Raw genomic sequence first — 53,547 nt, 5'->3', positions numbered from 1 at the left:
ATGCCGCGCACGAAAGATGCCAATGTCCGGTCAATTTCGTGTGCCAGATGGCGGATTGTCGGGGCGTGATCGCGCGGCAGCATCGCGTCCACAGCGGCAACCATGCGGTCCCAATCCATCAACATGTAAACGGCGACAACGGGCACGATCACAAACAGGATGATGATGTTCAGAATTGACGCAAATGAGGCAAGCGCTGTCTGCAGCACCTGTCCACCGCGTTCCTGGACTGCCGCCGCGACCGAGGTAATTGACGCACGCAAGGTGGACCCTTCGTCGAGAAGCGAGGGGAACCGTTCTGTCAGAAAATTGGTAAAATCACGCGCCAGTTGCGGGGCGGTTTCAAACAGGCTGATCGCCTGATTGACCAATGTCGGGACCACCAAAAGAGCCATGACGACAAATATCAGAACGCAAATGATTGTGATGATCGCGGTTGCCAGTCGGCGGCTCAGGCCGATCGCCTCCAGCCGGTCAGCGACAGGGTCAAGGAAATAGGCGATGGCCCCGCCCAGCAGGAAGGGCAGTAAAACGTCACCGATGAACCACAGCGCCACCATCAACACCGCCGCGGCGATACCCCAGTACTTTAGTTGATCTCTGATGGGCAGGGCCATGGGTGTCTCCGGTTTGGATGCATATCACATCGCCCATGTGGCCCTGCGTTTCAAGAGGCGCAGTGGGGAAATGGGTTACCTGACTGCCGAAAGCCTTTGGTTTGATCGCGGCGTCGCCACATTTTCCCAAGCACGCGAGGGGGGGGTGACTTCACCTGATTTTCGAGGCCAAACTGGTGAGCAAACGCGACACTGGGCAGGGGCAAAGAATGACCGATACCGATGATGTCAGGATCTTTCTGAACGGTCATATTGATGTACCCGATCACAGGCTGGATGCTGTCAGGGCGGCGCTGCCGTTGCATATCGCGCTGACCCGCGCCGAAGAGGGCTGCATCACCTTTGATGTTGTGGAAAGCGATACGCATCCGCGTCGCTTTATGGTGGCGGAAATATTTGTCGATCAGGCAGCGTTTGACGCGCACCAGGTGCGGGCGCGCGGTTCAGAGTGGTTCAAAGTGACTGAAGGTATTGCGCGTTCTTTTGCCATTACCACAGGCGGGTAATAGGGCCATTTGTCAGGTCATAGCCGACAACAAGCAGACTCCGGTGAAGAAGAACGGTGTGTTGCGGGCATGTTCGGACTTGTTCGTCATGAAATTAACGGTCAGTCGGCAGGCATCGACCCTGCAATTCGGCCGCGTGGGTTTGATCGCCTTTTTGGCACCCCGTTGCTTGACAATCTTGGCGTGCAGGGTCCTGATGCGCGCACCTGAAAGGGGGCGATATGCGCAGTGAATTTGACACGGAACTTGAGACACGTCTGCTGCGCTACGCGGCAATTGACAGCCAAAGCGATGCGGCATCGCCAACGTCTCCCAGCACGGAAATTCAGCTTGATATGTCGCGCTTGCTGGTTGAGGAATTGCACGCCATTGGCGCGCAGGATGTGATGCTAACCGATTACGGCGTGGTGTTGGCCACCGTGCCGGCGACAGTTGAGGGGGCACCGGTGATGGGCTGGTGCGCACATGTGGATACCGCGCCACAGTTCAATGCGACAGGTGTGAAACCTGTGGTGCATCGCGGCTACAACGGCGGTGACATCACCTTTGCTGACGCGCCGGATTTGAAACTATCGCCTGAAAATTCGCCGTATCTTGGGCAAAAACAGGGTGAGGACATCATCACGGCCAGTGGCCTGACCTTGCTGGGGGGCGATGACAAGGCCGGGGTGGCCATTGCAATGACGGCGGCCCGGCATCTGATCGAAAACCCACAGATCAAACATGGTGCAATCCGGCTCGCCTTTACCCCTGACGAAGAAATCGGGCGCGGGGTTGATACACGCTTGCCTGCTGATCTGGGCGTGGATTTTGCCTATACCTTTGATGGTGGCAAACCCGGCGAGATCGAGTTTGAGACTTTTTCGGCCGACGGTGCCGTGATCAAGGTTGTTGGCGTGTCCGCGCACCCCGGCTTTGCGAAAGACAAGATGGTTAATGCCCTGCATCTGGCCGCCAAGATCGTAATGACCTTGCCGCAAGTGACCATGACCCCCGAAACCACCGACAAGTTGGAAGGGTTCATTCACGTCAGCGAGATCAACGGCGGTTCGTCCGAGTGCACAATCACGCTGATCCTACGGGATTTTGAACGCGAAGGACTGGCCGCCAAGGGCGATCTGTTGCGTCAGGTTTGTGCCACGGTCGCGGCAACGGAACCGCGTGCCGAAATCACCTGCGAGATTACCCCGCAATACCGCAACATGCGCTACTGGCTGGAAAACGACATGACCCCGGTCGAACTGGTACGCGGTGCGGTTGCCGCCGTGGGGCTGGACCCGGTATCGGTGCCGATCCGGGGCGGCACCGATGGGTCGCGCCTGACAGAGATGGGCGTGCCGTGCCCGAACGTCTTTACCGGTATGCAGGAAATTCACGGACCATTGGAATGGATTTCGGTGCAGGACATGGCACTGGCCACAAAAGTGGCGATTGAACTGGCCCAACGCGCCGCGCAATGATGGCCCCTTGCGGATGGCGATTGTGTCGCGCGGGGCTTTGAATTAGGCAAGGCGTGACCCATTTTGTGCCAAGGAGCCGCCCAATGCGCCTGTCCCGTTACTTTTTGCCCGTCCTCAAGGAAAATCCATCTGAGGCGCAGATTGTCAGCCACAGATTGATGCTGCGTGCGGGGATGATCAAGCAGGCAAGTGCAGGCATCTATTCGTGGCTGCCGATGGGCTTTAAGGTACTGCGCAAGCTTGAAAATATTGTGCATGAGGAACAGGCGCGCGCCGGGCATATGGCGATGCTGATGCCGACGATTCAATCGGCGGACTTGTGGCGCGAAAGCGGGCGTTATGACGCGTATGGGGACGAAATGCTGCGCATCAAGGACCGGGGCGGGCGCGAAATGCTGTTCACGCCAACGGCAGAAGAGCTGGTCACCGACATTTTCCGTAGCCATGTGGGGTCCTACAAGGATCTGCCGCTGACGATGTATCAGATCCAGTGGAAATTCCGCGACGAGGTGCGTCCGCGTTTCGGCGTCATGCGGGGGCGCGAGTTTCTGATGAAGGATGGCTACAACTTTGATCTGACCAAAGAAGACGCCATGCATTCTTACAATCGGCATCTGGTCAGCTATCTGCGCACCTATGAGCGGATGGGATTGCAAGCGATCCCGATGCGCGCGGATTCGGGTCCGATCGGCGGCGATGACACGCATGAGTTTCTGGTGCTGGCCGAAACGGGCGAGTCCGAGGTATTTTATGACAGCGCGGTGACCGATCTGACTTTTGGTGATCGGGCAATTGATTATGACGATCATGCGCAATGTGCAGCCGTTTTGGAAGAATTTACCAGCAAATATGCCCGCACGGACGAAACTCACGACAAGGCGCTCTTTAATGAGGTGCCTGAGGAGCGTCGCCGCACCGCTCGCGGCATTGAAGTGGGCCAGATTTTCTATTTCGGGACAAAATACTCCGATGCGATGGGGGCCAAGGTGCAAGGTCCGGATGGCAAACCTGTGCCGGTCCACATGGGCAGCCACGGCATTGGTGTCAGCCGCCTGTTGGGCGCGATCATCGAGGCCAACCATGACGACAAGGGCATCATCTGGCCAGAAGGGGTGACACCGTTTCATGCGGGCATCGTCAACCTCAAACAGGGCGACGCCGAGGCCGATGCGGCCTGCGAGGCGCTCTATGACAGCCTGACAGCACTTGGTCTTGAGCCGCTTTATGACGACCGCGATGAACGCGCGGGCGGCAAATTTGCGACGATGGATTTGGTGGGCCTGCCATGGCGGATCACCGTGGGGCCAAGAGGCCTCAAGAATGGTGTGGTTGAACTGACCTCGCGGCGCACCGGCGTCAGCGAAGAGTTGCCGCCCGAACAGGCGGTAGAGCGGTTGGCCCAGATTTACGCCGGGATTGCTTGACCACACTTGGATGGCTCGTGATAGTTGACTGAAAAGGCAGCGTGTTAACGGGCAAATCCAGACAGGTGATGAAGTGATTATTGTGCGTGCTTTAACATTGGCAGGCGGCTTGGCCGGGGCTGTGACAACGTCGCAGTTTCCGGAATTTTCGCAGCAATATACCCAACGACTGGGTGGTGCCGTGGACGCGCTGGCCAAGGTGGTTGCAGATTTTGATGCGTCGGCACATACGGTTGGCCTGAGCCGCGAGGCGGCATTGGCGCAGTTGCAGGGAACTGATTTTCTGGACCGCCGCCGGGTGGATATGACCCATACATTCAGGCGCTATGCGGCGCTAAAAGGTGACCTTGCCGAACTCAAAGGCGCGGGACCTTTCATGCGGGCCTATCACCTGCCGCGACTGACCGATCCGCAGATTGCTGCGGCAGCCTGGGAGGACTACCAACCCGCCTTGCCGCTCAATTTCGCCGGGATCGTCTTTGGTGGGGTCGGGTTTGTTCTGGCAAGCCTGTTGCTGGGCGCGATTTTGAAACTATCAGTGTGGCCGTTTCGCCGCCGCGATGCCGCAAAGGCGGCTTGACGCTGTCTCCCCAAACCCGCAGTTTGCGGCCAAGATGTCAGGAGCCTTTTGATGGCCGAAAAAACTTCGCGAAACACCGCACCTTTTGCGCCATTTGAATGGATGATCGCATGGCGTTACCTGCGCGCGCGCCGCGCCGAGGGTGGGGTCAGCGTGATGACATGGATCAGTCTGATTGGCATCACCCTTGCGGTTTTTGCCCTGATTGCGACGCTGGCTGTGCGGTCTGGATTTCGGGCTGAATTTGTCGATACGATCTTGGGCGCGAATGCCCATGTGACTGTCTATACGCTGGGCGAAGTGAACGCGGCAGGGGTAATTGACCGGTCGATCTCCAATTATACCGAAATGGCCGCCGAGGTCGCAAAAGTGCCGGGGGTGACGCGGGTGGCGCCTTTGGTGCGGGGCCAGGTGATGGCAAACAAGCGTCAGGCCAATGCGGGTGTCGAAGTCTTTGGCATTGCCGCGGCCGATCTCAAAACCATCCCGCGCATTGCCCATTCCGATCAGGCGCAGGGCGACATCAACCGCTTTGAAGAGGGGATCGCCATTGGCATCGGCGTGGCCAATACACTGGGTGTCACCGTTGGCGACACGATCAAGCTGATTTCACCAAATGGGGCCGTGACACCGATGGGGCGCAGCCCGCGGGTGAATGGGTATGAGGTGGTTTATATCTTTGCGGCGGGCCGATATGACATCGACCGAACGCGGGCATACCTGCCACTGGAAGAGGCGCAATCCTTCTTTAATCGTGAGGGGTTAGTGGATGAACTTGAAGTGATGGTTGAGGAGCCGGAGGCGGTTGATGCGATGGGCCCCGCGCTGCTGCAGGCGGCCGGGCCCATCTCTCAGGTCTGGACATGGCGCGATGCGTCAGGCTCGTTTTTGAATGCGCTTGATATTGAGGACCGGGTGATGTTCGTGATCCTCAGTATTCTGGTGTTGATCGCGGCAATGAACATTGTATCGGGCCTTATCATGCTTGTTAAAAACAAGGGGCGCGATATTGGCATCTTGCGCACGATGGGCCTGACCGAAGGGTCGGTGTTGCGGGTGTTTTTCATCTGTGGCGCATTCACAGGCATCATCGGCACCGCGTTGGGTGTGATCTTGGGGTGTCTCTTTGCAATCTACGTCGATCAGGTCTTTGGCTTTGTGAATTATCTCAGTGGCGGCACCGCTTGGGATGCGTCGATCAGGGGCATCTATTTCCTGCCTGCCAAGCTGCAACTGAACGACGTGTTGTCAGCCGTGGCGCTTTCGCTGGGCCTGTCTTTCATTGTGACCATTTTTCCCGCGCGCCGTGCGGCCCGTATGAACCCGGTTGAGGCGTTGCGTTATGAATGATCCGGTGCTGCGCCTGAAGGGCATTACCAAGGCCTACAACAAGGGTACCGTCAATGAAGTGAACGTTTTGCGCGGCATCGACCTTGATGTGGCCACGGGCGAGGTGGTGGCATTGGTCGCCCCCTCGGGCGCGGGCAAATCAACCTTGCTGCATATTGCAGGGCTGCTTGACACGCCGGATGCAGGCACAGTGGCCATTGGTGGCGATGACATGACCGGGCAATCTGACCGCAGGCGCACGCGGGTGCGGCGTGCTGATGTTGGATTTATCTATCAATTTCATCATCTTCTGCCGGAATTTACAGCCACGGAAAACATCGTTCTGCCCCAGCTTGCAGATGGTGTGGCGCGGAACGTGGCAGAAACGCGGGCCAATGAACTGCTGGCTCAGGTGGGCATTGCGGGGCGCGCAGACCACCGTCCAGCAGCCCTGTCTGGCGGTGAACAACAGCGTGTTGCCTTTTGCCGTGCGTTGGCCAATCAGCCGCGCCTGCTGCTCGCGGACGAACCCACAGGGAACCTTGATCCCACTACATCCGATCAGGTGTTTGGCGCGTTGATGGACCTTGTGCGCAGCACCGGGCTGTCTGCGGTAATTGCGACCCATAACCTGGAACTTGCCGCGCGCATGGACCGCCAGATCCGGCTGGACAATGGCCGCCTGGTGCCGGTTTAAGGAATTGTCCAAGCGCCTGAATGCGTTGATCATCGCTTGACGCCAAGCCCAACCTTCGATCACACTGAAGTGCGGCCCTCTGGCCAAAGAGTTTAAAGGATTTGGACATGGTGCAGGTATCGCTCAAAGACATAGAAGCGACAACTCAGGCCGCATTGGTTGCCCATGGTGCCGATGCGTTTGCGGCAGCCGAGGTGGCGCGTGCGGTGGCAGCCGCCGAATCTGTCGGCAACAAGATTTGTGGCCTCTATTATGTGGAAAGCTATTGCCAGCAGCTTAAATCGGGCCGCGTCAAGGGCGATGTCGTGCCCGTGGTCAGCACGCCGCGCTCAGCCGTGGTGCATGTTGATGCGCTTTTTGGCTTTGCCCAGCCAGCCTTTTCCTATGGCTTGCCCGTGGCGCTGGATGCCGCGCGACAGGCCGGGATAGCGACCTTGGCCGTGGGCCATGCGCATACCTGCACCTCGCTGGGCTATTTCACCGAACAGATTGCGCGGGCCGGGTTGATTGGTCTGGGGTTCACCAATGCATCGCCGATTGTTGCCGCACCGGGCGGCAAGTCGCGGGTGATTGGCACCAATCCGATCTCATTTGCCGTACCGGACGGCCACGGCGGTGTGGCGATGCTCTTTGACCAATCAACCACCACAGTGGCCTTGGGCAAGATAACCATGGCCCAGGCGGCGGGGGACTCTATTCCCGAAGGCTGGGCATTGGACGAAGGTGGCAATCCGACGACCGACCCGGAAGCCGCCTTGAAGGGATCGCTGGTGTCTGTGGGCGGTTACAAAGGCTGGGGTTTCGGCCTGATGGCCGAACTGCTGGCGGCGGGCATGACAGGCGGGGTCCTGTCAAAGGACGTCAAACCGCTGAAGGCACCCGAAGGGGTGCCGCATGATCTGGGGCAATACTACATTCTGATCGACCCCTCTGCCTCACGTGAATTCGCCGCGCGGCTGACAGAGCTGTCAGCTGCTGTCGCGCAGGATCCAGGGGCACGGATGCCGGGGCAGGGCAAGAAGCCGGCCGATCCGGTTGAGGTCAAAGATGCGGTCTGGGCGCAGATCAAGGGGTTTGCGCGCTAAACCTGCTGGGTCAGCCACACACCGGCCGCCATCAGGGCAATGCCGCCAGCACGGGCCAAACCCAAGGGCGATATCTGTGCGCCAAAGAGGCCAAAATGGTCAATTGCGGCGGCTGAGATCAACTGTCCCAACAGCACAAAGAACACCGCGTTGCCGACACCAAAATGCGGCGCGATAAAGGTGATCGACAGCACATAGAACGCCACCAGAAGCCCGCCCAGAAACAGGTGCTTTGGCGTGCCTGCAAAGCGGGCGAAAGCCTGTGGCCCGGTTACGACCGCGACGCTTAGGCTGGCTGCAAAAGCGATGACAAACAATACTGTAGCGGCTGCTGCCGGCGATCCGATGCGGGTGCCAAGGGCCGCGTTAAGGGCCGCAAGAATAGGGATGCCGACCCCCGCAACCAGCATGATGAAGGCATAGTGGGCCATGTGCGCGTTTCCTCGTTCCGTGAATTGATCTGGATCATGGCCGCGGTGGCGGGTATGGGCAAGCATGGATCAACATCTACGCTCCTAAATCGAGGTTAATACCATGCGCCGCATCATCTTGGTCACAACAGCCACAGCGGCCTTTGCGGGTCTGATCGCCTGCACAGTTCCGGCCATGCCAGAAGCGCCAGAGGGCCGTGCGTTCTTTGCCGAAAACTGCGTGTCGTGTCATGGCGGGGCCGGGCGGGGCGATGGGCCATTAGTGGCGGGACTGACGCCCAAACCCACGGATCTGACGGTTCTTGCGCGCGGCAATGGCGGCACATTCCCAACTGCCCGCGCGCTCAGTTATATCTACGGAAATCCGGCTGACAGCCATCTTTCCCGCGTGATGCCCGAGTTTGGCGGCGTGATGGCAGATGATCTGGTGCCAATTGAGATCGATGGCGTGCTGACCCCGACGCCTCGGGTGCTGGCCGGTTTGCTGGCCTATCTGGAAAACATTCAGCGTTAACCGCAGATCCGTTTCAGCGTGACACCGTTCCATGGCAACCGCACATCAAATTCGCGGCTTTGCGGCAGCGGTGCCACCGGCATGACACCTGAGATCAACCTGTGCAGACGCTTGGTGCGCGGCGCTTGCGGGGCCAGGGCGCGACAACAGACAAATTCCTCTACGATCGACCCCTGCTGCTCAAATCCGAAATCCTGAAATTTGCGATTGTTCGCAATATCAAAGAGATAGGGATCAGCGCCGCCGCCGTGTTCCGTCGCCGCGCGCAGGGGTGAATAGCCCGTGCGCGCCCGGTTCTGCCATTGCCAGACATGGGTCATCTCATGGGCAAGCAGCATCGCGGCGATCAGGCCGATCTTGTCTGGATAGTCGGGAAGATAGTCATCCAGATACCAGTCCTCGTCAAAAAGCACGGTATTAAAAAGCGCGACTGCGGCGGGTTTGGTGGTGATCACCTCATCCGTGACGGGTGGCAGAATCAATTCCCGACAGGTGGTGCGCGGGCGCGGTTTATACCGGAATGTCACGGCCCGCGTGGGTGCACCTTCATGCAGGCGCACCCGGTCAAGGTTCAGGCTTTCGCCGTGGATGGTGGCCATAAACGCGCGCTCATTCTGGGTAAGCGGACGCCCACAGGAGGCGAGGAACAGCAGGATGAGGAGGGCGCGGACCATGGTAAAGAGTTAGGCGCGGGATGCCGGACAGTTCAAGCGGTAAATGTAAGGCGGTGCATCGCATCTGCATGATGTCGCGACCGCGCGGATTGATCAAGATCATGGCGGCCCCGGGTTCGTGCCGCGTAATATGAGGGTGAATGGTAAAAGGAGACCCCGGATGAAACCTCTGATCGGATTGGCCAGCGCCTTTGCGCTGATGCAGGGCATGGCCCACGCCCAGGATGTAAATGCAGGTGCCGAGATTTACGCCCATTACTGTGCCACCTGCCACGGGGCGGATTTGGCGGGCGACGGCCCGATGTCCCCGGCGCTGCTTTTGCAGCCGCCAAACCTTTTGCAACTGAGCCAGCGCAATGACGGCGTGTTTCCCATAACGCGCGTGGTGATGCGCATCGACGGCCGTGACCCGCTGGTCAGTCACGGATCACCGATGCCCGTCTATGGCCCGTACTTTGACGGTGACGATACGGCGATCAAGGCCGAGACCGGCCAACCGATCATGACCAGCCGCCCGGTGGTTGATTTGGTGGCGTATTTGATTTCCGTGCAGGAGTGAGGGGGGAAGAGATAGCGGAAAACTGTTGGTGCAGTCCCAAACTATCGTCGTGTTGAAGCCCCTTCCCCATGGGGGAAGGGAAGGGGCTATGCGCCAAAGGCGCGTGGGATACGTAGACAGGTGGTGGAACGCGCAGAGGAATAAATTTGCGTTTCATCTCGAAATGCGATTGCATGTTTGTTCTCAACACCTTGAATCTACCATATACTCACGCCGGAAGGGAGCTAGTTCATGGCAACTAAAAGTCAGCATGTTGTACCCAAGGGTGGCAAATGGGCAGTTCGAAAATCAGGGGCGTCCAAAGTAACAAGGACATACTCGACTCAGAAGGAAGCAATCCAAGAAGCTCAAAAAATAGCAAAGATCCAGAAGACTGAGCTATATATCCACAGAGAAGACGGTCGAATTCGAGACCGCAGATCCTATGGAAATGACCCCGTGAAGTCTAAAGGCTAAATATTTGTCGCGTGAAGATTATCACAGAAGTGTATTTATCAATTGTCCGTTTGACAAATCTTTTGCTCCTCTATTGGAAGTAATGACCTTCTGTGTAATCCGGGCGGGTATGAAGCCGAGGCTTGCATCTGAACGATTGGAAGGTGGAGAAAGCAGGCTTGAAAAAATTCTGGATATTATTTCCTGCTGCCGTTTTTCCATTCATGATTTGAGTAGGGCGAAATCCTCCAGATCAGGTGAGACATTTAGAATGAATATGCCCTTTGAACTTGGACTCGATATGGGCAGGAGGCGTGCTCCGGACACTGAAACGAACGATAAGCAATTCATCATATTTGAAAAGGAGCCCTACGAATTGAAACGATGCTTGTCTGACTTGGCGGGTGTCGATGTGGAATTCCATAGGGATAATTTCGAGTTGGTGATTGAAAAGCTGAGGAATTTTCTCCGTGTTCAAGCTGGATGTAATTTGCCGGGAAGATCAGCACTGGCCGGAGAGTATTATACATTTCAGGGATGGATGACCGAAAAGAAGATTTTTGAAGGGCACACTGAAGCGGAAGCTACCGAACTTCCAACTCAAGAAAGATTGGACGAAATGAAAAAGTGGATGTCATTAGCGAGGCCAACAGAATTTGCCTCTGAACATTCAGACTAAACATCCAACTCCTCCACAAACTGCGCATTATCCTGAATATACTGATAGCGCAGTTCCGGCTTCTTCCCCATCAGGCGCTCGACCAGATCGCTGGTTTGGCCCGGCATATCTTCCTGCACGGTCACCCGGATCAGCTTGCGGGTGGTCGGGTCCATCGTGGTCTCTTTGAGGTCCTTCGCGTCCATCTCACCCAGACCTTTAAAACGGCTGACATCAATCTTGCCACGCCCGCCCAGACCTTTCTCAAGCCACATGTTTTTCTCTGCTTCATCAAGGCAATAGACCCGCTTCGGCCCTTGGGTCAGACGAAACAGCGGCGGGCAGGCCAGATACAGGTGCCCGGCGTCAATCATCGGGCGCATCTGGGTGAAAAAGAACGTCATCAACAGCGATGCGATGTGCGCGCCGTCGACATCCGCATCCGTCATGATGATGATCTTGTCATAGCGCAGATCGTCGAGCACAAATTTGGACCCCATGCCCACGCCCAGTGCCTCGCACAGATCGCTGATTTCGGCGTTGGTGTTCAGCTTGCCTGACGCCGCCCCCAGCACGTTCAAAATCTTGCCCTTCAGCGGCAGCAGCGCCTGATTGACCCGGTTGCGCGCGCCCTTGCCAGAACCACCCGCCGAGTCGCCCTCGACGATGAACAATTCGGTGCCTTCGCGCGATTTGCTGGTGCAATCGGTCAGCTTGCCGGGCAGTCGCAGTTTCTTGGTGGCAGTCTTGCGGGCGGTTTCCTTTTCCTGACGGCGGCGCAGGCGCTCTTCGGCGCGCAGCACCAGAAAATCAAGGATGGCCCCGGCGGATTTGGTATCCGCCGCCAGCCAGTTGTCAAAGTGGTCGCGCACCGCGTTTTCGACCATGCGCTGTGCCTCGACGGTGGCCAGACGGTCCTTGGTCTGGCCCACGAATTCCGGCTCGCGGATAAAGCAGGACACTAGCGCGCAACCGCCGGTGATCAGGTCCTCGCGGGTGATGGTTGCGGCCTTGCGGTTGCTCGACAACTCGCCGTAGGCCTTGATGCCCTTGAGGATCGCGGCCCAGAACCCGGCCTCATGGGTGCCGCCTTCGGGCGTGGGGATCGTGTTGCAATAGGACTGGATAAAGCCATCGCGCGAGGGCGTCCAGTTGATCGCCCATTCGACCTTGCCGGGGGTGTTGAACTTGTCCTTGAAATCGACCGTACCCGCAAATGGCGCATCGGCATAGGTGGTCGACCCGCCAAGTGTTTCATTCAGATAATCGGACAACCCACCTGGAAAATGAAACGTGGCTTCTTGCGGGGTATCGCCATCCGTCTGTGTCGTTTTCCAGCGGATTTCGACGCCGGAAAACAGATAGGCCTTGGACCGCGCCATCGCGAACAGGCGTGCAGGTTTGAGTTTCAGGGCACCAAAGATTTCAGGGTCAGGATGGAAAGTTACCGCTGTGCCGCGCCGATTGGGGGCAGCCCCGATTTTCTCAAGCGGTCCTTGTGGAAGCCCGCGCGAGAATTCCATCGCATAAAGCTCGCGGTTGCGCGCCACCTCGACCCGCAGATGATCAGACAGGGCGTTGACCACGGATGAGCCGACCCCGTGCAGGCCACCGGAGGTTTCATAAGAATCCCCCGAAAACTTGCCGCCCGCGTTCAGCGTGCAGAAAATTATCTCCAACGCCGATTTGCTGGGGTCCTTGGGGTGCGGATCGGTGGGGATGCCGCGCCCGTTGTCGCGCACGGTGACATGGCCGTTCTCGTGCAGTTCCAGTTCGATCCACGTGGCATGCCCCGCAACCGCCTCGTCCATCGAGTTGTCGATGATCTCTGCCACCATGTGATGCAGCGCGCGGTCATCCTTGCCACCGATGTACATGCCGGGGCGCAGGCGGACATGCTCCATATCCTCCAACACCTGAATGGAGGAGGCATCGTATTCGCTGGGCTTCTGGCCTGAAAGAAGATCGGACATGGGGCTGCTCTTTCTTATTGTTGGCCGTATTTTGACAGGGCAGCGTGCCGGGGGCAATCGCGTTGATTGCTTAATCCACAGCTTTTCGATCTCGGAAAGGTGCGAAACCCGCCTTGTGGTCGTCGCGCAATCTCCTCACACTCCTCAAAAAGACAAAGGAACCTCCCATGCCCTGGATCAAGACCATTGCTTTTGAGGCGGCCACCGGCAAGCTCAAGGATCTCTATGCCCGCGTGACCGGCCCCGGCAACAATGTGGATAACATCATGATGATGCATTCGTTGCGGCCCCACACGATGGAGGGGCACATGGCGGTTTACAAATATGTGCTGCACCACCGCGACAACACAATTCCCAAATGGTTTCTTGAAGTGCTGGGGGTTTGGGTCTCTGCGCTGAATTCCTGCGGCTATTGTGTCGAACATCACTTTGCCGGGATGAAACGATTGTTGCGCGACGATGCGCGCGCCGATGCCATTCGGGCGGCGATTGAGGCAGGGCAGGTGGCTCAGACACCATTGGATGGGGCACAACAGGCGGCGATGATCTATGCGCGCAAACTGACCGTGTCACCGGCGGGCATGATCGAAGGCGACGTCACAGGGCTGCGCGATGCGGGGTGGGATGATGGCGAAATCCTTGAGATCAATCAGGTGGTGGCCTATTTCGCCTATGCCAACCGCACCGTGCTGGGGCTGGGGTGTTCGACCAAGGGCGACATCATCGGGTTGAGCCCGGGCAATTCGGATGACCCGGATGATTGGGGTCACCATTAAGCGCCCGTTAGAATGCCCCCGGCTGGTAGATGTTCCAACGTCAAGCCACGTGCTGTCTGCGGTGCAAATCCCGGCCAGTCTCTTCCGTTGAGAAATGCGCCCGCCGCCTGTTCGCCCTTCAGGTGACGCGCCAGAAATGCTGCTACAAAATGCTGGGCGATGTTGTTCATCCGGCAAGTGTCCCAAACCGGGTCTGCGTAATGGGCAAAGGGGGCCCAGCCCAGTGTATCCGAATGGACCCAGCTTTCGTGCGGCGCGGGCACCGGGGCTGCGGCGTTGTGGCCTGCATGGGTAAAACTCAGCATGTGCCGCTCGACCTGCGTTGCACCCGCAAAAATACGCTGCATGGCACCATAGTCTGACACCTCGTCCTTGGTTCCCGCAATCAACAGCATCGGCACGCGCAGGCCTGCCAACCCCGCCGCATCCCACATTCCCGACGCATTCCCCCACGGCCCGATTGGCACGATTGCCTTGAGCCTTGGGTCAAACAGGGCGTCATGTGTGGCACTGCCCGCAATGTGGCGGGCCAGCGCCCCGTCTGGGGGTGCTCCTTTATAGGTCAGGGCAGCCGCGCTCAAACCCGCGCAGCCCAACACCACTGCGCCGTATCCGCCCATGGAATACCCGATAACGGCTGTGTTGGCTGTGTCGGCCAGTGCTGCCACGGGACCGCCCATGTGCGACACTGCGTCAATCAGACCGCGCTGGTCCAAAGGCCGGTGCAACAACGTCATGCCAAAGTCTTGCTGATCGTCATAAGTGCTGCCCGCGTGATCCGGTGCCGCAACCACATAGCCCTTGGCGGCAAGGCTTTCCGCAAGGTGGGACATCAGATAGCGATTGCCCGGATAGCCATGCGACAACACGACAAAGGGCGCGCTTGGGCCTTGGGCCGGGGCCGCCCCGCGACAGGCGGATCCGGCATAGCGCACCGCGGTTACGCCATCGCGCAGCAAGGTATCATAGCATGTGCCCGCTATGGTGCCCTCTACCGCTGGATACCACATCTCAACAGTAAGGCGTCTGGGGCCAAGGTCTGCGACCGGCGGCAAGTCCAGCACATGGGTTTGCACACCGACGGCACAGGGTCCGCGCCGGGCCAGGGTCGGCGCGTCCGGCCGAATCAGGTCAATGCGGTTTTCATGAGACAAGGGGTTTTCCAGTCTGATTGGGGTCCGCAAACATTGCCCGGCAAGACCCGGCGCGGCAAGCGGGTTACATCAACAACGGCAACGCGGATTTAAGGGCATCAAACACAAACCGGATGCGGGCGATCCGTGATTGATCCTCATGCACTACCAGCCATGCGGGCATGTCGTGGCGCACCTCGGGCAAGACCCGGACAAGGCCAAAACGTTCCGCCAATTTCACCTGACAGAGGCCCACCCCCATGCCGGCCTGAAGATGCGCGATCTGGGCCAGCGGATCATCGCAGCGTACGGCGATATTGTGCAGCGATGGCAGGCCCGCCGCCGCCAGCGCAGGCAAGATCAGATTTTCGCGATCATCTGCGACAAAAGGCGCTTTACTCAGCGCCTCCACATCCGCAACAGGCGGGGTGCCGGGGGCAGTAAACAGCCCAACCTCAACGGCGGGCAGGGCCACGGCAATCAGCGCCTGTTGGGTGGGCTGCGTAAACCGGATAGCAATGTCCGCCGCGCGCCGTGCCAGATTTTCCGCCACATCCGTTGCGGCGATTTCGAACTTGATGCGCGGGGCCTCAGCGGTGATCTGTTTCAGCGCGGTCGGCAGGACATGTGTCGCGACAATGCGGCTGCTGGTCAGCCTGACAACCCCTGCCAGTGCGCCGCTTTGTGCCGACGCGGTCCTGTGCAATGCGGCGGCCTCTTCCAGAACGGACTGCGCCATCGGCAGCAGCTTCCATGCCAGTGCGGTTGGGGTCAACCCATTGGCCGCACGGCTGAAAAGCTGGGTGTTGAGGTCAGCCTCCAATGCCTCGATATGACGGCGCACGGTGGGTTGCGCCATGCGCAACGCCCGCGCCGCGGCGCTGAGGCTGCCATGGGTCATGACCGCATGAAACGCCGGAATATGATCAATAGATCGCAAGATGTTGCTCATCAAAATATGTTAGCTGACTGCCCATTTTTTGACAATTTGTTTCAGGTGCCGGATGTGCGACGCAGAGGGTGATCCACAACAAAGGACATCGCCATGACCCAACATCAGATATTGCTGCGCCGTTTCGCTGCCGTCTCACCCATACGCATTGCATTGCAATCAGAAGGGGCTGGGGTCGCCCTGGTCTCTATGGTGCTTTACGGGCAATTGGGCGGATTCTGGGCGGTGTTTGCGGCACTTTTGCTGGTCCCGGACATTGTGATGCTGGGGTATCTGGCGGGGCCGCGCATAGGCGCTGCGGTTTATAACCTTGGGCACAGCTATCTCGGCCCGCTCATGTTGGCCGGGATCGGCGCATTGACCGATGGCAGGATTGCACTGTTGATGGCGCTGATCTGGGGCGCGCATATCGGGATGGATCGCGCACTGGGCTATGGGCTGAAATACCCAAGCGGCTTTCGCGATACCCATTTGGGCCGGGTCTGAACCGGAAGAATAAATTCGCATCCCCCCTCTTTCCCTCTGCCGCAGCCGGGCGTAAGGCAGAATGATGCAACAACAGATGACATATGGCGGACATGTCCGTGCGATCCTGACTTTGGGTTTGCCTCTGGTCGGCGGGCATCTGGGTCAGATGGCAATCGGGGTCACGGATACCGTGATGTTGGGCTGGTATTCGGTCGAGGCCTTGGCCGCTGTCACGTTGGCCAGTACCTATTTCTTTGTCCTCTTCATCTTTGGCTCGGGGTTTGCGCTGGCGGTGATGCCGATGGTTGCCTCCTATGCGGCCGAGGGCGATGAAGTCGGCATCCGCCGTGCCACCCGCATGGGCCTTTGGTGGTCGCTGGCCTTTGGCATTGTGGCGCTGCCCATGATGATCTGGGCCGAAACGATCCTGCGGTTGCTGGGCCAAAGCGAGGATACAGCGGCACTGGCAGGGCGCTATCTGGCGGTCGCGGGCTGGGGCATTTTGCCCGCACTTTTTGTCATGGTGCTGAAGTCTTATCTGGCGGCGCTGGAACGGACGCAGGTGGTACTGTGGATCACGCTTTTGGCAGCTCTTGTGAACGGGTTGGCCAATTACGCGCTGATTTTCGGCAACTGGGGCGCGCCTGAACTGGGTGCGGTGGGGGCGGCCATTGCCTCTGTCATCACGCAGTTTGTGTCGCTCGCGGGGGTGGTGATCTATGTGGTCTGGGTCATGCCGCAGCACGGGCTGTTTGTGCGCCTGTGGCGCGGCGACCGGTCGATGCTGGCCAAGGTGTTCCGGCTGGGCCTGCCCATTGGTGTGACGCTGTTGAGCGAAGTGGGCCTGTTTGCCGCATCCGCGGTGATGATGGGGTGGCTGGGAACGATCCCGCTGGCCGCGCATGGGATCGTGATGCAGCTCGCCTCGCTGACTTTCATGGTGCATCTCGGCATCAGCAACGTCGCCACCATTCGGGCAGGCAACGCCTATGGCCGCCGCGACAAACCGCATATGGCGCGGGGGGCGGTGATTGCGTTGGCGATGTCGCTGAGCTTTGCCGCGTTGACGATCATAGGGTTTGTCATCTGGCCAGAGCCTTTGATTTCGCTTTTCATGCAACGCGATGAACCGGCGCGGGTTGATATCATGGCGGTTGGGGTTGGCCTGCTGGCGATGGCGGCGCTATTTCAACTGGTCGATGGGGCGCAGGTGATCGCTTTGGGCCTGCTGCGCGGGGTGCAGGACACCAAGGTGCCGATGGTGCTGGCCGCAATCAGCTATTGGGGTATCGGCGTGCCCTGTTCCTATCTGCTGGGCTTTGTGCTGGGCTTTGGCGGTATCGGCGTCTGGGGCGGTCTGGTGATCGGGCTGGGGGTCGCAGCCGTGTTGCTGAACGCGCGATTCTGGGGCGTGACGATCAAAGCTCTGGGCCGGGACAAGACGCGCACAGAGGCAAACGAAATCGCAGATCAGAAAACCTGACAACCGCCTTCGGTGATCGGCCCTGAGTGCACGCGGTACCGTCGCTTGGGGTTCACAATGGCAGGCTGAACACCGGTGATGTCCGCCATGCAGTCGTTCGCGGTTTGATTGCCTGCCTCACTGCCATCAACATAGATATCAAGCCATGGATGGCCCTCGTAACCAATGTGGCAGGGGCCATTTTGCGGCGTGCGCCCATCGCCGCACAGGTCCTCGACGATCGCATATTTGCGCAACAGCGGAAAATAGAACCGTGTCCCGGTCGGAAAATCCATGAACGACCTGCCGAAATAGATCGAATGGCCCACGGCCAGTGTGATGGGGTCTTCGAAGGTGCCGATGCCCGCTGCCTGAGCGTGGATGACGGGCCGCGCAATGGCGGCTGACGCGCGCGGCGTGTTGTCCCAATAGCTGTAGCCGGTCAGAAAGACATTCATCTGTCGTTCCTTGGGCGATACGATCACATAGATTGACGCAGCGATCACGGCGATAAGTGTAAGGTTGCGTGGTTTCAGCAGCATTGCTCACCTGCGCTTTCAAGCGGTTGACGCCATAGTGCTACCCTTTGAGCAGCCGATCTGCTTTCTTGCGCACCAGCGTGCTGCGCAGGTCGTGCATGGCGAGCAGAAGGCTGTCGGTGACCGCCTCCAGCTGTTCATCCGTGGCTTTGGACTGCACCCATTGGGTCGTCAGGTTCAAATAATCAACCGCGCGGTAGATGTCGTCGATGTCGCGGCGGGCGAGGACCTGCAATCGCTCCTGCATCCAGGCATCAATGGTGGTGCGGTCCTCATCCGACAGGGTGCGGTCACCTTGCGGCTTGATCTCGCCGTTGCGGATGTTGACCATTGCGATCTGGTCCATCTCGATCCGCCGCTGGCGGTTTTCGGTGTCAACGCGAAAAACGGCGGCCCCATTTTCACGAACCCTGAAATAGTACTCCGGTAACTCGCCCGCCATGGTCCACCCCTGTTAGGTCAACTTTGCACAGAACTTCTGAATGCGCGTGCACGCCTCTTTCAAAGCATCATCTGAAGTAGCGTAGCTGACCCGGAAGTTTGGCGAAAGTCCGAATGCCGCGCCGAAAACGACGGCGACGCCGGTTTCTTCCAGCAATGCGGTTGCAAACTCTTCATCGTTGGTGATCCTGGTGCCAGCCGCAGTGGTCTTGCCGATCAGCCCCGCGATGGACGGATACACATAAAACGCACCCTCGGGCGTTGGGCAGGTGATGCCGTCGATCTCGCTCAGCATCTTGACCACCAGATTGCGGCGGCGCACGAACATCTTGTTGTTCTCAGAAATGTAATCCTGTGTGCCGTTCAACGCCTCCACCGCGGCCCACTGCGATATTGTGCAGGGGTTAGAGGTGGATTGTGACTGGATCTTGCGCATCGCCGAGATCAGCTTTTCCGGACCCGCCGCATAGCCGATGCGCCAGCCGGTCATGGCATAGGCCTTGGACACGCCATTGGTGGTCAAGGTGCGCTCATAAAGGGCCGGTTCCACCTCGGCCGGGGTGCAGAATTCGAACCCGTCATAGGCAAGATGCTCGTACATATCGTCTGACATCACCCAGACATGCGGGTGACGCATCAACACGTCCGTCAAGGCTTTGAGCTCATCACGCGAATAGCCGGCACCGGTCGGATTTGAGGGTGAGTTGAAGATAAACCATTTGGTCTTGGGGGTGATGGCTGCTTCCAACGCAGCGGGCGTCAGTTTGAAATTGTCCTCAAGGGTGGCGGGCGCGATGACGGGCGTGCCACCGGCCAACAGCACCATATCGGGATAGCTTACCCAATAGGGGGCGGGGATCACCACTTCTTCGCCGGGGTTCATCGTCGCCATCAACGCGTTGAAAAGGATCTGCTTGCCACCGGTGCCGACGCTGACCTGTGAGGGTTTGTAGTCCAGCCCGTTGTCGCGCTTGAATTTGGCGCAGATCGCCTGCTTGAGCTCTGCAATTCCGTCAACGGCGGTGTATTTGGTCTTGCCTGCGGCAATCGCGGCCACGGCTGCATCCTTGATGTTCTGAGGTGTGTCGAAATCCGGCTCACCGGCACCCAGGCCGATGATGTCACGCCCTGCCGCCTTCAGTTCGGCCGCTTTTGTGGTCACAGCAATGGTTGGGGACGGTTTGACGCGGGCAAGTGTTGCAGACAGCAGTTCCATTTCGACCTCAGGTTGGCTATGTGTTGGCCTATACTCATAGGGGTCACCCCCGCGCCGTTCAAGCTCGTTCGGTGTCAGGCAGGAGACGATGAAATGGAAGATGGTTTAGACTGGTACGGGCCTGATGTGGCCACCTTTGGCGACCGCGTCGCTGCGGCGCGTGAAAATTCAGGCATGACGCAGGCGGCTCTGGCCAAACGGATGGGGGTGCGGGCCTCAACGATTCGCGACTGGGAAGACGATCTGTCAGAACCGCGCTCGAACCGGTTGTCGCAACTGGCTGGGTTGCTAAGTGTATCAATGATGTGGTTGATCAACGGCGAAGGCGACGGCATCGCAAGCCCCAATGACGCGCCATCCCTGTCAACCGATTTACGCGAAACGCTCAATGAAATGCGTGTGTTGCGGGCAGAGATGTTGAAAAATGCGCAAAGCCTGGGACGTCTTGAGGACCGGATGCGGCGTCTCCTGATGGAAGCCACCGATGCCTGAGACCACTCATCACCGGGTGAAGCGGCTTTATATGCGGTCCATTCGCCGCGGCATCAAAGAGATGGATTTGATCCTGTCAGCCTTTGCCTCAGCGCGGCTGGACCAGATGGATGATGCGCACCTGACGCTCTATGATGCGATGCTCAATGAGAACGATCACGATCTCTATCAGTGGGTCACTGGACAGGTCGCCGTGCCTGAACCTTATGGGGCTTTGATTGCCGACATTCAGGACCATATCGCACAGCCCGGCGGCTGATCATTCGGGTTTAACGAAATATTCTGTTTTATTCTCCACTTTCTGGCTCAGTCAAACGAGTCGGAGAGTAAGAGAATGAGCATTCAAGAACCCTTTGTCCCAACCATGAACGACAAGGGTTTCATGGTCGGATATCTGGAGGCGCTGTCGTTGGTCGAACGCCTGCATCGGTTGTTACTGGACGTCATCAAAGATGAATTTGAACGGGTAAACGTGTTGGAGATCAACGCGGTTCAGGCACTTTTGCTGTTCAACATTGGTGACAACGAAGTGACCGCCGGCGAATTGAAAAGCCGTGGATATTATCAGGGCAGCAATGTCAGCTATAATCTGAAAAAACTGGTCGAGATGGGCTATATGCACCACCAGCGTTGCGAGATTGACCGCAGGTCGGTTCGCGTGCGTCTCACCGAAAAGGGCCGCCATGTTCGTGATGTGGTGTCAAACCTGTTTTCCCGTCATGCTGAAGGGTTGGAAAACAAAGGCATGCTTGGCCATGAAGGGATCGCAGATATCACCACCTCGCTGAAACGGATGGAAAGGTATTGGACCGATCAGATCCGCTATATCTACTGAGTGGCCGGGGCGGGATCTGTCGTCATCTGTGAAAAGACCAGACTTTCCAGTTCGCGCAGCAGTTTTTGTGTCATGGCCCGGGCATAATCATTGAACCCGATGGCGGTGTGCACGAATGCCTCTGGGCCGACAATAACTTCGGCCCGGAAATAGGACGACAGTTCGCCAATCTCGGCTTGCCTGATGTCTCCGATGTCCGGGTCATCAATGCCGATCACCAAACCATTGACCGTGATGCCACTCGCCTCGATCTGGTCGCGCACATCACGGGGGCGCGGGCCAAGGTTTGATTTCCCATCCCCGGAAATGTCCAGGGTATGTTTCCAGCAGTCTGGACGCTGGGCAAGAAACACCTGACCCACCTGCATCGCGACACCCAATGCGGTGCCGGGCGTGGCGTCACGCCGCTGGGTCTGGCGCAGGGTTTCTATGATGGTGTCGATGCTGGCGTGCGTGTCAATCCGCATCCAGGGCAAGACAATGGCCTGATCGTTCGGGCCGCTCCATTCATAGATCATAAGCATCACGGGTGCGGTGGGCATCGACAGCAATTTCTCTCGCACCTCAGGGGCGTCAAGCGCGCTGCCAACGCCGCTCAGTTGCAACCTGTATTCGCGCGCATCAACAGAACCTGAAACATCCAGCCCCAGGGCCAGCGCCTGTCGGCACTCCATCGCATGCGTGATCGAAGGCATTGCCAAAGCCAGAATGAGACCCACCGCCCGGATCATCCCGCATGTTCCGGCATCTGGGGCAGGGCACCCAAGGCTGGGGGCGTCAGTTCGCGTTCAAGCTTGATACGCATGGCGCGTTCATAGTCTTCGAAATCATTTGCAATGACCATAAAGGCCCCCCGCCCATGCAAAACCTGTGATTGGTAATAGGCAATCAGCCCCACTTCGCCTTCAAAATCGGCGGCGTTCACGACCAGCCCATTGACCGTCACACCAGCAAAGGGAAATTCACGGTAAGCGACATTCGGTTCAAACCCTTCGTTGTTTTGCCCGTCACCCGCCATGTCGATGGTCTTGGTCAGACAGGCGGGTGCCCGTGCCAAAAGGTTGGCACCATACCCAAGCGCATATCCCATGGCAGTGGGGAAATCATTGTGGCTGCGGGTGCTCCTTGCGATGGTTTCCGCCGCTTCCAGCAGGGCAAGACGGCTGTCGATCAATGTCCAGTCAATCAGAATTTCTTGATTATAGCGCCCGGACCATTCGTAAATTGCCAGTGCCACAGGTTGATCGGCAGCGAAAAATGCCGCCTCTACTTCTGGCGCAATTAGTGCCGCGGCCAGACCACCGCGCTGCAACCGATCTTCATCAGCATCAACAGAGCTGGACACATCGATTGCCAAAGCCAGTGCCAGCCGACACTCCGCAGCACCCACCGCTGATGCCAGCCCAAGGGCCAGCACCGCAGCGGGCGCGCCGAGTTTTACCAATGACCTGTGTTTTCCATGCTCGCCCAGGGTTCCGCAGGGGCCAGCCGGTCACCTTCCTGAAGCAATTCGATCGAGATGTTGTCAGGCGACCGCACAAACGCCATATGCCCATCGCGCGGCGGACGGTTGATGGTCACACCGTTGTCCATCAGCGTCTGGCACATCTCATAGATATTCTCGACCGTATAGGCGAGGTGGCCAAAGTGGCGGCCATCGCTGGGCAAACCATCATCCCCGTCCCAATTATAGGTCAGCTCAACATCGGCATGGCCGTCATCCTGTCCGGGCGGACACAGGAACACCAGCGTGAACCGCCCCCCCTCGTTATCCATCCGGCGGCGTTCTTTCAGGCCAAGCATTTCGTAAAACTTGATAGATTTTTCAAGGTCTTTAACACGCACCATTGTGTGCAGATATTTGATTGGCATATGTATTCCTTTGTTCCTCATGGTCGCCTGAGACTAGAACACGGGTTGGTTCCCGATGTTTACCCCCAAACTGCGTGTTTCAAAGCGCGTGACGTGAATTCGTCTGACTCGCTTGCCTCGTCAATTTAGAGGCGAAACCGGAAGTGTCAAAATCAACAAACGGTCAGCACGCAAAGAGGAAGGTTTTCGCCGTCGGGCGCGACCAAACCCATCAAGTGGATTGTCCGAGACCGCCAACCGCCACACAAAGCGAAAAAACCCACGCCAAACCGAGTAAATATCTCCAAAAAGCCGATCCGGGCCGCAATACCGCATATGGCGGTTCCGCAGCGGATTTTGCGCAGATATAGTGCAAGCCGAATCCCGGACCCCAAAACCACCTTTCAAGGACGCCCGCCATGCCCCTTTCTCCAGACCAGCAAGCCGAAATCGACGCACAGCGCGCCACGCCACAGCCCACTTTGCGCGCGGTTAGCGAAGGCATGGAACAGCACCTTTACAAAGCGCTGCCCGTGCTTGACCACGGTTTTGTCCGCGTCATCGACTATATGGGCGATGATGCCGCGATCTGTCAGGCGGCGCGCGTGTCCTACGGCAAAGGCACTAAATCGGTGCAAAACGACGAAGGGCTGATCCGCTATCTGATGCGCCACTGGCATTCGACCCCGTTCGAGATGTGCGAGATCAAACTGCACGTCAAACTGCCCGTCTTTGTCGCGCGCCAGTGGATCCGCCACCGCACCGCCAACGTCAACGAATACTCCGCCCGCTATTCGATTTTGGACCGCGAATTCTACATCCCCGCGCCCGAACATGTGAATGCGCAATCCGTGGTCAACAATCAGGGCCGCGGTGGCGTGCTGGAAGGGGCCGAGGCCGCGCGGGTGCTGGAAATCCTGAAATCCGACAGCAATCGCTGCTATGACAACTACGAAGCGATGATCGGCACTGAAGGCCCCGACGGCGAGGCCCAGGACGGTCTGGCCCGCGAACTCGCCCGCATGAACCTGCCCTCGAATATTTATACGCAGTGGTATTGGAAGGTCGATTTGCACAACCTCTTCCACTTCCTGCGCCTGCGCGCCGACGCCCACGCCCAATACGAAATCCGCGTCTATGCCGATGCGATCTGCTCCGTTGTAGCCGATTGGGTGCCAGCGGCCTATGGGGCTTTTGAGGATTATCGGTTGGGTGGTGCGACGATGTCTGGGCGGGCGTTGGAGTGTGTGCGCCGGATGCTGAAGGGGGAAACGGTGACACAGGAGAATAGCGGGATGAGTAAGGGGGAATGGCGGGAGTTTGAGAGGGTTATTGGGTAGGTTATGAATGCGACTTGGCGAGATGAGCAGCTTTACACCAGCAGACGCAAAGTGGGAATTTTGCACTTAGACAAGGAAGGTATCGTTAACCTCGGTAAATTTATTGCCATGGAATTTCCGGGAGAGGATGTGCTGGTTATAACCGGGTTGGAAAGTCAATCTGCTAAGTTGCTATCACTTTTCGAGAAAAGCACAGAGTCATTCGGTTCAACCGACTTTGTCAGAATTGTCGCTAATAGGCGTGAAGGTGATGGTTTTTTGCGGCAGTTGGAGATTGAAATAGGCCCAAGCACAAACTTTGTTCAGGCCCAGAGTTTTGACGAAAATTGGGCAATAGGTGCTGCGGAAAGAGCGAAGCGGCAACTCATGCCCTATGAGCTGCCGAGATTTTTCCACTTCGATTATCTAGGATCTATTATCAATGGCCTGATATTTACTTCACTGATCGCTTTCGCACCGTCTATCCAAAATACACCGGACAGGTTTTTCTATGTATTTTCTTTGGTGATTATCATGGTTTTCGTTAAGTTGTCGTTTGATAAATTTGTTCCTAACGCATTTATATTGCTCGATGAAAAGAGAGTTTCCAAGGTCACAAGAATAGTAAATCGCTATATGTCCGTTATTTTGGGCATATTGGGACTCGCGATTGCTTCGTTCATTACGGTAAAATTTGAAGAGACTATTGGCCGGGCTGTGGATTTTTTGACTGCGATCTTTTCCTAAAGATACGGCGTTTCAAAGCAAGCGTAGGGTGGGTGCAACCCACGCGCCCGCCCCCGTGGGTTGCACCCACCCTACCAAGCCAACGCACGCGCCGTTAACCCGCCCCCAAACCGACACACGCACCGACGCAATACCGACGTGATGCCGTTCAGATACAGCGCCTCAAAAACCGTTGTTTTTATGGCTTAACCTCTGAGTCGGGAGTGGGGCGATTGACTTGGCGGAAATTCCGCCCAAACTCCCCAAATGTTCACCCTCGCCAATCCCCCCGACGGCTTCACCGATGACCCGTTCCCGCATTACGACCGCCTGCTGCGCGACACCCCCGTTTTGCCGCAGCCCGATGGCTCTGTGCTGATCTGCAAGCACGCTGATCTCAACGCGATCTACCGCGACACCACCCTCTATATCTCTGATAAACGCGCCGCTTTTGCCCCAAAATTCGGCAAAGACACCCCGCTTTTCGAGCATCACACGACCTCTCTGGTTTTCAACGATCCGCCCCTGCACACCCGCGTGCGGCGCATCATGACCAGCGCGTTGACCCCCAAGGCGCTGGCGCGGATGGAGCCGGGATTGATCGACGTGGTTGATCACCTGCTCGATCAACTCCCTGAAAACGCAGACTTAATCGAAGATTTCGCCAGCGTTATCCCAATCCAGATCATCGGCAATCTGCTCGATGTGCCGCTGGATGAACGCGGCCCCCTGCGCGATTGGAGCCTCGCCATTCTCGGCGCGTTGGAGCCGACCCTGAGTGCCGAACAGCTTGTCCGCGGCCATGCGGCGGTGCACGAATTCACGATCTACCTGCAAGACCTCATCGCCCGGCGCAAAGCCCACCCCGGCGACCCCGAAACCGACGTGTTGACCCGTCTGATCCATGGCGATGACACAGGCCAATTGTCGGAAAGCGAGCTGATCCACAACTGCATATTTATCCTGAATGCAGGGCACGAGACGACCACCAACCTCATTGGCTCCGGCCTTGCGCTTTTGCATGACTTTCCCGAACAAAAAGAAAGCCTTAGCGCTGATCCAACGCTGATCGACAAAGCCGTTGAAGAGGTTTTGCGCTTTCGTTCCCCCAACCAGTTCGGCAACCGCGAAACGACAGCTGAAGTGGTGATTGGCGACGTTGAAATACCCGCAGGCACCAATCTGCATCTTTGCATTGGTGCCGCCAATCGGGACCCGGATGTGTTTGAAAACCCAGCGAAATTTGACATCAGCCGTCATCCGAACCGCCATCTGGCTTTCGCCGGTGGCCCGCATGTTTGCGTCGGTCTGACACTGGCCCGCATGGAAGGCCGCATTGCATTGCAGCATTTCCTGCGCCGCTTCCCCGATTACCGTATCCAGCCCGGTCGCAAAGGCGGCGGGCGCATCCGGTTTCATGGATATGCGCAACTCCCCGCGCGTCTGACATAGGTCAGAAACGCGTCACATTCAGTGGTGTGTTCCGGCCTCTACAGGTGGCGGTTGAGGCCCGGAAAGTTCATTTAGATCAACGTGATATCAGCCGCCATCTCGCGGCCATCCCGCCCCTCAATCATTTCGAAACTGACCTTTTGATCGTCCGCCAAACCCGTCAATCCGGACCTTTCGATCGCTGAGATATGGACAAACACGTCTTTTCCGCCCCCTTCAGGGGCAATAAACCCGTATCCCTTTGTTGTGTTGAACCACTTCACAGTACCAGTTGGCATAGTCTAGTCGCCTCCTTTGTCTTTCACGTCCCCACGTTGTGCGGGCAGGAGCGCAGGTCAAAAACCAGGTTAGCGCCCCTTGTAAGAAAAGATTGTTTGGTCGGTTGAAAAATCAAGGATAACTGTGAAACTCTTTCCAGTAATATCAAGGGGCGCTGAAAAATGAGGCAGATACCGTGCAGATATATGGCTTGAAGAACTGCGACACATGCCGCAAGGCCTTCAAAGAGTTTCCAGGCGCGCAACTGGTGGATGTCCGCGAAAATAGCCTGCCCGAAGATGTGCTGGATCGTGCTTTGGCGCAATTTGGGCCCGCACTTTTGAACACGCGGTCAACCACTTGGCGGGGACTTGATGAGGCTGAACGGCAACAAGAGCCACGCGCACTGATCCGTGCCCATCCTGCACTGATGAAGCGCCCTTTGATTGCTGTGGATAAATCTCTTTTTCTGTCTTGGAGCAATGAAGTACGGGATGATATTAAAGCTTTGCTTTAATATCGTGGCTCCACATCAAGACGTGCGGGGCTGCAGCGCTCTGTCAAAGGAAACCGGGCCGGCCCCTTTGATCACCAACACAAACAGCAAGAGTATCCAGAGCGCGCGTTGATCCAGAATGGCTGCGTCTGAAAAGCGATCAAACCAAGCCCCCAGCGCGCTTTCCTGACCATGGCCATACACATCGGTCAAGGATTGTACGATGGTGAAACCAATCATCCCCAAGGCCGCGAGACGGGTCAGAAGCCCCAGAACGATGAGGGTCGGCAATATGAATTCTGCCCATGTCCCTGCCACAACTACCAACTGATGAAAGAACGACAGTGCATCGCTGTCGTATCCCACAGCTTCGAACGCGCGGGGAAAGATCTGAGCATAGGCACCGGTAGACGGGGTCCAGAGGCCGGATATGCCATCGCCTAATTTTGTCATACCGGAATTCAGGAAATAGACCAGCAGGACAGCGGCAAAGACAAAGCGCGCGAGTGTAGGGACCATCCAATCTGCTGCGGCCAGGCGATTGGTCAGATTGTTGTAGATCGATAGCAATGCAGTCATGTTGTTTCCTTCAAAATCATATCCGTAAAAGCCTGTGTGCCCAAGGCAAGGGTCAGGCTGGCAGCGAAATCAAATTCGGTGGTTGCAGCCAAAGTGGCCTCAATAGCGGCGGCCAGAGTTTGGCCTGCGCCCAAATGCTCTAACCATACTGCAGCGCCGTCTGGCAGCGGATGTGGTGTGGGGTCAAAGTCAATGCGGGTGATCATGACGTCCTGCGCTATTGCCTTTGGTTTTGGGGCGTTAGCTTCGAAATTGTACCGCCAAATATCATGCAGGGGCCAAGAAGATCGGAGAATTTGCGTAGCGGGGGCAAGCACAAACCGGGCCTGCAGCAAGGTGGCTTCGTCCAGATTCTGCAGGCGCTCTGGGTCAAAGGCATCGGCATCTGCGGCGTGGTAAGAGGTGCGCATCGCCAAATCCAGACGCGCGGCATCGCTGAGATAGCCAATGTGCGCCAGAGGGGTGAAATCGGAGATAAAGGCCGGAAACTCGGCTCCATAAAACATCATCAAAGGGGAAGATGGCGGATGGGCGCGGACGAACATCGGGACAAAGCTGTCGAAATTTTGGGGGCCGATAAGTTTGCGCACCAATGGGAATGCGGTTTTCATCGCCTCAATTAGGGACGTTGTCACGTTGTTGCGATAGACTGAATAGCGTCGGCCAGCTGGGGCATGATGTCCGTCCAGCAAACCATCTGGCACTGGGCAGTTGGGATCCAAAAGAGCCGCGCGGAATTCGGATTGGGTTGTCATGCGGTCAACGCAACGGCCGCGCGTATGGCTTCATCGCGCAAGGTTGGCCAATCTGGAACATCATTGTCCCATTCCACAAGAACGGGTTTTGAGCCGGTCTGTGCCAGCGCATAATCCAGCAGGGTCCAGACCGGTTCGACCACCGGTTTGCCGTGGCTGTCGATCAGCAAAGGCGCGCCCGCATCATCATGATCTGCATCGTGACCCCCAACATGAACCTCGCCCACCTGGTCGGTTGGATAGGCATCGATATAGGCTTGAGGGCTCAATCCGAGATTTGTGGAGGAAATGAAGACATTGTTGACATCCAGCAAGAGACCGCACCCTGTTCGCCGGGTAACTTGCGCTAAAAAGTCGCTTTCAGACAAGTTCGATTCAGCAAAAACCAGATAGCTGGACGGGTTTTCAAGCAGCATTTGCCGTCCGACAACCTGTTGCACCTCGTCAATATGATCTGCCACGCGGTCAAGGGTTGCTTGAGTATAGGGCAGGGGAAGCAGGTCGTTCAGAAATTCTGACCCATGAGTGGACCACGCCAGATGTTCAGAAAAACTTGCTGGATTCAGCCAGTCACACAGATGTTTGAGCCGGGCGAGATGATCACGGTCCAGAGGTGTTTCACCACCAATTGACAGGCCAACGCCGTGGACAGAAATCGCAAAGCGTTCCGACAATGCGCGCAGCTGGGCCAAGGGGCGGCCACCGTCGCCCATATAATTTTCCGCATGCACTTCGATCCATTCGACGGGGCCGGGATCAGCGAGCAGTTCATTGAAATGTTGGGGTTTGTAGCCAACGCCGGGCGCATTTGGCAAAACATCAAAGCGAGGAGGACTATCGCGCATCTTTTATCCTCCGGTCTTTGAGGGGTGGCGAGTTGAGGTCTCGGGCAACAGAAACCGCCCGAGACAACTTATTGTCATGCTGACAGGATTATGCCGGCAGATCGCGCTCCAGTGGTTCGAGCGAACCTTTGCGGTCCTCGCCGTTAGCCATCTGTGGCAATTCAATGCTTTCGCATGTGCCTGCGTCAACAAGTGTCCAGGCATTGCCCTGATAGTCGGTCACAGACGTACCTGCGCATGTTGTGCCAGGGCCTGCGGCACAATCATTTGCACCTGCAAGTGACACGCCATAGCACTTCTCTTTTGACGCTGCGTCTGCGGTTGTCGTTGTGTGCGCTGTCAAAGCGGCAGCAACTGCACCGGCGATCGCGAATGTTTTCAGTGGCGTGGACATGGCTCATTTCCTTTGTTTGGTTTGCTTCAAGTGTGATGGCTCATATTAAACATTGCACGCATCTTAACACCATTCACGTGCCAGTGTTTCACGATCCTGTTAGGTAACTGCTGTTTTAATGCCGAAATCTGCAATGTGGCTGCCGAAAACCCGTCCAAATTGTTACAGTCGCAATATGAAGGGCGGCACATTGGCCGCCCCTCGCGAGAATTGTTACAGTCGTGATCAGCGCAGATCAGGCGGCGTTGCCTCTGCTTTCAGGGCGGCAGCCACGTCCGCCAAAGCCTGAACTGAGGTCTGTTTTTCGCCCAACCGTCTGACTGATACAGTTTTTTCCTCGACCTCACGGCCCCCGACGGCCAGGATCACCGGCACTTTGCCGACTGAATGTTCGCGGACCTTGTAGTTGATCTTTTCGTTGCGCATGTCGGCTTCCGCCCGCACGCCTGCGGCTTTCAGGGTTTCGACCACTTCGAGAACATACTCATCCGCCTCTGAGGTGATCGACGCCACAACGACCTGACGCGGGGCGAGCCAGAAGGGCAGTTTGCCCGCAGAGTTTTCGATCAGGATGCCGATGAAGCGTTCGAAGGACCCCAAGCAGGCTCGGTGCAGCATATAGGGGCGGTGCTTGGCTCCATCTTCGCCGACAAATTGTGCGCCGAGCCGCTCGGGCAGGTTGGGATCGACCTGAAATGTACCGCATTGCCACTCGCGGCCAATGGCGTCGGTAAGCTTGAAATCCAGCTTTGGACCATAAAATGCGCCTTCGCCTGCATCCAGAGTATAGGGGTGGCCAGTGGCTTTGATTGCGCTTTCCAGCGCCTTCTCGACATGATCCCAACTTTCTTCAGACCCGACACGTTTTTCCGGCCGGGTGGCAAACATGATCTCGAAATTTTCAAAACCAAGGTCTTTGTAGACACTGGCAAGGTAGTCGATAAACGCTGCGCACTCGGCTTCGATCTGATCCTCGCGGCAGAAAATGTGCCCATCGTCCTGCGTAAACCCGCGTACCCGCATGATCCCATGCAGCGCGCCGGACGGCTCATACCGATTACATGAGCCAAACTCGGCCATGCGCAAAGGCAGGTCGCGATAGGACTTAAGGCCCTGATTGAAGATCTGCACATGGCAGGGGCAATTCATAGGTTTCAGGGCGTTGATCGATTTTTCGCGGGCGTGTTCTTCGTCGACTTCGACGATAAACATATGCTCTTGGTATTTGTCCCAGTGCCCGGAGGCGACCCACAATTTGCGGTCCACGACCTGCGGTGTGTTGACTTCGACATAGCCGGCGTCGCGTTGTTTGCGACGCATGTAATCCTGCAAGGTGGTATAGATTGACCAGCCATTCGGATGCCAGAACACCTGACCAGGGGCTTCTTCCTGCATGTGAAAGAGGTTCATCTCGCGGCCCAGTTTGCGGTGGTCGCGTTTGGCGGCCTCTTCGAGCATGTTCAGATGCGCCTTCAGCTTTTCCTTGCCGGTAAAGGCCACGCCATAAATGCGCTGCAGCATCGCGCGGTCACTGTCGCCGCGCCAATAGGCACCGGCGATGGACATCAGTTTGAACGCGTCACCCGGCACCTGACCGGTATGCTGCAAATGCGGACCGCGGCACAGATCCTGCCAGTCGCCGTGCCAATACATGCGCAACGGCTCATCGCCGGGGATCGCGTCGATCAGTTCGACTTTGTAAGGCTCACCGTTCTCTTGGTAATGCTTGATCGCGCGCGCGCGGTCCCACACTTCGGTGCGGACGGCATCGCGTTTGTTGATGATTTCCTTCATCTTTTTTTCGATCGACCCAAGGTCCTCGGGGGTAAAGGGCTCTGCCCGGTCAAAGTCATAATACCAGCCGTCCTTGATCACCGGGCCAATTGTCACCTTGGTGTCGGGCCAGATTTCCTGCACCGCGCGGGCCATGATATGCGCCAGATCGTGTCGCACCAATTCGTTGGCCTGAACCTCATCCGCCATGGTATGAATGGCGATGCTGGCATCCGCATCTATGGGCCAGGCAAGGTCATAATGTGCGCCGTTTACAGTGGCTGAAATGGCTTTCTTGCCCAACGATGTTGAAATGTCAGATGCCACTTCACCAGCGGTGATACCGGCCTCATAAGATCGGGCGTTGCCATCGGGAAGGGTGAGAGAAATCTGGGCCATTCAAGGGCTCCTCGTCAGTTTGGCGCCTACGAGACGCCCGGTTGCGGGTTTGTGCGTGATCTAACTGGCCGCAGCGCGCGTGCTTGTCAATCGGGCAGGACCAGCATCTGACAGATGGGTGTTGCGAGGTCACAGGATCGTCCTAACTTAGCCGAGCAACAGGTAAGGGATGCGTAAGTGGCGGACACATCAGTACAGCAGGTCTTTTCCAAGATCACCGGGTCCGAGGGATCATCAGACAAACTGCAAGCCAGCGAAGGTCGCAATGGATTGCGCCATATCGCGTCCTTGTCGATGACAAAGATTGCCGATGGGTTGATCGACCCCAAGCTGGTGCTGGCATGGCTTTTGACGTCACTTGGTGCACCTGCGGTTTATGCTGGCGCTTTGGTGCCCATTCGCGAGGCGGGGGCGCTGTTGCCACAGATGTTGCTGGCGAAAGCCGTGCAATCCATGACGCGGCGCAAATGGGCCTGGGTGCTGGGGTCTGCTGGGCAAGGTATTTGCGCGGGCGCAATCGTTTGGGTGGCCCAAAATCTCGAAGGGTCCACAGCGGGGCTGGCGATTTGTCTGGCTCTTGGCATCTTGGCACTATGCCGGGCCGCTTGTTCTGTGTCTTACAAGGATATTCTGGGCAAAACCGTGGGCAAGTCGCGGCGCGGTGCGGTCACGGGTCTGGCAGGGTCGGTATCATCCGTTGGTGTGTTGATCTTTGCCGCTCTCTTGCTGTCTGGCCTGGACCAAAGTCGAGCCGCCGTGATTGCCGCGATTGCGCTGGCCGCGTGTTTATGGGGGGTGGCGGCCCTGCTTTTTTCCACGCTGGAAGAGGAACCGAGCAGCAGCGAAGACACCAAAGCCACAGATTTCTCAGTGCTGGCCAAGAACCCGGTGCTTTGGCGTTTTATCATCACGCGCGGATTGCTGGTCTCAACGGCGCTTGCGCCACCCTATCTGGTGGTTCTGGCGGGGCAGGCGGGTCAAGACAGACTGGCGCAATTGGGCGCATTGGTGCTCGCCTCGGCTCTTGCATCATTTCTCAGCTCGTATGTTTGGGGTCGGCTCTCTGATCGCTCAAGCCGCCGGGTATTGATGCTGACCGGTGTGGTTGGTGCGGTTGCGATGATCACGGCTGTTGCGCTTTGGGCCATCGGGTTGGCGCGCGAGGTATGGGCCATGCCGGCTGTCTTGTTTGTGTTGATGATTGCGTATCATGGGGTGCGTCAGGGGCGTTCGACCTATCTGGTGGATATGGCCCCGCCAGATCAGCGCGCAGCCTATGCGGCCGTCAGCAACACGGTGATCGGCGGGCTTTTGTTGATCGCTGGTGTGCTTGGTGGCGGTGCGGCGCTGATTGGGCCGCAGGCGACACTGATGCTGTTTGCCGCCATGGCGGTTGCGGCGGCGGTGGTTGGGTATGGGTTGCCCGAGGTCGAAAAGAAGGAGTGACGCGGGGCGGCAATAAAACACCGCGCCACATTGGTCATGATGCCTAGACGGCGTCGACCATGATCAAACAACAGAGCCATCTTCTGGTAAAGAGGATCAGCCTGACCGGCTGGTATATCGTAATGTTCGATTGTCAGCTTGCAGAACGGGCCTTGCGGTTGGATGATGAACGCCATCTTTGACCGCGGCGCGTCTGGGCCAAAGAAATGCGGCTCAAACGTCGCTTCAATACGGGTTTTTGGGGTCACTTTGGTGGGCCGTTGCGACAGCATCTTATTGCCATCGGGCAAAGGCCGGGTCAGTTCCCCCCCTTCACGCGCCTCGCCTTCAACACGGTCGCACATAAAATGATAGGCGGCCCTGCTGCCGGGATCGCTCAGGGTATCCCAAAGCGCGTCTTGAGTACAGCGGCTGAAGGTTTGCATCATGAAATCAGGTTTGGTTATAGCATTGGTCCTTTCGAGAGTTGCATTAAGGTCAACACTGCTCGGGCCGCCGGTTTTGCGAGCATTGTTTCAATCCAGCGATCTATGGTCAGCTGAAGGGGGAGCGCATTCAGATCATGTTATTTGAAGCGCCCTACTTTCTTGGTCACCACCAGTTCGGCATCCTCAAGCCCGCCTAGGTGCTTCATCACGCCAAAGCGGGTCATATCCAGCAACTCAGTCAGCTCTTGCAATGCCTGACCGTCACGCAGACGCAGGGCGTCCAGCAAAGTGCGGCGGGTCGGATCGGCAAGGGCTTTGAAGATACTGTCCATGAGAAACACTTGCGAGTGATCAAGTAGTCACGTGAGAATATCGTCACCTAAAAATCATTCGGTTGCCCTTGGGCCGGACCCCGCGCATGATCTGTTCCAGACAAAGAGGGGCATGCATGAGCGATACCGAATTTCTGCAGACATCAACCGGCAGACGGCTGGCTTTTCACCGCACCTCCGGTAAGGGCCCATGGATTGTGTTCTTAGGTGGTCTGAAGTCGGACATGATGGGCACCAAGGCGGTGTTCCTGGAAGACTGGGCACGCCAGCGGGGCCGGGCGTTTCTGCGATTTGATTACTCCGGGCATGGGGAATCCTCTGGCACTTTCACTGAAGGTTGTATCGGCGATTGGGCCGAGGATACGCGCGAGGCTGTTGCGGCCCTGACAAATGGCCCGATCGTGCCGGTTGGTTCGTCCATGGGCGGTTGGCAGGCCCTGCTTTTGGCGCGGGCCGAGCCTGATCGCGTCGCAGGGCTGGTCACCATCGCCGCTGCCCCGGATTTTACCGAAGATGGCTATTGGGCCACATTTTCAGACGTCCAAAAGCAGAGGTTAAAAGATGTGGGGCAGGTTGAGTTGCCCTCTGACTACATGGAACCTTACGTGATTACCCGCCGCATGATCGAGGATGGTCGCCAACAACTGGTGTTGCGTGACCCTTTGAATTTGCCATTTCCAGTGCGGTTCTTGCAGGGCACAGCGGACACAGCAGTCAGCGTCGCAACGGCGGTGCGGCTGTTGGAGCATGCGACCGGACCTGACATGCAGTTGCGTCTGGTCAAGGACGCGGACCATCGGTTCTCTGATGGGCCGTGCCTTGGTTTGATAGTTCATGCGATAGATGAGGTTATCACCGCAATATTATGAAAATAAATGAAAAATATATATATGGGCTGCGAAATCTTGCCAGTCTCCGACCAATGCTGCTGGATGATTGGCTCGCACGATTACCTCTTTTTCGCGTGCCAAATCTGATTGGAAAGGACAGCGATCATGGACCAACGCATTTCACTGATCACATTCGGTGCCCGCGATGCCGCAGCCTTGGCCGGTTTTTACGATGCATTGGGCTGGGTTCGAACGGACAGCCCGGATGGGGTCATCGCCTATGATCTGATTGGACAGACTTTGGGGCTTTATCCGCTCGATAAGCTGGCCGAAGATATCGGTGTGGATGTCGAAACATTGGGCCACGGGGCCGCAACCTATGCCTATAACGTTGCCCATAAAAATCAGGTGGCACCGTTGCTTGCCAAGGCCGAGGCGGCGGGTGGCAAAATACTTCGCGCGGCCTCTGACGTTTTCTGGGGCGGGCATATCGGGTATTTTTCGGACCCTGAGGGGCATATTTGGGAGGTGGCCTACAATCCATTCTCACCACTTGGCCCAGATGGCGCATTCCGCTGGAATGGATACGGCTGATGCGCAAACCGGCCAGCATGTGGAGCCTTGAGACCTTTGGCCGGGTGCGGTTATCGAAATATTTTTACATGCGCGATTTTATGTATTCGGAGATTTCGGGGTTTCACGGCCAACCCAATGTGCCGGCCAATCCTGACCTCGCGATCGAAAATGGGCGCGCCTTTTGTGCGGCACTGCTGGACCCGCTTGAGGAAACCTTTGGTCGGGTCGCGGTGCGCTCGGGATATCGATCACCTGAATTGAACCGCTACGGCAATGAAAACAAACTTAATTGTGCGCGCAATGACCATCCGCTTGAATGCCACATCTGGGATCGCGGCAGTGGCGATGCAGCCATTGCAGGCGCGTCTATCGTGATCCCATGGTTTGCCGATCAATACGATCGGGGTCGCGATTGGCGTGATTTGGCATGGTGGCTGCATGATCATCTGCCTTATTCGGAGATGTGGTTTTTTCCAAAACTTGCAGCGCTCAATCTGGTTTGGCGGCCGCACCCTCAGCGCATGATATCAAGCTATATCGCGCCGCGCGGCATGTTGCTTCGGGCAGGTGACAACCCGGCTGTATCTGATGCTGAGCGGGCGCGGAGATATGCCGATTTTCCGCCATTTTGCGGGATTGCGCCACACCTGCCAACGGCGATGTTGCGGCCCGCCTGAGGCATGATATAGAGGCAGGGTAATGTAGCTAGGACAGCCCATGAAACCCTTTGAAATCAACAAGGTAAATCGGTATGTCTGAAGCTTTGGTTCTGCTGCCCGGCATGATGTGCGACGCGCGGTTGTTTGGGCCTCAAATTGCTGAACTTTCTGCCGAAATGGCGGTGATGGTCGCCCCCATCACCCAAGGCGAACGGATCGAAGAGATTGCGTCAAGCCTGCTGGATCTGCTGCCCAAACGCTTTGCTTTGGCGGGGTTGAGCATGGGCGGCATTGTCGCGATGGAATTGCTGCGCCGTGCACCTGACAGGATCACCCGGATTGCGTTGATGGATACCAATCCGCTGGCCGAAACACCGGTCATTGCGGCCAACCGTGAACCGCAGATTGTCAAAGTCCGCTCGGGCCGGTTGCTTGAGGTGATGCGCGACGAGATGAAGCCGAATTATCTGGCACCGGGTCCGTACCGGGGCGAGGTTCTGGATCTGGTCATGGATATGGCCGAAACGTTGGGACCAGAGGTTTTTATTCGCCAGTCTCGTGCCTTGCAGAGGCGCAAGGATCAGCAGGCGACGTTGCGCAAATGCAAGGTGCCGACATTGGTGCTCTGCGGGGAGCATGACACGCTATGCCCCGTAAAACGCCATACATTCATGGCTGAACTCATTCCGTTTGCCGAACTGGTTGTGCTTGAGAACTCAGGCCATTTGCCGACGCTGGAACAACCGGCAGAGACAACAGCCGCCCTGCGCAAATGGATGCAACAGCCGTTGGTCTTGCGCTAAGCTGTCCGCGATCCCTGATTATCAGCTGTCTTTTGGCAGCAGCGACGCGCGGGTGTCTTTGGGCAGGACCTGAATGTCGCGGACCGGGGTCAGTGTATTCGTATCGAAAAACGGTGTTTGTTTCCAACGACCTGAGAGGCGTGCGCCTATCACACGCGTGGCCATGCCCAAGATCAGGTAAGATAGCCCCTCATGCTTTGGTTTGCCGCCTTTGACCGGCATAAATCCACGTCCGACAATAGGGCCAAGGGGGCCTGTATCGTCCAGTCGGTTAGTGCGTATTCCGACAAATGCGAATTTCGGGGTGCGCATGGTGTTGAAAAGCGGCGCACCGCAACAAGACGCATACCAGCGCAACAGGTTCTTTTCTCCGAATGAAAAGACGGCCAGTTTGTCATGGCCTGCATCGAGCTGAATTCGGTCGGGTGTTGTCTGGAAGATGCCAACAGGGTTCGGTGCAGGGTCAGGTTGACCCAGATGGATTTCAGCGGCGCGGCAATCTTTGCAAAAACATTCCGCATGGGTGCCACTGCGCGGATGTGCATCGCGCAGTGTGCCTTTCAATGTGCCGCATTGGCAGCTGAACGGTATGTTTTTTGGTGCAACCACCCGATATTACGCCGCCGCATTTTTATTTGCAGGCTTCTTATCCTTGGTGCTCTGTGGAACATCATTAGCATCGATGAAATCAAGGACGAGCGGACGGATATTTTCGCGCCAGCTTTTACCGGCAAAAATGCCGTAATGGCCTGCACCTTCTTCAAGATGGCTGGCCTTTTTGCTGTCAGGCAAACCCGTGCACAGATCCAGCGCCGCAATACATTGGCCGGGCGCGGAAATATCATCCTTTGTCCCTTCAACGGTTTTCACCGCGACGGTTGTGATCTTGCCAATATCGACCAATTTTCCGGCGACCATGAATTCGTTCTTGGCAATCTCTCGCCCTTTGAAAATACGTTCGACAGTCGACAGATAAAACTCGGCAGGCATGTCCATGACCGCCAGATATTCGTCATAGAATTTGTTGTGCTTGTCGTCTTCGTGCGCTTCGCCACGGGCCGCGCGGTTGATCTGATCCTGAAACGCCTTTTCGTGGGTCTCTTTGTTCATTGAGATGAACGAGGACAATTGCAGCAAACCGGGGTACACCTTGCGGCCCACGCCGGGGTATTTGAAACCGACACGCTGGATCATGAACTGCTCCAGCTGGCCCATGGTGACGCGGCGGCCAAAGTCGGTGACGTCCGTCGGGGTCGCATCGGGGTCAATCGGGCCACCAATCAACGTCAGGGACCGCGGCTGTGCTTCTGGATCTTCTTCGGCCAGATAGGCGGTTGCGGCCAATGTAAGCGGGGCGGGCTGGCACACTGCGATGACATGGGTGTCAGGGCCAAGGTGACGCATGAAATCAACGAGGTAGAGGGTGTAATCCTCAACGTCGAATTTGCCGGCACTTACTGGAATATCCCGCGCATTGTGCCAATCGGTAATATAGACGTCACAATCGGGCAGTAGGCTGATCACAGTTGAGCGGAGCAGCGTGGCATAGTGACCGGACATTGGGGCTACCAGCAGAACTTTGCGTTTCTTGATGGTGCGGCCCTGGACACGGAAATGAATCAGATCACCAAAATCGCGGCTGATCTCTTTTTCAACGCTGACAAGGCGATCCTGGCCATTGGCACCGACGAAGGGCGGGATCTTCCAGTCTGGTTTTATGACCATGCGGGCGAATGTGCGTTCGGTGACTTCGCCCCATGCCGCCACCCAGCCCAAAGCGGGGTTTGGAAACATTGACAAAGCAGGGTAGGATGCCATTGCAAGCGCAGAAGCGCCGAGCCACTGATTGGTCGTCCGTATCGTTTCCATCAGGTCGTATGTTGCCATATAGCGCACAATGGGTCTCCTTCGTTATAGGCCCACGTTTGGGCAATTCGTCGCTTCTCCTGCCCAAAGGTGGGCGACGTTATGCTGCAGGTGCGAAGATAGGAGTTAAAAGTTAAGATGACAACTAAAACCACAGACCATGATGCAACTCCTGAGGCTTCATTGTCTCGAATGGCCGAAAACCTCAAGAAAGTGGAGGCGCTGACCGAGCGGTTGACGCAGGTCATGACGCACCGCCAGACCCACCAACAGTCGTTGGATGGGCCGAATCAAGAACTGTTTGCCAAAGCGTCCCAATCCTATCTGTCCGAGGCAATGCAGAATCCTGCCAAGTTGATGGAGCACCAGATGGGGTATTGGACCAAGACAATCACCCACTTCATGGAAGCGCAGCAGGCGATGTCGAAGGGCGATCTGAGCGCGCCAGAGGACAACACAAGCACCGACGACCGCCGCTTTTCCAACCCGCTTTGGAAGTCACATCCCTATTTTAACTTTGTCAAAAAGCAATATCTGATCAATGCCGAGGCCCTGAAAACCGCCGTGGATAATGTCACCGACATGGACCCCCGCGAGAAAAAGCGGCTGGGGTATTTCAGCCAACAGATCATCGACCTTATGAGCCCCACCAATTTTCTGGCGACCAACCCTGATGCGCTTGAACGCGCTGTCGAGACGGAAGGAGAGAGCCTGATCAAAGGGTTGGAGAATTTGATCAGCGATCTTGAGGCCAACAACGGCGAATTGGTGGTCAAGCTTGCCGATGAAACAGCGTTTGAATTGGGGCGTAACATTGCGACGACGCCGGGCAAGGTTGTGTATCGCAACAAGATGTTCGAACTGATCCAATACACGCCGAGCACAGAAAAGGTGTATAAGACGCCGCTGGTGGTGTTTCCGCCGTGGATCAACAAATTCTATATTCTCGATCTCAAAGCGCAAAACAGCCTGGTGAAATGGGTCGTGGACCAGGGCTATACGCTGTTTATGGTGTCTTGGGTAAACCCTGATCCCACCTACCGCGATGTCGGCATGGAGGATTACATCGACGATGGCTATCTGGCCGCGATCCGCGAGGTCAAGGCGATCACCGGTGAGAAACAGGTAAACGCGATTGGCTATTGTATTGCCGGTACGACATTGTCGCTGACGCTGTCGTTGCTGAAACAACGCGGCGATACGTCGATAAAATCCGCCACATTTTTTACCGCGCTCACAGATTTCTCGGATCAAGGGGAATTTCAGCCGTTCCTGACGGATGATTTTATCGACGGGATTGAAGCTGAAACCGTCGATAAAGGTGTACTGCCCTCAATCATCATGGCGCGGACGTTTTCTTTTCTGCGCTCAAATGATCTGGTTTATGGTCCGGCGGTCAAAAGCTATATGATGGGTGAAACGCCCCCTGCCTTTGATCTGCTCTATTGGAACGGTGATGGCGCGAACCTGCCAGCAAAGATGGCGATGCAGTATTTGCGTGGGCTCTGTCAGGGCAACGAGCTTGCCGCTGGCGGCTTTGATCTGATGGGGCACCATCTGGATTTGGGTGATATCGAGGTGCCGTTATGTGCCATCGCCTGCGAAACCGATCACATCGCACCGTGGAAGGATTGTTATCGCGGTGTGCAAATGATGGGGTCAAAAAGCAAGACGTTCATCATGACCCAGTCAGGGCATATTGCGGGCATCGTCAATCCGCCGACCAAGAACAAATACGGCCATTATACCAATGACGACCTGTCGCTGGACCACGAAGATTGGCTCAAGGGGGCGAAGTTTACCGAAGGCTCATGGTGGCCGCGCTGGGAAGCATGGCTCAAAAAGAAGTCCGGTGCTCAGGTCGAGGCGCGATTCCCCGGTGATAATGATTGGAAAATTCTTGCCGATGCACCCGGCGAATACGTGGCGAAGAAGGCAAAGCTTTGATTTCATGTGCCTTTAGGATACTGAAAATTTTTATGCTGCAGTGCAGAAAAAACTTGAAATGCCGCACTGCAGCATGTATATCCTTTTGCAGAAGCGAAATGGTGGATGTTCCGCCAAGCATCAAAGGATTGATAAAATGACAAAGACACCAGATATGGCCGCAATGTTCAAAGACGTAATGGGTTCTTTCCCAGTAGACACATCTGCAATGGAAGGTTCTTTCAAATCAGCAACCGCGCTGAACGAAAAACTGTCCGGCGTTGCGCTGTCAGCTGCTGAAAAGTCTGCAGACATCTCAAGCAAGTGGACAAAAGACACCCTGGCGAAATTGGCCGACATGTCTAAAGCCAAAGCAGAGCCTGCTGATTATGCAAAAGCAATGACAGATTTCACATCTGCCTCTGCCGAAGTTGCAGCCGAGCATATGGCCGCGTTCGCTGAAATCGCGAAAAAAGTTCAGATGGACACAGTTGAACTGATGATGTCCGCAGGCAAAGACATGCAGCAAGACGCAACTGCTGCCGTGAAAAAAGCCACAGACGACGTTCAGGCTGCTGCGAAAAAAGCAACAGCAAAGTAAGAATACGCATCTCACATTGTTTCCTCCCAGATTAGTGTGAGGGCGGGGCAGGCTCATTGAGCCTGCCCTTTCTTTTTGTGCGAGCCTGCAATAAGCTGCACTGCAGCACGTGACATCTGGGAGGAACACCGTGGCGGACGCATCCAAACCATTGTTGATCAAACGCTACGCATCTCGGCGGCTCTATAACACTGAAACCAGTGATTATGTGACGCTTGAGGACATTTCGGGGTTTATCCGTGATGGCCGTGAGGTCCAGATCGTTGACCTGAAATCCGGCGATGATCTGACCCGGCAATATTTGCTGCAAATCATTGCAGAACACGAAAGCCGTGGCGAATCTGTGTTGCCGATATCGGTGCTGAACGACCTGGTCCGCAGCTATATGTCGGGCGACGTGTCGGTGGTGCCACAGTTCCTGCAAACCTCCTTTGACATGCTCAGGGATGGTCAGTCGCGCGTGTTGGAAAACATGACGGCGATGAACCCGATGGCAAAGATGCCCGGCCTGGGCGTGATGCAAGCGCAACAAGAAGCGTTCATGAAAGCCATGACAGGCGGATGGGGTGCCGGCGGCACAACGTCAAAACCTGCTGAGCCACCAGAAGAGGAGCCAGATCAAAACGAAGATCTGGACGCGATCAAAAAGCAATTGGCCGATCTGCAGAGCAAGCTCTCAAAGTTAAAGTAAGACTCCGACCGCGCATCCACCGCTAAAAATCAGGCTCAGGCGGCTTGCGCATCGGTTGTGGTTTCCAGCGCGGCCAGGATCACCTTGCACACCTGATCCAGTTCCTGTGTCGTCAGTTGCACAGGCAAACGGACGTCACAGGCACGCATCAACATTGCGCGGGTGCGTGGCAGTTCGGGCAAATCCGTCAGGAATTGCCAATTCCAAAAGGCCCGGGCGTTATCGGTGCTTTGGCCAAAAACCTGCACCTTCACGCCGCCTGCATCAGCCGTGGCTGCAAAGGCCCGAATGGCAGCATCATCCATGTTCAGCAAATTGAACTGGATCGAATCTGGTGCGCGGGTTTCACCCTTGAGCGGGGCTGGCACGTCAATGAATGGCGACTTTGACAGTTTTGCAGCAACATAATCATGGTTGCGCAACCCGTCCGAGACCCGCCGCGACAGGTGTGGCAATTGCGGGCGGATGACAGCCGCGGCAAGGTTCGACAGACGCAGATTGTAGAGCGGCAGCTGGTTTTGCCAGCGTGCAAAGGCGTCCTGCAGGACCGGATGTTTCTTCCAGTTGTGCTCATACGCACCCGACATGATGATCGCACGCGCTACCAGTTCCGCCTCGTTGGTGATCATGATGCCACCTTCGCCCGCGTTGATCATTTTGTAGGACTGGAATGAAAAACACCCAACCCGTCCGATGGTGCCAATGTTGCGGCCCTGCCAAAGGGTGCCAAGCGAATGTGCTGCATCCTCGATCACCGGGATATTTTCGGCATCACAAAGCGTCATGATCGCATCCATGTCAGATGTGTGGCCGCGCATATGACTGACGATCACCGCATCCACGTCCGGCAATTTCGCGGCAAAATCTTTGATATCAATACGGTAATTGTCGCCCACTTCGCACAAGACCGGCAGATATCCGGCATGCACGACAGCGGATGGGACGGCAGCAAACGTAAAACCCGGGATCAGCACGCGGGCGTTTTTCGGCAATCCCAGTGCAAGCAAAGACAGGAAAAGTGCGGCAGAGCAGGACGAGACGGCAAGGGCGTATTTGACACCCATCATCTCGGCAAACTCCCCCTCAAGCAGGGACACCGGCGCATCCGCAGCAGCGGTATAGCGAAACAGGTCACCGGATTGCAGAAGGTCGTCAATCGCAGCACGGGCCTCTGCAGGGATAGCCTCAGCTTGGTGAAGGTTTGGCATGTTCATATTTCAGATTTCCGAATGTTTGTTTTCGAAAATCTAAATTAAGATGATGTGTAAACCAAGTGCTTTTGCGCTCTTGGATCCGCATGTTTCGCGACGTTACCGTCTAAACGCCCAAGCGATCGCGCAGAGAATACCACGTCATCGCCAGCACCAGCATCGGGTTGCGCAACGCCGCACCGCCGGGAAAGGGCAGGGTGGGGATGCTGGCCATTGTGTCAAATCCGTCTGCATCGCCCTGAACTGCACGCGCCATCAACATACCGGCGTGCGTTGCGGTGCCGACGCCGTGCCCGGAATACCCCGAAGCGGACAAGACATTGGCGGCCACACGCGCCACATAGGGCAGGCGTTTCATGGTGATGCCAAGCGTGCCGCCCCACGCATAGTCGATCTTGACATCACGCAGGTGCGGAAAGATTACCGACATCGGTTTGCGCACCTTGGCGGCAATGTCAGCGGGAAACTTATAGCCATAGCTTTCCCCCCCGCCAAAAAGCAGGCGACCATCATGGGTCAAACGAAAGTAATTCACGACAAAACGGCTGTCGGCAACGGCCACGTCACGCGGCAGCACATCCTTGATCCGATCGCCCAAAGGCTCGGTCGCGGCGATGAAATTGTTGATTGGCATGACCCTTGCAGCCACTTTGCGGTTCAGCCCGCCCAGATAGCCGTTGCAGGCAAGGATCACATGATCCGCCTCAATGCGCCCGGCGTTCGTTTGTACGATGGTCTTTTTCCCGGTCTCGATGTGATGTGCGGGGCTGGTCTCAAATATCCGCACACCCGCCGCGCTGGCCGCGCGTGCCAGACCCAGTGCGTAATTCAGAGGATGCAGATGTGCGGCACCCATGTCCAACGTGCCACCCACATAGTCAGGCGAAGGGCACACCGATTGCAACGCTGCATGGTCCAGCGTTTCAATCTGGTCATAGCCGTAGCGGGTGCGCAGGTGATCGGCATAAGCGTGCAGATGGCGCAGATCGCCCGCGTTTGACGCTGTGTGCGCGACACCGGGCTTCAAATGGCAGTCAATTCTATGTTTCGAAATCAACGACTTAACCAGATCTTTGGCGTCTTCACCCATCTGCCACAGCCGCTTGGCATGGTCGGCACCAAGCATCTTTTCCAATCCGTCCTGTTCAACGCGCTGACCGCTGCCCAATTGTCCGCCATTGCGCCCCGACGCGCCAAACCCAACGCGTTGTGCCTCAATCAGCACCACATCGCGGCCCGCTTCAGCCAGATGCAACGCTGCCGAAAGGCCGGTATATCCACCGCCCACAACGCAGACATTCGCCTTCACAGCGCCTTTGAGAACTGCAAACCGCTCAGTCGGTGTGGCGGTTGCCGCATACCAGCTTTCCGGGTATTGGCCCCGTCGGTCATTGGCATAAAGCAGGTTCACATCTTCACCCTTTTTTTAATACCGATGCGCTGCGCGCGCAGCCGGGTCAGACGTTCATTAAGAGATGCTCGCGTTCCCACGGCGAAATGACCTGCAGGAACTCGTCATATTCGGCGCGTTTCACGATGCCATAAACCCGCGCGAATTCCGGGCCCAAAACCTCGCGCAATGCGGTGGCTTCATCAAACAGATCAAGAGCCTCACCCATAACGCGCGGGATGTCGCCATCACCATCGTATGCATCGCCCTTGAACTCTTTTTTGGGTTGCTTGGCCTCGACCAGGCCGAGATAGCCGCAGGCCAGCGAGGCTGCGATGGCGAGGTAAGGATTGCAGTCCATTCCCGCAAGGCGGTTTTCGACCCGCCGCGCATTCGGGCTGGCCAGCGGCACTCGAATGCCGGTGGTGCGGTTGTCGCGGCCCCATTCAAGGTTAATGGGGGCGGCGTGGTCTTTCACATAGCGACGGTAGCTGTTCACATATGGCGCAATCACGGCCAGCGCATCAGGCATGTGGTTCTGCAGGCCCGCGATGAAATGCATAAAGGCATCGGTTTCTGACCCATCGGCATTCGAAAAGATATTCTTGCCGGTTTTTGCATCCAGCACTGAATGGTGAATGTGCATGGCTGACCCCGGCTCATCCTCGATCGGTTTGGCCATGAAGGTCGCATAACATTCATGGCGCAGCGCCGCTTCGCGGATCAGGCGTTTGAAATAGAACACCTCATCGGCCAGACGAACGGGGTCACCGTGGATCAAATTGATCTCCAACTGTCCGGCCCCACCTTCCTGGGTGATGCCATCAATCTCAAAACCCTGCGCTTCGGCAAAGTCATAGATGTCGTCGATCACGGGGCCAAATTCGTCAACGGCCGTCATCGAATAGGCCTGCCGCGCCGCTGCGGGACGCCCAGATCGGCCAATCATCGGTTTTATTTCTTGTGCGGGATCAAGGTTGCGCGCCACCAGAAAGAATTCCATTTCGGGTGCCACAACAGGATCCCAGCCTTTGGCAGTGTAAAGATCGACAACCCGCTTCAGAACATTGCGCGGTGAAAACGGCACCGGTTCACCATCGGAGCCAAAGGCATCATGGATGATTTGCAAGGTCCAGTCGCCAGTCCAGGGTGCGGCAGTTGCCGTGGACATATCGGGACGCAGAACCATGTCGCGTTCAGTAAACCCATCTTCTCCCGCGGCCTCACCCCATTCGCCGGTGATGGTCTGATAAAAGATGCTGTCGGGCAGATGAAAATACTCCTGCCGCGCAAATTTTGATGCAGGCACCGCTTTGCCGCGCGCGATGCCGGGCAGGTCGGGAATGATACATTCCACTTCGTCAAGGCGTTTGCCCTCAAGGAACTTGCGTGCGGAGGCTGGTAGGTTTGCGGTCCAGTCGGCCATCAGGCCCTCTCTTTCTTCTTTTTCTTAAAGAATGCCGCCATTTCAGCAGCGATGTCGGTGTTGTTCAGGGGGGCGCCAAGCGTCGTTAATGCCGCTGCAAGCTGGGCATCCGGTACCACACCCTTGCCACGGGTGTTGATCAGCCCTTCAATAAAGTCATGACCGTATTCAGGGTGCGGCTGGATGGTCCAGATCCGGTCATCATAAAGCAACGCGGCGTTCTCGCAAAAGTCGGTCGATCCGATGACTTCTGCTGCCTCCGGGCGTTTGACGACCTGATCCTGGTGCCATGCATTAAGGGCAAATTTCTGCCCGTTGATGTCATATTCTGTGCGCCCGATTGACCAGCCGTCTTTGAATTTTTCGACCTTGCCGCCCATCGCCTGCGCAATCACCTGATGGCCAAAACACACACCGATCATCGGAACGTGGGCCTCGTAACAGTCACGGACAAATTGTTCGAGCGGCGGTATCCAGTCGTGCGGTTCGTAGGCACCGTGTTTTGACCCGGTGATCAGCCAGCCGTCTGCGTCATCCACGCTGTCCGGAAAAATGCCGTCCACGACGGCCCAGGCCTGATAGGTGAACGCATCGTCCCCCAGCAGACGCGCGAAATATTTGTCATAAGTCCCGCCGTCCATCATGTTTTCCGGGGGGTGGCCAGTGATCAGGATACCAATTTTCATGTCTCACACCGTATCAAGGTAAATCTCGACCTGTTCTTGCGGGGTCAACTCTTGCATATAATGCAGCTCTTGCCGCTTGGTCAGGACAAAATTGCGGATCAGTTCAGGCGCAAAAATGCGCGCGACCTGCGGGTCCTTCTCAAACAGATCAATGGCACTGGCCCAATCGGTCGGAATTTGTGGCAACTCGGCGGCATAGGCGTTGCCGGTGATCGGCGGGGGCGGCAGGATGCCGTCTTCGATGCCATTGATGGCGGCACCCAGCACGGCGGCCAGCATCAGATAGGGGTTCACATCGCCCCCTGAGACTCGATGCTCAATTCGCCGTGCCTTGTGATTGCCGGACGGGATGCGGATCGACGAGGTGCGGTTTTCATAGGCCCATGAAATGCCGGTTGGCGCATGCGCACCCGGCACCATCCGGTCAAAGCTGTTGGCATGGGGGCAAAACACCAACGCCGAGCCTGCCATCGCGTTCATACAGCCCGCAACCGCGTGGCGCATCACGTCAGTGCCTTCGGGTCCGCCATCGTCAAAGACGTTGTTGCCGTCCTGATCGAGCACCGAAAAATGGGTGTGCAGACCGGAGCCGGCGTAATCTTCATAGGGTTTGGCCATGAACGACGCGGCAAATCCGTGCCTACGTGCCAACCCTTTGACCAGCATCTTGAACAGCCAGGCATCGTCAGCGGCGCGTAGGGCATCGTCGCAATGCATCAGGTTGATCTCAAACTGGCCAAGGCCTGCTTCGGAAATCGCGGTATCGGCAGGGATGTCCATTTCTTCGCAGGCGTCATAGAGGTCGGTAAAGAACACATCAAACTGGTCCAGCGCCCGGATCGACAGCGTTTCCGCCGCCTTGCGGCGTTTGTTGGATCTGGGTGAAATGGGCACCTGCAGCTTGCGCCCGGAATCGTCGATCAGGAAAAATTCAAGCTCCACTGCACAAACAGGGGTCAGCCCATGGGCCTTGAACCGGTCCAGAACTGCGCGCAACGCATGACGTGGATCACCGGCATAGGGGCGGCCATCCTCGCGAAACATCCAGATCGGCAACAGAGCAGAGGGCGCATCGAGCCAGGGCATCGGCATAAAACCACGTTCGGTTGGCTTTAGGACGCCATCCGCATCGCCGGATTCAAAGACCAGCGGGCTGTCGTCGATATCCTCGCCCCAGATGTCGAGGTTCAGCACAGATACCGGAAACCGGGTGCCATCAGTTGCCACTTTATCGGCAAAGCGTGTGGGGATGCGTTTGCCTCGCGCCTGACCATTGAGATCAGCGGCGGCCACACGGATGGTGCGGACCTGAGGGTTTTTGCGTAGCCAATTGTTCATAACTCACCTGATTTGGCGGTGGGCATGAAGTCAGCCGATTGGCTCTGTCGAGAGCCAAAATGCATCCGTCGCCCACGCGCCGGATAATTTGATCAAATGTTGGATACTACCGTATCAGATTGGGACGCAAGTTAATTTTTCGGCGCTGTGCTTGGGGCAGGTGCCGGTTCAGCCGCGCATTGATCAATCCAAACACCGAGATCACACAAACCGTCAACACAATGAAATAGCCCGCAAGGATGGGATAGGGCACGAAGGGGTTAAACGTCTTGTCCGCGAAATAGCTCGCATAATAAAGCGCATCGCCGCGTTGCTGCCATGCCGGAAAGCCACTGAAAAAAACCAATGTGGTGGCATGAAACAGAAAGATCGCCTCGTTGGTATAGGCAGGCCACGCAAGGCGCAGAGACGTCGGCCAGATTACCCGGCGAAAGCGGGTCCAGCCGGTCAACCCATAGGCATCTGCAGCCTCGACATCACCTTTGGGAATGGATTGTAGCGCGCCATAAAAAATCTCGCCGGTATAGGCGGCGGTGTTCAGGAACAAAACGATCAGGGCACCCAACCATGCGGCGGTGAAGGCATCAAAGAACGGGTTCACAGACTTGAGGCTGAGAAACAGAAAATAGCCAAAGAAGAATTGAATAAAAAGCGGCGAGCCCCGAAAAATAAAGATGAACCATTCCGCAGGTTTGCGGATCCAGGGATTTGCCTGCGTCTTGCCGACGCCGAGTGCTGTGGCCAGCACAAAGCCCGTTACAAGGGCGACAACGCCAAAATAGATGTTCCAGATCATGCCGGAACCAATCAGCGTGAACTGTTCGCACAGAGTGAAATTTTCCTTTGGAAGCAGACGTTCCCCAATGCCAATTGAGCGCAGCCCGTAATCCTGAATGGTTTGCAAGCAACTCATGCGGCTTTCCTTTGCGCTTCGCCGCCCGTGGTCGCCTGACCCCGTGTGAGACGCTTCATCAACCGGTCCAGCACAATTTCGGAGACGCGTGTGAAGCACAGGTAAAAGATCAACAGCACAAAGAAATACCACATCCGCCAGTCACCATGCGGATAATCGGTAAAGCGCGATGTCTTTGTCCCGCCAAGTTCGCGCGCCCAGTACACGATGTCTTCGACGCCGAGCAGGAACAACAGCGGTGTCGCCTTGATCAGCACCATCCAAAGATTGCTGAGGCCGGGCAGCGCATAAACCCACATCTGGGGCACCATCACCCGCCAGAATGTCTGACGCCGCGACATGCCATAAGCCTCTGCTGTTTCAAGTTGTGCATGCGGGACGGCGCGCATGGCACCAAATAGGACGTTCGCTGCAAAGGCCCCAAACACGATGGCAAAGGTCACGACCGCCAGCGAAAAGCCATAACTTTCGTGAACCCACTGCGATGCATTCCCAAGCGGCATCTTGGCGGCCTGACAGACGACAAAATCATTGCCCTGTCTGACGGGCAGTTCCCAGTCGGGGCAAAGCACCTTGTGGCGGGTAAATTCGATGGCCTGATCCAGAGCAATTACAAAGAACAGAAAGAATGCAATGTCCGGCACACCGCGCACCAACGCGATGTAGGCCTTGCCAATCCAGCGGACGAAGAAAAAGCTGGCCCGGGCCGCCATTGCACCGGCAAACCCAAAGCCCAATGCCACAGGTGCCGTCACCGCCAGCAGCAGCAGCACTTTTATGAAAGAGCCATAGAACGACATATGCACGCCAGTTGTCAGATAACATGCGAGCCATGGCAGGCGTTCAAGTATGGAAGGATCGGCGCAGAATGAGAACATATAGCCCTGTCAGATCGTCGGGGGATGACCCCGGCGCGGCAAAGTCAGGCGCGCCATTGCGGGCGCGCCTGAGGGTTGGTTCAGTAGGTTGTGGTTTCTTCGCCGAACCACTTTTTCAGCATCGTGTTGAGCGACCCATCGGCCTTCATCGCGGAGATGGCGGCGTCAAACTTTTCTTTCAGCTCGGTGTCGCTTTCGCGCAGGCCAAGGCCGATGCCGCCACCCAAAGGCACGTCGTCACCGACAAACATCAACTCACCGGATGATTCCTCGACGATTGGTGCGAGATAGTCCTTGTCTGCAAAAACCGCGTCCGCTTCACCATTGCGTACGGCGGCGACGGTTTCTTCAGGTGTCGCAAACTCGACCAATGTGGCACCGCTTTGGGCTACATAACCGGCCTGAATTGTGGACGTCTGTGCCGCAATAATGCCGCCTGCCAGATCAACACCTTCGGCAGTTGCGATATAGGCAGAAGCGGTTGGCGGGTAATAGTTTTGTGTGAAATCAATGACTTCATCACGTTCATCGGTGATGCTCATGCCGGCCATGATGGTGTCATAGTTGCCGGATACGAGGTTGGGGATGATGCTGTCCCAATCGTTCTTGACCCACTCACAGGTCAACTCAGCGCGCAGACACAACTCGTCGCCCAATTCGCGCTCAAACCCGTCAACTTCGCCGGCGTCGTTGATAAAGTTGTAGGGGGGGTACGCACCTTCGGTGCCCATACGGATGGTTTTGCCGTGACCATCAGCCATGGCCAGACCGGCGGTCATCGCCAGTGCTGCGGAGGCAAGTAAGATCTTTTTCATGTGGTAGTCTCCCTTTTTTGTTTTTGTTTACGAGGCTTGGGTTGCCGATAGAAACCCTTGCAGTCGTTCTGATTTGGGCGCGCCAAACAATGTCTCTGGCGGCCCTTGTTCTTCGATCAACCCCTGATGCAGGAACACCGCGTGATCTGACACATCAGCGGCCAGTTTCATATCGTGGGTTACGATCATCATGGTGCGCCCTTCGGCGGCCAGATCTTTGATTACCTTGACCACTTCCTGTTCCAACTCCGGGTCCAGCGCAGAGGTCGGTTCATCGAAAAGCAACGCTTCAGGCTCCATGCACAGCGCCCGCGCGATCGCCGCACGTTGCTGTTGGCCGCCTGACAGTTGCGCAGGATAAACATCACATTTGTCGCCGATCCCAACTTTGTCGAGGTACCCACGCGCAGCGTCTTCGACCTCGGCGCGGTCGCGGCGCAGCACGGTCAGCGGTGCTTCCATGACATTTTGCAAGATCGACATATGCGCCCAGAGATTGAATTGCTGGAACACCATTGAAAGGTTGGTACGGATGCGCAAGACCTGTTTGGCATCTGCGGGGCGGCGGTTATGGCCTGTGCCTTTCCAATGCACCGGTTCGCCCTTGAAAATCACATCGCCCTGCTGGCTGTCCTCAAGCAGATTACAGCAACGCAGCAATGTCGATTTGCCAGACCCGGATGATCCAATCAGCGAAATCACGTGGCCGCGTGGCGCTGTGACGCTGACACCTTTGAGAACTTCTAGTGCTCCGTACGCCTTGTGCAGGTCGTTGATTTGGATAACCGGGGTCTGTTCTGTCACGGTGGTAAGATCACTTTTCTCGTTTCAATGCGGTATAAAGGAATAATTCCCTTCCGATTGCAACGCAGAGTTTTCGCAGGCTTTGAAATCGCTGTCTTAACCTAAGGTAAGCGCTTAATTATATTGCGCTTCAACACGTCGGCGCGCCATCGCGCTGTCGGTGTCGGAAACCCCAAGCAGGCTTGCCACCAGTCGCAACAGTGCATCCTCTTCTTCAGCACGGGTGCCATCGGCGAGCACGACCTGCCAAAGCGCCTGGATCACCTCGAGGCGGTCGTCATAAGGAACAGCATCTTTGATTACGCGGGTGAACCTGACGGTATCAGGTGCTTCTGATTCGACGGATTCGGCATCTGCGCGCAGTTTCTTGGCTGCTGCCGGATCAAGGCCATACCGCTGCTGGACGATCTGGTCGATCAGCGCGCGTTCGCGCGGCGCATAATCGTTGTCGGACCGCGCGATCCGCACCAGCAGCGCAGTCAACGCAAGGCGCGCATCCGCATCGGGCAGCGGTGCGGGGTTAGGCTGTATCAGCCGCTTAAAGAGATCATCAAACATGAACGGGATATAGGTCGGTTGTGGCGAAAGGCCAAGTCAGATCGCTTTGAGAGCATTCTCGCGCGCTGCCTGCATGTCTGCATCCGTCAGACCAAGGGCCGTTTCAATCGCGAGCAGTTGAATCTCTTCTTTTTCGTCGCGGTTTCCATCGACCAACGCGACTGCCCACATCGCATCACTCAGCGCCTTGCGGTCGGCATAGGCCACTTCTTCGCGCAGGATTGCCGCAAATTCGGGCGTGCCGGGCGCGTCCCGTTCCAGTGCTTCACAGGTCGCGCGCAGTTTTGCGGCCTCCAGTGGTTTGAGGCCAAAGGTTTGTGACAGGATGCGATCAATCTGGCCAACTTCCGAGGCCTGATAATTATTGTCTGCAAAAGCCACGCGCACCAAAAGTGCCCCAAGGGCAAGCTGCGCATTGGGCTGTGGCAGGGGTTTCGGTGCGGGTTTACGGCGGGGAAAAAGGCGATCAAACATTCCGCAGCTTTAACTTATCTCGGGCGGTTTTCCAAAGCGCAAAGTGTCTATTGCCAGGCCTTGTGGGTCTGTGTTTGTGACAATTATGCCAGCAATATCGTCTATCCCGCGGTCGCGGGCAAATGCAACGGTGAATTCACCTGTCGGATCAATCGGAACGACCCCGATCAGCGACCCATCGCGGCGCATAAAGCTGACCATGGCGACACCGGCCTCGCCACCGCGCAGATCGAATGCAAGCGCCGACTGATTCTCATCAAACAAGACCGCAATGGCCCCTTCGCCCTGCGCCTCGCGTTTGGGATATCCGGCTGTGCCATAGCCGTTCAACACTGTCGTCCCCCCAAATCGGACAACAGACAGGTTTTGCCCGGCGGCCCCCGGCATCATCGTCAGTGGACCAAACGGCGCACCTTCTATCTGATCGTGGGTCCCGGCAGTGGTGACCATTTGTCCGGCAAACCGTTCACCAAAGGTTGCACCGGGCAGGGGCAGTATGTCGTCGACCTTGAACCCCGGCCCACCGCCACTTTGAATATCGTCAAATGTGATGATCTGAGGCAGCAGCAAGCTTTCTGGATTGACCAGACACACAGGTGCCCCACAGGCCAAAACTCCTGTGGGCATGAGGGCAAGTATCAGAGCGCGCAAAACCGACATAAAGCGGAGATTAGCACATTTTTCAGCCCTCGTATCCCTCAACAATCATCAATGTTCCATCAGCAACATTTAAACGAATGGATTTGGCGGCCTGATAGTCGGCACTTTCATAACAGGCCAGCGCATCGGCATA

At 56.7% G+C, this 53,547-nt stretch carries 65 protein-coding genes and 1 pseudogene (2 of these 66 running past the window's edge); 31 read left to right on the top strand and 35 right to left on the bottom strand.

The window, feature by feature from the left end; translation table 11 throughout:
- Window positions 1–617, bottom strand: the 5' portion of a protein-coding gene (locus ACEWL3_RS13510; protein ID WP_386181885.1) for an AI-2E family transporter. Its footprint begins 466 nt before the window's first position; only the first 617 of its 1,083 coding nucleotides appear in the window; its start codon is at window positions 615–617; the stop codon falls past the left edge of the window.
- 209 nt (window positions 618–826) lie between these two features.
- On the opposite strand from ACEWL3_RS13510, the gene ACEWL3_RS13505 reads away from it, so the two are divergent.
- The 8 genes from ACEWL3_RS13505 (at window position 827) to ACEWL3_RS13470 (ending at window position 7,698) form a co-directional block, all read left to right on the top strand.
- The gene (locus ACEWL3_RS13505; RefSeq protein ID WP_386181888.1) at window positions 827–1,123 is read left to right on the top strand and encodes a putative quinol monooxygenase; all 297 of its coding nucleotides are present in this window, start codon (window positions 827–829) and stop codon (window positions 1,121–1,123) included.
- A gap of 69 nt (window positions 1,124–1,192) precedes the next feature.
- On the top strand, window positions 1,193–1,333 hold the full coding sequence (locus ACEWL3_RS13500) for a hypothetical protein (RefSeq protein ID WP_386181891.1): 141 nt from the start codon (window positions 1,193–1,195) through the stop codon (window positions 1,331–1,333).
- An 11-nt stretch (window positions 1,334–1,344) separates the two neighbouring features.
- Window positions 1,345–2,583, top strand: coding sequence for a peptidase T (pepT, locus tag ACEWL3_RS13495; protein ID WP_386181894.1), 1,239 nt, complete (start codon window positions 1,345–1,347; stop codon window positions 2,581–2,583).
- Window positions 2,584–2,666: 83 nt separating this feature from the next.
- Entirely contained in the window at window positions 2,667–4,007 is a 1,341-nt protein-coding gene (gene proS / locus ACEWL3_RS13490; RefSeq protein ID WP_386181897.1) for a proline--tRNA ligase, read from the top strand.
- An 82-nt stretch (window positions 4,008–4,089) separates the two neighbouring features.
- On the top strand, window positions 4,090–4,587 hold the full coding sequence (locus ACEWL3_RS13485) for a DUF2937 family protein (RefSeq protein ID WP_386181900.1): 498 nt from the start codon (window positions 4,090–4,092) through the stop codon (window positions 4,585–4,587).
- 51 nt (window positions 4,588–4,638) lie between these two features.
- The gene (locus ACEWL3_RS13480; protein ID WP_386181902.1) at window positions 4,639–5,937 is read left to right on the top strand and encodes a lipoprotein-releasing ABC transporter permease subunit; all 1,299 of its coding nucleotides are present in this window, start codon (window positions 4,639–4,641) and stop codon (window positions 5,935–5,937) included.
- Window positions 5,930–6,613, top strand: a complete 684-nt coding sequence (locus tag ACEWL3_RS13475; RefSeq protein WP_386181906.1) for an ABC transporter ATP-binding protein — start codon at window positions 5,930–5,932, stop codon at window positions 6,611–6,613. Before ACEWL3_RS13480 ends, ACEWL3_RS13475 begins: the two co-directional genes overlap by 8 nt.
- Window positions 6,614–6,720: 107 nt before the next feature.
- The gene (locus ACEWL3_RS13470; protein ID WP_386181909.1) at window positions 6,721–7,698 is read left to right on the top strand and encodes an Ldh family oxidoreductase; all 978 of its coding nucleotides are present in this window, start codon (window positions 6,721–6,723) and stop codon (window positions 7,696–7,698) included.
- Here ACEWL3_RS13470 and ACEWL3_RS13465 read toward each other — a convergent pair.
- On the bottom strand, window positions 7,695–8,129 hold the full coding sequence (locus tag ACEWL3_RS13465) for a DMT family transporter (protein WP_386181912.1): 435 nt from the start codon (window positions 8,127–8,129) through the stop codon (window positions 7,695–7,697). The genes ACEWL3_RS13470 and ACEWL3_RS13465 overlap by 4 nt on opposite strands.
- 103 nt (window positions 8,130–8,232) lie before the next feature.
- On the opposite strand from ACEWL3_RS13465, the gene ACEWL3_RS13460 reads away from it, so the two are divergent.
- Complete coding sequence (locus ACEWL3_RS13460) at window positions 8,233–8,643, top strand: c-type cytochrome (RefSeq protein WP_386181915.1); 411 nt, start codon at window positions 8,233–8,235, stop codon at window positions 8,641–8,643.
- Here the strand turns inward: ACEWL3_RS13460 and ACEWL3_RS13455 are convergent.
- The gene (locus ACEWL3_RS13455; protein WP_386181918.1) at window positions 8,640–9,317 is read right to left on the bottom strand and encodes a hypothetical protein; all 678 of its coding nucleotides are present in this window, start codon (window positions 9,315–9,317) and stop codon (window positions 8,640–8,642) included. The two genes, ACEWL3_RS13460 and ACEWL3_RS13455, sit on opposite strands and share 4 nt — an antisense overlap.
- Before the next feature lie 160 nt (window positions 9,318–9,477).
- On the opposite strand from ACEWL3_RS13455, the gene ACEWL3_RS13450 reads away from it, so the two are divergent.
- The 3 genes from ACEWL3_RS13450 to ACEWL3_RS13440 all read left to right on the top strand — a co-directional run bounded on the left by ACEWL3_RS13450 (window position 9,478) and on the right by ACEWL3_RS13440 (window position 10,990).
- On the top strand, window positions 9,478–9,876 hold the full coding sequence (locus ACEWL3_RS13450; protein WP_386181921.1) for a c-type cytochrome: 399 nt from the start codon (window positions 9,478–9,480) through the stop codon (window positions 9,874–9,876).
- 231 nt (window positions 9,877–10,107) lie between these two features.
- Window positions 10,108–10,332, top strand: a complete 225-nt coding sequence (locus ACEWL3_RS13445; RefSeq protein ID WP_386181924.1) for a DUF2188 domain-containing protein — start codon at window positions 10,108–10,110, stop codon at window positions 10,330–10,332.
- 4 nt (window positions 10,333–10,336) lie between these two features.
- Entirely contained in the window at window positions 10,337–10,990 is a 654-nt protein-coding gene (locus tag ACEWL3_RS13440; RefSeq protein WP_386181927.1) for a hypothetical protein, read from the top strand.
- Here the strand turns inward: ACEWL3_RS13440 and ACEWL3_RS13435 are convergent.
- Window positions 10,987–12,942: a DNA gyrase/topoisomerase IV subunit B gene (locus tag ACEWL3_RS13435; protein ID WP_386181930.1), complete on the bottom strand. Its 1,956-nt coding sequence runs from the start codon at window positions 12,940–12,942 to the stop codon at window positions 10,987–10,989. The genes ACEWL3_RS13440 and ACEWL3_RS13435 overlap by 4 nt on opposite strands.
- A gap of 167 nt (window positions 12,943–13,109) precedes the next feature.
- On the opposite strand from ACEWL3_RS13435, the gene ACEWL3_RS13430 reads away from it, so the two are divergent.
- Window positions 13,110–13,718, top strand: a complete 609-nt coding sequence (locus ACEWL3_RS13430; RefSeq protein WP_386181933.1) for a carboxymuconolactone decarboxylase family protein — start codon at window positions 13,110–13,112, stop codon at window positions 13,716–13,718.
- Here ACEWL3_RS13430 and ACEWL3_RS13425 read toward each other — a convergent pair.
- A complete protein-coding gene (locus ACEWL3_RS13425; protein ID WP_386181936.1) occupies window positions 13,715–14,872 on the bottom strand; it encodes an alpha/beta hydrolase family protein in 1,158 nt (385 codons plus the stop codon). The genes ACEWL3_RS13430 and ACEWL3_RS13425 overlap by 4 nt on opposite strands.
- Before the next feature lie 64 nt (window positions 14,873–14,936).
- Window positions 14,937–15,803, bottom strand: a complete 867-nt coding sequence (locus ACEWL3_RS13420; protein ID WP_386181939.1) for a LysR family transcriptional regulator — start codon at window positions 15,801–15,803, stop codon at window positions 14,937–14,939.
- Window positions 15,804–15,896: 93 nt separating this feature from the next.
- Between ACEWL3_RS13420 and ACEWL3_RS13415 the strand changes: the two genes are divergently transcribed.
- Window positions 15,897–16,289 carry a DUF4260 domain-containing protein gene (locus ACEWL3_RS13415; protein ID WP_386181942.1) on the top strand — a complete coding sequence of 131 codons (393 nt, stop codon included), beginning with the start codon at window positions 15,897–15,899 and terminating at the stop codon, window positions 16,287–16,289.
- Between the two features lie 64 nt (window positions 16,290–16,353).
- On the top strand, window positions 16,354–17,754 hold the full coding sequence (locus tag ACEWL3_RS13410; protein WP_386182123.1) for an MATE family efflux transporter: 1,401 nt from the start codon (window positions 16,354–16,356) through the stop codon (window positions 17,752–17,754).
- On the opposite strand, the gene ACEWL3_RS13405 is transcribed toward ACEWL3_RS13410, so the two are convergent.
- The 3 genes from ACEWL3_RS13405 to ACEWL3_RS13395 are packed head-to-tail and all read right to left on the bottom strand — an operon-like array spanning window position 17,742 to window position 19,929.
- Window positions 17,742–18,275: a hypothetical protein gene (locus ACEWL3_RS13405; RefSeq protein ID WP_386181945.1), complete on the bottom strand. Its 534-nt coding sequence runs from the start codon at window positions 18,273–18,275 to the stop codon at window positions 17,742–17,744. The two genes, ACEWL3_RS13410 and ACEWL3_RS13405, sit on opposite strands and share 13 nt — an antisense overlap.
- Window positions 18,276–18,312: 37 nt before the next feature.
- Window positions 18,313–18,714 carry a hypothetical protein gene (locus tag ACEWL3_RS13400; protein WP_386181948.1) on the bottom strand — a complete coding sequence of 134 codons (402 nt, stop codon included), beginning with the start codon at window positions 18,712–18,714 and terminating at the stop codon, window positions 18,313–18,315.
- Window positions 18,715–18,726: 12 nt separating this feature from the next.
- Window positions 18,727–19,929 (bottom strand): pyridoxal phosphate-dependent aminotransferase, encoded by a 1,203-nt coding sequence (locus ACEWL3_RS13395; protein WP_386181950.1) that lies wholly within the window; start codon window positions 19,927–19,929, stop codon window positions 18,727–18,729.
- 93 nt (window positions 19,930–20,022) lie between these two features.
- Between ACEWL3_RS13395 and ACEWL3_RS13390 the strand changes: the two genes are divergently transcribed.
- From ACEWL3_RS13390 to ACEWL3_RS13380, 3 genes are all read left to right on the top strand, one after another.
- On the top strand, window positions 20,023–20,421 hold the full coding sequence (locus ACEWL3_RS13390; RefSeq protein ID WP_386181952.1) for a helix-turn-helix domain-containing protein: 399 nt from the start codon (window positions 20,023–20,025) through the stop codon (window positions 20,419–20,421).
- On the top strand, window positions 20,414–20,680 hold the full coding sequence (locus tag ACEWL3_RS13385) for a succinate dehydrogenase assembly factor 2 (protein ID WP_386181954.1): 267 nt from the start codon (window positions 20,414–20,416) through the stop codon (window positions 20,678–20,680). Before ACEWL3_RS13390 ends, ACEWL3_RS13385 begins: the two co-directional genes overlap by 8 nt.
- 75 nt (window positions 20,681–20,755) lie before the next feature.
- Window positions 20,756–21,256 (top strand): MarR family winged helix-turn-helix transcriptional regulator, encoded by a 501-nt coding sequence (locus ACEWL3_RS13380; RefSeq protein ID WP_386181956.1) that lies wholly within the window; start codon window positions 20,756–20,758, stop codon window positions 21,254–21,256.
- Here ACEWL3_RS13380 and ACEWL3_RS13375 read toward each other — a convergent pair.
- From ACEWL3_RS13375 to ACEWL3_RS13365, 3 genes are read right to left on the bottom strand one after another with little or no spacing between them, the layout of a single operon-like run.
- Window positions 21,250–21,987: a DUF1194 domain-containing protein gene (locus ACEWL3_RS13375; RefSeq protein ID WP_386181958.1), complete on the bottom strand. Its 738-nt coding sequence runs from the start codon at window positions 21,985–21,987 to the stop codon at window positions 21,250–21,252. The genes ACEWL3_RS13380 and ACEWL3_RS13375 overlap by 7 nt on opposite strands.
- Window positions 21,984–22,700 (bottom strand): DUF1194 domain-containing protein, encoded by a 717-nt coding sequence (locus ACEWL3_RS13370; protein WP_386181960.1) that lies wholly within the window; start codon window positions 22,698–22,700, stop codon window positions 21,984–21,986. Before ACEWL3_RS13370 ends, ACEWL3_RS13375 begins: the two co-directional genes overlap by 4 nt.
- A complete protein-coding gene (locus ACEWL3_RS13365; RefSeq protein ID WP_114879241.1) occupies window positions 22,694–23,128 on the bottom strand; it encodes a VOC family protein in 435 nt (144 codons plus the stop codon). Before ACEWL3_RS13365 ends, ACEWL3_RS13370 begins: the two co-directional genes overlap by 7 nt.
- Before the next feature lie 398 nt (window positions 23,129–23,526).
- Between ACEWL3_RS13365 and thyX the strand changes: the two genes are divergently transcribed.
- From thyX to ACEWL3_RS13350, 3 genes are all read left to right on the top strand, one after another.
- Entirely contained in the window at window positions 23,527–24,447 is a 921-nt protein-coding gene (gene thyX / locus ACEWL3_RS13360; RefSeq protein WP_386181963.1) for an FAD-dependent thymidylate synthase, read from the top strand.
- 3 nt (window positions 24,448–24,450) lie between these two features.
- Window positions 24,451–25,173, top strand: coding sequence for a hypothetical protein (locus ACEWL3_RS13355; RefSeq protein ID WP_386181965.1), 723 nt, complete (start codon window positions 24,451–24,453; stop codon window positions 25,171–25,173).
- Between the two features lie 246 nt (window positions 25,174–25,419).
- Entirely contained in the window at window positions 25,420–26,604 is a 1,185-nt protein-coding gene (locus ACEWL3_RS13350) for a cytochrome P450 (protein WP_386181967.1), read from the top strand.
- Between the two features lie 71 nt (window positions 26,605–26,675).
- On the opposite strand, the gene ACEWL3_RS13345 is transcribed toward ACEWL3_RS13350, so the two are convergent.
- Window positions 26,676–26,882, bottom strand: a complete 207-nt coding sequence (locus ACEWL3_RS13345) for a cold-shock protein (protein ID WP_386181969.1) — start codon at window positions 26,880–26,882, stop codon at window positions 26,676–26,678.
- Window positions 26,883–27,058: 176 nt separating this feature from the next.
- On the opposite strand from ACEWL3_RS13345, the gene ACEWL3_RS13340 reads away from it, so the two are divergent.
- On the top strand, window positions 27,059–27,379 hold the full coding sequence (locus tag ACEWL3_RS13340; protein WP_386181971.1) for an ArsC/Spx/MgsR family protein: 321 nt from the start codon (window positions 27,059–27,061) through the stop codon (window positions 27,377–27,379).
- Between the two features lie 15 nt (window positions 27,380–27,394).
- On the opposite strand, the gene ACEWL3_RS13335 is transcribed toward ACEWL3_RS13340, so the two are convergent.
- The 5 genes from ACEWL3_RS13335 to thrS all read right to left on the bottom strand — a co-directional run bounded on the left by ACEWL3_RS13335 (window position 27,395) and on the right by thrS (window position 32,103).
- Entirely contained in the window at window positions 27,395–27,937 is a 543-nt protein-coding gene (locus ACEWL3_RS13335; RefSeq protein WP_386181973.1) for a DoxX family protein, read from the bottom strand.
- Window positions 27,934–28,692, bottom strand: a complete 759-nt coding sequence (locus ACEWL3_RS13330) for an HvfC/BufC family peptide modification chaperone (RefSeq protein ID WP_386181975.1) — start codon at window positions 28,690–28,692, stop codon at window positions 27,934–27,936. Before ACEWL3_RS13330 ends, ACEWL3_RS13335 begins: the two co-directional genes overlap by 4 nt.
- Entirely contained in the window at window positions 28,689–29,537 is an 849-nt protein-coding gene (bufB, locus tag ACEWL3_RS13325) for an MNIO family bufferin maturase (RefSeq protein WP_386181977.1), read from the bottom strand. The genes ACEWL3_RS13330 and bufB overlap by 4 nt, the downstream gene beginning before the upstream one ends.
- A gap of 88 nt (window positions 29,538–29,625) precedes the next feature.
- A complete protein-coding gene (locus ACEWL3_RS13320) occupies window positions 29,626–29,931 on the bottom strand; it encodes a BufA1 family periplasmic bufferin-type metallophore (RefSeq protein ID WP_386181979.1) in 306 nt (101 codons plus the stop codon).
- A gap of 225 nt (window positions 29,932–30,156) precedes the next feature.
- Window positions 30,157–32,103: a threonine--tRNA ligase gene (thrS, locus tag ACEWL3_RS13315; RefSeq protein WP_386181981.1), complete on the bottom strand. Its 1,947-nt coding sequence runs from the start codon at window positions 32,101–32,103 to the stop codon at window positions 30,157–30,159.
- A gap of 177 nt (window positions 32,104–32,280) precedes the next feature.
- On the opposite strand from thrS, the gene ACEWL3_RS13310 reads away from it, so the two are divergent.
- A complete protein-coding gene (locus ACEWL3_RS13310; protein WP_386181983.1) occupies window positions 32,281–33,549 on the top strand; it encodes an MFS transporter in 1,269 nt (422 codons plus the stop codon).
- Window positions 33,550–33,608: 59 nt separating this feature from the next.
- Window positions 33,609–33,731: a hypothetical protein gene (locus ACEWL3_RS13305; protein ID WP_386182131.1), complete on the top strand. Its 123-nt coding sequence runs from the start codon at window positions 33,609–33,611 to the stop codon at window positions 33,729–33,731.
- Here the strand turns inward: ACEWL3_RS13305 and ACEWL3_RS13300 are convergent.
- Window positions 33,702–33,974 (bottom strand): annotated as a pseudogene (locus ACEWL3_RS13300) (SRPBCC family protein); the annotation flags it as partial. The gene ACEWL3_RS13305 and the pseudogene ACEWL3_RS13300 sit on opposite strands and share 30 nt — an antisense overlap.
- A 140-nt stretch (window positions 33,975–34,114) precedes the next feature.
- On the bottom strand, window positions 34,115–34,309 hold the full coding sequence (locus ACEWL3_RS13295; RefSeq protein ID WP_386181985.1) for a winged helix-turn-helix domain-containing protein: 195 nt from the start codon (window positions 34,307–34,309) through the stop codon (window positions 34,115–34,117).
- 116 nt (window positions 34,310–34,425) lie between these two features.
- On the opposite strand from ACEWL3_RS13295, the gene ACEWL3_RS13290 reads away from it, so the two are divergent.
- The 4 genes from ACEWL3_RS13290 to ACEWL3_RS13275 all read left to right on the top strand — a co-directional run bounded on the left by ACEWL3_RS13290 (window position 34,426) and on the right by ACEWL3_RS13275 (window position 37,177).
- Complete coding sequence (locus ACEWL3_RS13290) at window positions 34,426–35,178, top strand: alpha/beta fold hydrolase (RefSeq protein ID WP_386181987.1); 753 nt, start codon at window positions 34,426–34,428, stop codon at window positions 35,176–35,178.
- Window positions 35,179–35,304: 126 nt separating this feature from the next.
- Window positions 35,305–35,733 carry a VOC family protein gene (locus ACEWL3_RS13285; protein ID WP_386181989.1) on the top strand — a complete coding sequence of 143 codons (429 nt, stop codon included), beginning with the start codon at window positions 35,305–35,307 and terminating at the stop codon, window positions 35,731–35,733.
- Window positions 35,734–35,750: 17 nt separating this feature from the next.
- Entirely contained in the window at window positions 35,751–36,392 is a 642-nt protein-coding gene (locus ACEWL3_RS13280; RefSeq protein ID WP_386182125.1) for a hypothetical protein, read from the top strand.
- Between the two features lie 74 nt (window positions 36,393–36,466).
- On the top strand, window positions 36,467–37,177 hold the full coding sequence (locus tag ACEWL3_RS13275; protein ID WP_114879225.1) for an alpha/beta fold hydrolase: 711 nt from the start codon (window positions 36,467–36,469) through the stop codon (window positions 37,175–37,177).
- Window positions 37,178–37,198: 21 nt separating this feature from the next.
- Here the strand turns inward: ACEWL3_RS13275 and ACEWL3_RS13270 are convergent, their stop codons facing one another.
- Together ACEWL3_RS13270 and phaZ are read right to left on the bottom strand one after the other, a co-directional pair.
- The gene (locus ACEWL3_RS13270; protein WP_386181992.1) at window positions 37,199–37,786 is read right to left on the bottom strand and encodes a DUF6151 family protein; all 588 of its coding nucleotides are present in this window, start codon (window positions 37,784–37,786) and stop codon (window positions 37,199–37,201) included.
- A 6-nt stretch (window positions 37,787–37,792) separates the two neighbouring features.
- Window positions 37,793–39,073 (bottom strand): polyhydroxyalkanoate depolymerase, encoded by a 1,281-nt coding sequence (gene phaZ / locus ACEWL3_RS13265; protein WP_386181994.1) that lies wholly within the window; start codon window positions 39,071–39,073, stop codon window positions 37,793–37,795.
- 108 nt (window positions 39,074–39,181) lie between these two features.
- On the opposite strand from phaZ, the gene phaC reads away from it, so the two are divergent.
- From phaC to phaR, 3 genes are all read left to right on the top strand, one after another.
- On the top strand, window positions 39,182–40,990 hold the full coding sequence (phaC, locus tag ACEWL3_RS13260) for a class I poly(R)-hydroxyalkanoic acid synthase (protein WP_386181996.1): 1,809 nt from the start codon (window positions 39,182–39,184) through the stop codon (window positions 40,988–40,990).
- Between the two features lie 136 nt (window positions 40,991–41,126).
- A complete protein-coding gene (locus ACEWL3_RS13255; protein ID WP_386182127.1) occupies window positions 41,127–41,570 on the top strand; it encodes a phasin family protein in 444 nt (147 codons plus the stop codon).
- Between the two features lie 130 nt (window positions 41,571–41,700).
- Window positions 41,701–42,261, top strand: coding sequence for a polyhydroxyalkanoate synthesis repressor PhaR (gene phaR, locus ACEWL3_RS13250; RefSeq protein WP_386181999.1), 561 nt, complete (start codon window positions 41,701–41,703; stop codon window positions 42,259–42,261).
- Window positions 42,262–42,296: 35 nt separating this feature from the next.
- On the opposite strand, the gene ACEWL3_RS13245 is transcribed toward phaR, so the two are convergent.
- From ACEWL3_RS13245 to ACEWL3_RS13185, 13 genes are all read right to left on the bottom strand, one after another.
- Window positions 42,297–43,475: a DegT/DnrJ/EryC1/StrS family aminotransferase gene (locus ACEWL3_RS13245; RefSeq protein WP_386182001.1), complete on the bottom strand. Its 1,179-nt coding sequence runs from the start codon at window positions 43,473–43,475 to the stop codon at window positions 42,297–42,299.
- 103 nt (window positions 43,476–43,578) lie between these two features.
- Complete coding sequence (locus ACEWL3_RS13240; RefSeq protein WP_386182003.1) at window positions 43,579–44,883, bottom strand: NAD(P)/FAD-dependent oxidoreductase; 1,305 nt, start codon at window positions 44,881–44,883, stop codon at window positions 43,579–43,581.
- A 46-nt stretch (window positions 44,884–44,929) separates the two neighbouring features.
- Window positions 44,930–46,288, bottom strand: coding sequence for a glutamine synthetase family protein (locus ACEWL3_RS13235; RefSeq protein ID WP_386182005.1), 1,359 nt, complete (start codon window positions 46,286–46,288; stop codon window positions 44,930–44,932).
- Window positions 46,288–46,974 carry a type 1 glutamine amidotransferase gene (locus ACEWL3_RS13230; protein ID WP_386182007.1) on the bottom strand — a complete coding sequence of 229 codons (687 nt, stop codon included), beginning with the start codon at window positions 46,972–46,974 and terminating at the stop codon, window positions 46,288–46,290. Before ACEWL3_RS13230 ends, ACEWL3_RS13235 begins: the two co-directional genes overlap by 1 nt.
- Window positions 46,975–46,977: 3 nt before the next feature.
- Window positions 46,978–48,312: a glutamine synthetase family protein gene (locus tag ACEWL3_RS13225; RefSeq protein ID WP_386182009.1), complete on the bottom strand. Its 1,335-nt coding sequence runs from the start codon at window positions 48,310–48,312 to the stop codon at window positions 46,978–46,980.
- 106 nt (window positions 48,313–48,418) lie between these two features.
- The gene (locus ACEWL3_RS13220; protein ID WP_386182011.1) at window positions 48,419–49,225 is read right to left on the bottom strand and encodes an ABC transporter permease; all 807 of its coding nucleotides are present in this window, start codon (window positions 49,223–49,225) and stop codon (window positions 48,419–48,421) included.
- The gene (locus ACEWL3_RS13215; RefSeq protein ID WP_386182013.1) at window positions 49,222–50,103 is read right to left on the bottom strand and encodes an ABC transporter permease; all 882 of its coding nucleotides are present in this window, start codon (window positions 50,101–50,103) and stop codon (window positions 49,222–49,224) included. The genes ACEWL3_RS13220 and ACEWL3_RS13215 overlap by 4 nt, the downstream gene beginning before the upstream one ends.
- 80 nt (window positions 50,104–50,183) lie before the next feature.
- On the bottom strand, window positions 50,184–50,918 hold the full coding sequence (locus ACEWL3_RS13210; protein WP_386182015.1) for a transporter substrate-binding domain-containing protein: 735 nt from the start codon (window positions 50,916–50,918) through the stop codon (window positions 50,184–50,186).
- 27 nt (window positions 50,919–50,945) lie between these two features.
- Window positions 50,946–51,722 carry an ABC transporter ATP-binding protein gene (locus ACEWL3_RS13205; protein WP_386182017.1) on the bottom strand — a complete coding sequence of 259 codons (777 nt, stop codon included), beginning with the start codon at window positions 51,720–51,722 and terminating at the stop codon, window positions 50,946–50,948.
- A 114-nt stretch (window positions 51,723–51,836) separates the two neighbouring features.
- Window positions 51,837–52,280 carry a tellurite resistance TerB family protein gene (locus tag ACEWL3_RS13200; protein WP_386182019.1) on the bottom strand — a complete coding sequence of 148 codons (444 nt, stop codon included), beginning with the start codon at window positions 52,278–52,280 and terminating at the stop codon, window positions 51,837–51,839.
- Window positions 52,281–52,316: 36 nt separating this feature from the next.
- Window positions 52,317–52,754 (bottom strand): tellurite resistance TerB family protein, encoded by a 438-nt coding sequence (locus ACEWL3_RS13195; RefSeq protein WP_386182022.1) that lies wholly within the window; start codon window positions 52,752–52,754, stop codon window positions 52,317–52,319.
- Between the two features lie 9 nt (window positions 52,755–52,763).
- Window positions 52,764–53,381 (bottom strand): hypothetical protein, encoded by a 618-nt coding sequence (locus tag ACEWL3_RS13190; protein ID WP_386182024.1) that lies wholly within the window; start codon window positions 53,379–53,381, stop codon window positions 52,764–52,766.
- Window positions 53,382–53,436: 55 nt separating this feature from the next.
- On the bottom strand, window positions 53,437–53,547 hold the 3' end of the coding sequence (locus ACEWL3_RS13185; RefSeq protein WP_386182026.1) for a DUF1330 domain-containing protein. Its footprint extends 183 nt past the window's final position; the window shows 111 of its 294 coding nt (coding positions 184–294); the start codon falls outside the window, past its right edge — the gene reads right to left on this strand; its stop codon occupies window positions 53,437–53,439.

The sequence above is a fragment of the Sulfitobacter sediminivivens genome (assembly GCF_042611115.2).
GTDB lineage: Bacteria > Pseudomonadota > Alphaproteobacteria > Rhodobacterales > Rhodobacteraceae > Sulfitobacter > Sulfitobacter sediminivivens.
The sequence above is the reverse complement of the archived record's forward strand: the minus strand, read 5'-3'. Positions and strand labels throughout refer to the sequence as shown.

Coding starts and splice junctions, on each gene's coding strand:
- ACEWL3_RS13435 (WP_386181930.1), bottom strand. CDS start 12,942: ATGTCCGATCTTCTTTCAGGCCAGAAGCCCAGCGAATACGATGCCTCC.
- pepT (WP_386181894.1), top strand. CDS start 1,345: ATGCGCAGTGAATTTGACACGGAACTTGAGACACGTCTGCTGCGCTAC.
- ACEWL3_RS13380 (WP_386181956.1), top strand. CDS start 20,756: ATGAGCATTCAAGAACCCTTTGTCCCAACCATGAACGACAAGGGTTTC.
- ACEWL3_RS13420 (WP_386181939.1), bottom strand. CDS start 15,803: ATGAGCAACATCTTGCGATCTATTGATCATATTCCGGCGTTTCATGCG.
- ACEWL3_RS13460 (WP_386181915.1), top strand. CDS start 8,233: ATGCGCCGCATCATCTTGGTCACAACAGCCACAGCGGCCTTTGCGGGT.
- ACEWL3_RS13375 (WP_386181958.1), bottom strand. CDS start 21,987: ATGATCCGGGCGGTGGGTCTCATTCTGGCTTTGGCAATGCCTTCGATC.
- ACEWL3_RS13305 (WP_386182131.1), top strand. CDS start 33,609: ATGATCAAACAACAGAGCCATCTTCTGGTAAAGAGGATCAGCCTGACC.
- ACEWL3_RS13475 (WP_386181906.1), top strand. CDS start 5,930: ATGAATGATCCGGTGCTGCGCCTGAAGGGCATTACCAAGGCCTACAAC.
- ACEWL3_RS13220 (WP_386182011.1), bottom strand. CDS start 49,225: ATGAGTTGCTTGCAAACCATTCAGGATTACGGGCTGCGCTCAATTGGC.
- ACEWL3_RS13355 (WP_386181965.1), top strand. CDS start 24,451: ATGAATGCGACTTGGCGAGATGAGCAGCTTTACACCAGCAGACGCAAA.
- ACEWL3_RS13285 (WP_386181989.1), top strand. CDS start 35,305: ATGGACCAACGCATTTCACTGATCACATTCGGTGCCCGCGATGCCGCA.
- ACEWL3_RS13445 (WP_386181924.1), top strand. CDS start 10,108: ATGGCAACTAAAAGTCAGCATGTTGTACCCAAGGGTGGCAAATGGGCA.
- ACEWL3_RS13470 (WP_386181909.1), top strand. CDS start 6,721: ATGGTGCAGGTATCGCTCAAAGACATAGAAGCGACAACTCAGGCCGCA.
- ACEWL3_RS13395 (WP_386181950.1), bottom strand. CDS start 19,929: ATGGAACTGCTGTCTGCAACACTTGCCCGCGTCAAACCGTCCCCAACC.
- ACEWL3_RS13235 (WP_386182005.1), bottom strand. CDS start 46,288: ATGGCCGACTGGACCGCAAACCTACCAGCCTCCGCACGCAAGTTCCTT.
- ACEWL3_RS13275 (WP_114879225.1), top strand. CDS start 36,467: ATGTCTGAAGCTTTGGTTCTGCTGCCCGGCATGATGTGCGACGCGCGG.
- ACEWL3_RS13465 (WP_386181912.1), bottom strand. CDS start 8,129: ATGGCCCACTATGCCTTCATCATGCTGGTTGCGGGGGTCGGCATCCCT.
- ACEWL3_RS13230 (WP_386182007.1), bottom strand. CDS start 46,974: ATGAAAATTGGTATCCTGATCACTGGCCACCCCCCGGAAAACATGATG.
- ACEWL3_RS13295 (WP_386181985.1), bottom strand. CDS start 34,309: ATGGACAGTATCTTCAAAGCCCTTGCCGATCCGACCCGCCGCACTTTG.
- ACEWL3_RS13190 (WP_386182024.1), bottom strand. CDS start 53,381: ATGCCCACAGGAGTTTTGGCCTGTGGGGCACCTGTGTGTCTGGTCAAT.
- thyX (WP_386181963.1), top strand. CDS start 23,527: ATGCCCCTTTCTCCAGACCAGCAAGCCGAAATCGACGCACAGCGCGCC.
- ACEWL3_RS13245 (WP_386182001.1), bottom strand. CDS start 43,475: ATGAACATGCCAAACCTTCACCAAGCTGAGGCTATCCCTGCAGAGGCC.
- ACEWL3_RS13505 (WP_386181888.1), top strand. CDS start 827: ATGACCGATACCGATGATGTCAGGATCTTTCTGAACGGTCATATTGAT.
- ACEWL3_RS13455 (WP_386181918.1), bottom strand. CDS start 9,317: ATGGTCCGCGCCCTCCTCATCCTGCTGTTCCTCGCCTCCTGTGGGCGT.
- ACEWL3_RS13210 (WP_386182015.1), bottom strand. CDS start 50,918: ATGAAAAAGATCTTACTTGCCTCCGCAGCACTGGCGATGACCGCCGGT.
- ACEWL3_RS13430 (WP_386181933.1), top strand. CDS start 13,110: ATGCCCTGGATCAAGACCATTGCTTTTGAGGCGGCCACCGGCAAGCTC.
- ACEWL3_RS13480 (WP_386181902.1), top strand. CDS start 4,639: ATGGCCGAAAAAACTTCGCGAAACACCGCACCTTTTGCGCCATTTGAA.
- ACEWL3_RS13345 (WP_386181969.1), bottom strand. CDS start 26,882: ATGCCAACTGGTACTGTGAAGTGGTTCAACACAACAAAGGGATACGGG.
- proS (WP_386181897.1), top strand. CDS start 2,667: ATGCGCCTGTCCCGTTACTTTTTGCCCGTCCTCAAGGAAAATCCATCT.
- ACEWL3_RS13350 (WP_386181967.1), top strand. CDS start 25,420: ATGTTCACCCTCGCCAATCCCCCCGACGGCTTCACCGATGACCCGTTC.
- ACEWL3_RS13280 (WP_386182125.1), top strand. CDS start 35,751: ATGTGGAGCCTTGAGACCTTTGGCCGGGTGCGGTTATCGAAATATTTT.
- ACEWL3_RS13290 (WP_386181987.1), top strand. CDS start 34,426: ATGAGCGATACCGAATTTCTGCAGACATCAACCGGCAGACGGCTGGCT.
- ACEWL3_RS13450 (WP_386181921.1), top strand. CDS start 9,478: ATGAAACCTCTGATCGGATTGGCCAGCGCCTTTGCGCTGATGCAGGGC.
- ACEWL3_RS13390 (WP_386181952.1), top strand. CDS start 20,023: ATGGAAGATGGTTTAGACTGGTACGGGCCTGATGTGGCCACCTTTGGC.
- ACEWL3_RS13330 (WP_386181975.1), bottom strand. CDS start 28,692: ATGACAACCCAATCCGAATTCCGCGCGGCTCTTTTGGATCCCAACTGC.
- ACEWL3_RS13385 (WP_386181954.1), top strand. CDS start 20,414: ATGCCTGAGACCACTCATCACCGGGTGAAGCGGCTTTATATGCGGTCC.
- ACEWL3_RS13335 (WP_386181973.1), bottom strand. CDS start 27,937: ATGACTGCATTGCTATCGATCTACAACAATCTGACCAATCGCCTGGCC.
- ACEWL3_RS13400 (WP_386181948.1), bottom strand. CDS start 18,714: ATGGCGGGCGAGTTACCGGAGTACTATTTCAGGGTTCGTGAAAATGGG.
- ACEWL3_RS13225 (WP_386182009.1), bottom strand. CDS start 48,312: ATGAACAATTGGCTACGCAAAAACCCTCAGGTCCGCACCATCCGTGTG.
- ACEWL3_RS13215 (WP_386182013.1), bottom strand. CDS start 50,103: ATGTTCTCATTCTGCGCCGATCCTTCCATACTTGAACGCCTGCCATGG.
- ACEWL3_RS13200 (WP_386182019.1), bottom strand. CDS start 52,280: ATGTTTGATGATCTCTTTAAGCGGCTGATACAGCCTAACCCCGCACCG.
- ACEWL3_RS13410 (WP_386182123.1), top strand. CDS start 16,354: ATGCAACAACAGATGACATATGGCGGACATGTCCGTGCGATCCTGACT.
- ACEWL3_RS13255 (WP_386182127.1), top strand. CDS start 41,127: ATGACAAAGACACCAGATATGGCCGCAATGTTCAAAGACGTAATGGGT.
- ACEWL3_RS13320 (WP_386181979.1), bottom strand. CDS start 29,931: ATGTCCACGCCACTGAAAACATTCGCGATCGCCGGTGCAGTTGCTGCC.
- ACEWL3_RS13500 (WP_386181891.1), top strand. CDS start 1,193: ATGTTCGGACTTGTTCGTCATGAAATTAACGGTCAGTCGGCAGGCATC.
- phaC (WP_386181996.1), top strand. CDS start 39,182: ATGACAACTAAAACCACAGACCATGATGCAACTCCTGAGGCTTCATTG.
- ACEWL3_RS13405 (WP_386181945.1), bottom strand. CDS start 18,275: ATGCTGCTGAAACCACGCAACCTTACACTTATCGCCGTGATCGCTGCG.
- thrS (WP_386181981.1), bottom strand. CDS start 32,103: ATGGCCCAGATTTCTCTCACCCTTCCCGATGGCAACGCCCGATCTTAT.
- ACEWL3_RS13415 (WP_386181942.1), top strand. CDS start 15,897: ATGACCCAACATCAGATATTGCTGCGCCGTTTCGCTGCCGTCTCACCC.
- ACEWL3_RS13365 (WP_114879241.1), bottom strand. CDS start 23,128: ATGCCAATCAAATATCTGCACACAATGGTGCGTGTTAAAGACCTTGAA.
- ACEWL3_RS13195 (WP_386182022.1), bottom strand. CDS start 52,754: ATGTTTGATCGCCTTTTTCCCCGCCGTAAACCCGCACCGAAACCCCTG.
- bufB (WP_386181977.1), bottom strand. CDS start 29,537: ATGCGCGATAGTCCTCCTCGCTTTGATGTTTTGCCAAATGCGCCCGGC.